Raw genomic sequence first — 57,671 nt, forward strand, 5'->3', positions numbered from 1 at the left:
TATATTGAATATTTGTGAAGCGTTTCCAAATTATTCTCTACAACCAACAAAAGAGGATATTTTCACAGGAAGCCCGCCATTAGGTTTTACTTTTGGTTTAGGTGGTTTGGTACTATTTCCTATGTATTTTGGAGCATCAACATTTTTAATTGAAAAACCAAGTCCTGACATATTATTGCAAGCCATCGAACAATTTAAAATTACCATTTGTTTTACAGCACCTACAGCTTGGCGAATCTTAACTAAAAAACTATCAGAATATGATGTTTCTAGCTTAAGAAGATGTGTTTCAGCTGGAGAAACCTTACCTATTCAAGTTTGGGAAGATTGGTACGCTGCTACTGGATTGAAAATAATTGATGGTATAGGTGCTACAGAAATGCTTCATATTTTTATCTCTTCCAATGAAGAAAATAGAATTCCTGGTGCAACAGGTTTACCAATTTTGGGATACGAAGCAAAAATAATTGATGAAAAAGGTAATGAACTACCTGCTAATCAACCTGGCCGATTAGCTGTGAGAGGCATTACAGGATGTAAATATTTAAATCGGGAAGAAAAACAAAAAGCTTATGTTGTGGATGGTTGGAACATTACAGGCGATATTTTTAAAAAGGATGAAAAAGGTTATTATTGGTTTGTAGCTCGAGGCGATGACATGATCATATCTTCTGGTTATAATATAGCAGCAATTGAAGTAGAATCCGTACTTTTAACACATGAAGCGGTTTTAGAGTGTGCTGTTGTAGGACTACCTGATACCGAAAGAGGTATGCTGGTATGCGCCCACATTGTACTCAAAAATAATTTTAAAGTATCAGATGAATTAGCAAAGGCTATTCAATTATGGTTCAAAGGAGTAGCTGCTCCTTATAAATACCCTAGAGTAATTCATTTTAGGGAATGTTTACCCAAAACAGAAACGGGAAAAATACAACGATTTAAGTTGAAATGAATTAGTTAATAGTAATTAATAAAGAGTGATTAGTGATTTTCTCATTGTCATTCTGAACAAAATGAAGAATCTCATAATTTAGATGAAATGAATAAACCCTTTATAAAACAAGAAAAAATACGCTTTAAGCATATCGATTATGCAGGAATTGTATTTTATCCCCGCTTTTTAGAAATGTTAAACGATTTAGTGGAAGATTGGTTTGAAGAAGCTTTAGAAAGACCTTTTTCAAAAATGCATGACACCAATGGTATTCCTACGGTAGATTTAAAAGTGCAATTTAAAAATGCGGCACGATTAGGCGAAATTTTAAACAAAAAACTTTGGGTAAAGGAACTAAAATCATCTTCGGTTAGTTGTGGTTTCCAATTTATCAACAACAAAGAACAACTTGTTTTAGAAGGAGAAGTTACTTTGGTAAACGTAACTATTTCAGAAGACAGAAATAGCATAAAATCAGCTCCATTTAATGAAATTATAAAGCAAAAAATTAATAATTATATTATATCATGAGAATTTTAGTATTAATCGCTTTTTTCGCTTTCAATATAAGTTTTTCACAAGAATTACCAACTTATAAAAAAGTGTATCCTTACGATGTGTATCAAAAAGATTGGGCATTGGTAAAAACAATTACAAACACCTATGGATTTATTGATAGAAATGGAAATGAATTAGTTTCTCCTATTTATTCTAAAATTTATCCTTTTAAAGAAGAGAAAGACAATAGAAAATATGCTCTAATTAAAAATGTAGCAGGTGCTTATGGCTATCTAAACCAAAACGGAGAAGAAGTCATTAAAGCAATCTATTTTAAAAAAGAGGAAGCCAAACAAAAATTAAATATAATTTTAAATGATCTTTAAAAAATTTAAAGCAGCAACAGTACAAACGGCTCCTGTTTTTTTAGATGCTGAAAAAACAATAACAAAAGCGATTTCCTTTATTAAGGAAGCTAGTAAAAATGGTGCCCAACTAATTGCTTTTCCTGAAGTGTTTATTGCTGGTTATCCTTATTGGAATTGGATTATGACACCTGTTCAAGGAAGTGAATGGTATGAAAAATTATATAAAACTTCAGTAAAGACTGAAGACGAAACGATGAAACCTTTATTTCAGGCAGCTAAAGACTATAATATTCACATCGTGATTGGACTAAATGAACGTGGTGATTCTTTTGGCGAAATTTACAATACTAACATTATTATTGACAACCAAGGTAAGCTCATTGGTAAACACCGAAAATTAGTACCTACATGGGCTGAAAAATTAACATGGACTTCTGGTGATGGTTCTTCTTTAAAAGTATATGATACAGAAGTAGGTCCTCTAGGTACACTAGCTTGTGGAGAAAACACTAATACGTTAGCGCGTTTTACACTTTTAGCACAAGGTGAATTAGTTCATATTGCTAATTATATTTCTTTGCCAGTTGCTCCACCAGATTATAATATGGCAGAAGCAATTAAAATAAGAGCAGCAGCACATTCATTTGAAGGAAAACTATTCACTATTGTATCTTGTTCCACAATTTCTGAAGAAATTAAAGAAGTCTTACGTAAAGAAGTGCCCAATGTAGACGAAGTTTTAACACGAAAAAATTCGGCTTTCTCTGGTTTTATTGGTCCGAATGGTGCTGTAATTGGCGAACCTTTAATTGATGATGAAGGTATTATTTATGCCGAAATTGATTTGTCAAAATGTATACAGCCAAAACAGATGCATGACATTCTAGGACACTATAATCGATTTGATATTTTTGATTTACGAGTAAATACGGCACCTACAAAAAAAATTACATTCATTAATGAAGCTAATGAATTTTATAAAAAATGAAAAAACGAGGAGCTGTAAACGCAATTTTAATCGTTTATAAAAATACTATTGAATCATTAATCAGAACAATAACTGAAATCACTGAAAAAGAACTAATTCAGATTATTAATAACAACCAAAAAGATGAAGATTGTTGTTCTATTCAGAATATTTTAGCTCATGTGGTAAGTTCTGGTTATAGTTATCTTAATTATATTCAAGTGTATCGAAAGGTTCCTTTTCTAAAACCAGAACGAATGATTCGCTCTTCTATTCAAGCATATCGTGAAGATTTGCATGAATTAATAACACAAACAGAAATCGTATTTGAAGAAATTTATGACAGAGATTTAGAACGATTTGAAGAAAATGAAAAAATACATACTAATTGGAAACAATATTATGATATAGAACAAATGATGGAACATGCTATTGTACATGTGATGAGACACGAACTTCAAATTAAAAATATTTTAAAAAATAATTTTAAATAAAAAATTATGAACGAAAACCATTCAGACGATCAATATGGTCGTGCAAGAGTACAAGACTCACCCGAATTAATGGCTTATTACAAAAAGCTTGAAAATCTTGGTGCTGGTGCTTTATGGACCGTTGCCAATGATATTGAACCTTGGGAACCTAAATCGAATTCGGTTCCTATGCTTTGGAAATATGATGATTTACGAGAATTAGTACTACAATCCTCAGAATTGGTTACCCCTGAACAAGCTGGAAGACGTGTGGTATATTTAGTGAATGACAAAAGAAAAGACGTTTCTGCAGCAGTAGGTTGGCTGTACACTGGAATTCAAGTTACGAAACCTGGTGAGTTTACATCTGCTCATAAACACAAAGCTTCTGCCCTACGCTTTATTATGGAAGGAGAAGGTGGTTATACCGTTGTAGATGGCAATAAAATTACTTTTGAAGTTAACGATTTTGTTATTACACCTAATTCGACTTGGCATGAACATGGTGTAAATGCCAATGGAAAGACTTGTATTTGGCAAGACGGTTTAGATATTCCCTTAGTGAATGCTTTAGAAGCAAACGATTATGCTGTTTTTGATGGCAAACAACCTTTGGATGTACCTTTAAATTATTCACCCATAAATTATGGTACTGCGGGTATCATTCCAGCTGATAAAGTTTGGAACAAACCCTATTCTCCTTTATTCAAATTTTCTTGGTCTAAAGTCTATCCTGCTTTGGTTGAAGCTTCAAAAAGCAATATAATAAATCCTTTTGATGGTATTTTTATGCAATATTCTAATCCTTTAACAGGCGGACATGTTATGCAAACTATGGGTGCAGCCATGCAATTATTACCTGCTGGATTTAAAGGAAAAGCACACAAGCATACGGGTTCATTTGTGTACCAATGTGCCAAAGGAAAAGGATATACCATAATTGATGGCAAACGATTTGACTGGAAAGAGAGAGATATATTCTGTGTTCCAAGTTGGGCATGGCATGAACATCATAATCTATCGGAAACAGAAGATGCTTGTTTGTTCAACTTCAATGATTTACCTGTCATTGAAAAACTAGGTCTTTATCAAGGCAAAGAATATTTAGAAAATAACGGACATCAACAATTGCAATAACAATTTCAATAGAAAAAATCAATTTAAATAAATAACATTGTGCTCCCAAGCGCAGTCGAAGGAAAAAATTAATAAAAATGAAACTACTTACCTACCAAACCAAAGATTCAGAACCAAGATTAGGCTTCTTACATGATAATTTAGTGGTTGATATGGAAGATTTTGGGAACATTTCCAATTTTCCATTACCAGACAATATGCTCGATTTAATCGATTTAGGTTTTGAAGTCATTTCGGAAATTACCGACCTAATTGCAGAAACTAGAGCTGTCGATTTTGAAGAAATTAGTTTACCAGCAAATGAAGTTACTTTCTTAGCTCCTATACCAAAACCTCGTAAAAATATTATCGGTATTGGTTTAAATTATACAGAACATGTAGCAGAAAGCGCACGAACTTTAGATACTTCAAAAGAATTACCACAACAACCCGTTATTTTTTCAAAACCACCGACTACAGTAACGGCTACAAATACAAATGTCTTACTGAATAGAAAATTAACCAATCAATTGGATTGGGAAGTGGAATTAGCAGTTGTTATAGGAAAAAAAGGAAAATATGTTCCAAAATCTAATGCTTTAGATTATGTTTTTGGATATACTATAATTAACGATATTTCTGCTAGAGATTGTCGTCGTTCTGGGCAATGGATCGTTTCTAAAGGGCAAGATACTTTTGCTCCCATGGGACCTATTTTGGTTACCAAAGACGAAATTGAAAATCCCCACAATCTAAATCTGTCTTTAACCGTTAATAATGTAGAAAAGCAAAATTCTAATACTAAATTTATGTTATTTAATATCAATGACTTAATTGAAGATTTGAGTACTGTTTTTACATTAGAATCTGGTGATATTATAGCAACAGGAACACCAGCTGGCGTGGGCGCAGGAAGAACACCACAAGAATGGTTACAAGATGGTGATGTTGTAAAATGTATGGTTGAAAAAATTGGATTTATAGAAAACACAGTAAAAGAAATAGAATAAAATTAATTATGAATAAATCACAAAAAGCAATTGAAGTATTTAACAGCTATGCAAATCTTTATGAAGAACGATTCATGAATTTCGATTTGTATAATGATACTTTTGATTTATTTTGTGAATCTATTGGAAAGAAAAATCCAAAAATTTTAGAATTGGCCTGTGGACCAGGTAATATTACTAAATATCTTTTAGAAAAACGACCTGACTTTATCTTTTTAGGTACCGATTTAGCTCCAAATATGATTAAATTAGCGCAAAAGAATAACCCTTCTGCCGATTTTCAATTGTTAGATTGCAGACATTTTTTACAATTGAATAAAAAATTTGATGGTATAATGTGTGGCTTTGGATTACCCTATCTTTCAGAAAGTGATTCTGTCCAACTAATTAAAGATGCATCCATTTGTCTCCATCAAAATGGAATCTTATATTTAAGTACAATGGAAGAAAATGAGGATAGAAAATCGGGATATAAAAAAGGAAGTACAGGAGACGAAATCTATATTTATTACCATCAAGAGACTTATTTAATTAAAGCTTTGCATAAATCGGGATTTAAAATTATTTCAGAAATTCGTAAAAATTTCCCTGAAAAAGATGGAACTTATACTACAGATTTAATATTAATTGCACAAAAATAAAATGATTAAGAAATATAAAATAGGACAAATTGTTCCTTCATCAAATATTACAATGGAAACGGAAATACCAGCTATTTTTCGTTCCAGAGAAACTATTTTACCTGAACGTTTTACTTTTCATAGCAGCAGAATGCGTATGAAAAAGGTTACTAAAGAAGAACTGGAAGCTATGGATAAAATGAGTTTAAAGTGCGCTCAAGAATTGTCCGATGCTCATGTAGATGTTATGGGATATGCTTGCTTAGTAGCTATAATGAGTATGGGAAGAGGCTATCATTGCGTCTCAGAAGTTAATTTACATCAAGAAACGGTTGCTAATGACTTCCCTACTCCTATTGTAACTTCTGCGGGTGCTTTAATTAATGGTTTAAAGGTTTTAGGTGCGAAACAAATTTCGATTATTACACCTTATATGCGGCCATTAACAGACAAAGTAGTCGATTACATTGAACATCAAGGTATTAAAGTAAAAGAAAGCATTGCTTTGGAAATTCCTGATAACTTAGAAGTGGCAGCTCAAGATCCAATGAATCTCTTGCAAATTTACAAGCAATTGGATTTAACAGATGTAGATGTTTTAGTAGCTTCTGCCTGTGTACAAATGCCTTCTTTGGAAGCGATTGATTTAATTCAGAAAGAATGTGGTATTCCTGTTACCTCTGCAGCAGTTTGTACTACTTATGAAATGATGAAAAAATTAAATATTGAAGCCAAATCAGCTATTGGTGGCCAATTATTAAACGGAAATTATTAAATTTTATAAAAATCGGAATTAGCTTTTAATATGCTATTTTTCTTTTGCAATCGATGCATAAAGCTAATTCCGTATTATCTGTGAATATTATACAAAAAGAATATTATTAGAGTATTTAATTCAAATTATATTTCTTTTTATAATCCATGGGCGACATAGACGTATATTTTTTAAAAATTTCTCGAAATGATTTGCTATCAGTATATCCTACTTCATACATGACTTCATTAATGGTTTTTAATCCATTTTCTAAAGCTTTCTTTGCGGCCTCAATTTTAACACGTTGCACATACTCTATTATCGTGTTGTTGGTCGCTTTTTTAAAACGTCTCTCTAATGTTCTTCGAGTTAAATTACTAAAGGTAGCCAACTCTTCAATGCTCATTTTTCTATCAAACTCAGATTCAATATAATCCTGAATTCTTAAAATATCTGGATCGTTATGGGAACGTTGTCCTTTAAAAATAGTAAATGCATTCTGACTTCTTCGATTAATATCTAAAAGAAAGAATTTTGAGATTAAAACAGCTGTTTCTTTATCGGTATATTTTTCTACTAAATGCAATAATAAATTCCAATAAGAAGTAGCTCCACCACTAGTATATAATCCTTTTTCTTCAGTTATAATTAAATCATTAACGACATTCACTTCAGGAAAAAATTGTTGCAATGTTTCTACGTACATCCAATGCGTAGAACAGGATTTATCATTTAGCAATCCAGTTTTAGCTAAAACAAAAGCCCCAATGCACAAACTAGCAATTTCTGCTCCTTTTTCATATTCCTGAACTAACCAAGGTATCAATTTTTCATTTTGTGCTAGAGCATCAGCCACATTCTGACCAATAGGTGGTACAATTATTAAATCGGATTGCGGTTTATCATCTAAAACAAAATCGGTATGTATCGCAACTGTGCCATGATTTAAAAGAACAGTCTTCGTTTCACCAACTAACTGTATTTTAAAAGGAATTTCTTTTCCATCTTTTATAAAAAACTGATTAATAGATGTAAAAAGATATTGTGAATCAACTATAGCAGCTGTAACAGCAGTTTTAGGAACTAAAATACTTATTGTTTTCATGATTTGTTTGTTGGTAAACAAATATAAAAACTATTGTCGCAATTAACCAATGGTATTGTCATAATTACACCTTTTTTAGTATAACAGAACTCATTAATTTTGGAATATTGAAAGCAACTAAAAATGGAATACTTTAATTTACAAACAGATAGCAATGCCTTTTGCGTAACTGCGAACACTTTTCCTGATGGCGTTTTAGAAGCCCATCAAGAGCTACATTCCTTTGTAACCTATAATTCCAATAGGAGTTATTTTGGTCTCTCTTATATCAATTCAAAAGGGGGTATTACTTATAAAGCAGTAGCAACAAAACTATTTCCGAATGAAAAAAACGAACATAAAATGGAACACATTACGCTTAAAAAGGGAACCTATCGTTGTAAAAAGGTAAATAATTTTAAAATTCTTTTTTTGAATTCCAATGAATTATCATTCTAAAATTACCTAACAAAAAATACATTTCACATGAAAAAACAAAAAATATTATTTTGGACAGCAACTATCCTAATTGGTCTTTTTGAAGGTGTTATGCCTGCATTAACGTCACAAACTGAATTAGCAAAAGAAGGAATAAGGCATTTGGGTTATCCTGCTTATTTTGGAAATGCACTAGTTGTTTTTAAAATCTTGGGAGTAATTGCTTTAATTATACCAAAAATTCCTTCCCGACTAAAAGAATGGGCTTATGCAGGTTTTACTTTTAATTTCATTTTTGCTATAATTAGCCATGCTGCAATAGATGGTTTTGGAATACAAACCTTTTTCCCTCTAATTGTTCTTTTTGTTTTGGCTATTTCTTACATTTATTATCATAAACTAAACAAACAAAAGTAATATGTCTTTTCAAGCGTACATCGATAACATTAAAGCAAAAACAGGAAAAAGTCCGTATGATTTTAAACAATTAGCTGAAAACAAAGGTTTTATAGAAAATGGCATTCTTGTAAAAACAGTAAAAGCAACTGAAATTACCAATTGGCTGAAAGAGGAATTTGAATTAGGACACGGACATGCCATGGCTATTTATGCTAGTTTCAAAGGAAAAACAGTTAACTTGTAAAATTTAAACAAAATGAAAGAACAAAAAATAACACCCTTCTTGTGGTTCGATGCTCAGGCAAATGAAGCTGCAACCTTTTACACTTCTGTGTTCCCTAATTCTAATATAGAAAGTACAAACCCATTAGTTACCGTATTTCAGCTCAATAATTTAGAATGTAATGCACTTAATGGTGGACCCATTTTTAAGTTTACCAATGCGATTTCTTTATTTATAAAATCAAATAATAGTGATGAAATAGATGCAATATGGAATAATTTAAAGCAAAATGGCACTATCTTAATGGATTTAGATGAATATCCCTGGAGTAAAAAATACGGCTGGGTAAATGATAAATATGGTTTGTCTTGGCAATTATTTCTAGATGGTGATCCATTACAAATTGTTCCTACACTTCTTTTTGTCGATGAAAAATTTGGTCAGGCAGAAGAAGCGATTACATTCTATTCTTCTTTATTTTCAGATTCAGAAATCCATTTTATAAGTAAATTTGATGGAGGTAATCCTAATGCTGCTGGAAAAGTTGAATTTGCAGAATTCACAATGGCAAACCAAAAATTCATCGCTATGGAAAGTCCGATGGAACATCATTTTGATTTTAATGAAGCTTTTTCTTTCGTAATAAATTGCAAAGATCAAGAAGAAGTGGATTATTATTGGAATGCATTTCTTCAAAATGGAGGTCAGGAAAGTCAATGTGGCTGGTTAAAAGATAAATTTGGAATATCTTGGCAAATTATACCCGAAATATTACCTCAATTGATGAACGACAAAAATCCAGAAAAAGTTGCACAGGTTACACAAGCCATGATGCAAATGAAGAAAATTGATTGTGAGAAACTACAAGAAGCTTATAATAATAAATAAAAAACAAAACATGATAGCAAAAAAATTTGAAGTAACAATTAACGCTAAAGCTGAAAAAGTTTGGGACGTTTTATGGAATGATTTAACTTACACGCAATGGACAAGTGTTTTTTGTCACGGTTCTTATGCAAAATCAGATTGGAAAGAAGGCAGTCGCATACACTTTTATTCTCCTGGAGGAAAAGGAATGTATAGCAATATTACAACTTTAAAACCCAATGTAGAAATGACTTTTAATCATTTAGGTGAAATTGATGATTTTAAAGAACTACCAAATGATGAAAAGGCATCGGAATGGAGCAATTCGAAAGAACAATATTTACTTAATGAAAAAAATGGCACTACTCATTTAGTAGTTAACTTAAATACGGTTGAAGAATATGCTACTTATTTTGATGATGTGTTTCCCAAAGCTTTAGCCATAGTAAAAGAAGTATCGGAGCGAAATTGCATTACCATAACCACAAAAATAAAGGCTCCAATTGAAAAAATATGGGATTATTGGAATCAGCCCGAACATATTACAAAATGGTGCAGTGCTTCAGAAGATTGGCATACTCCAAAAGCAGAAAATGATTTTGTTACAGGCGGGAAATTTGTAACAACTATGGCTGCAAAAGACGGCAGTTTTAGTTTCGATTTTTCGGGTACTTACACAGAAGTAAAAACCAATGAATTGCTTGCCTACACGTTAGAAGACAAACGCATTGTAAGGATAATCTTTGTTCCTATTGCCGATTCTATTGAAATTATAGAAACCTTTGAAGCTGAAAATCAGAATCCTATGGAAATGCAACAAACTGGCTGGCAAAATATTTTAGATAATTTTAAAAAATATGTCGAAAAATAAAGAAACTAAAGCAATACATACTGATAATCAAAAAGTAAGCCAACACATTCAACAATTAAATACAGAAACGGCTGTTATAGTTGAAAACATAAGACAATTCATTTTGCAAGCTCATCCAGAAATACAAGAAAGAATTAAATGGAACCATCCTTCCTTTTACTTTGCTGGTAAAATGGAAGATTTTGATCCAAAAGAATATAAAAGAGATATTGCAGTATTTAATTTATTTAAAAATAAGATTATTTTGGTCTTTCCAAATGGTGCTGAAATTGAAGACCCCTCAAATATACTAGAAGGTCAATACAAAGACGGTAGAAGATTGCTATATTTTTCAGATTTACAAGACACTCAAATTAAAAAAGATGCATTACAAAATTGTATCAAAAATGCAATTGATAACATTAAAAATAAATAAATTATGAAATCAAAAATCTTTATTAATCTACCTATCAGTAATTTAGAAAAATCGGTTGCTTTTTATACTGCTATCGGTTTTACAAATAACAAGCAATTTTCAGATGAAACAGCCGCTTGTATGGTTTTTAGTGACGAAATTTATGTGATGTTACTAACCAAACCTAAATTTAGTAACTTCATAACAAAAGAAATTGCAGACACATCAAAAACCGCTGCTGCTATATTATCTTTAGAATTAAAAGATATCTCTTCTGTAAATGAAATGGCTGAAAAAGTAATCCAAGCAGGTGGAAAAGAATTTGCAGAACCAAAAGATTATGGCTTTATGTTTCAAAGAAGTTTTGAAGATCTTGATGGACACAACTGGGAAATTTTTTACATGGATATGAGTCAATTTCCAACGCCATAAACATGAGTGTATCAATAACTGAGTTTATCCATACCTGTTTATCGTTTGATAAAGTTACAGAAGCGCCTCATTTTGAAAAAAAAAGTTTTAGAGTAAAAAACAAAATTTTTGCAACACTAGATGTTACAAATCAAAAGGCAACTATAAAACTAAATGAAATACAACAAAGTGTGTTTTGTAGTAACCCTATTTATTTATCACCAGTTCCTAACAAATGGGGAAAACAAGGCTGGACAATAATCCATTTAGAAAATATACCCAAAGAGATGTGTTGGGACGCATTACAAACTGCTTATCAAATTGTGAGCCAATAAAAAAATAATTCAGCTTATGAATAATTTCTAAACTATATCTTTTTTTTAAAATTTAGAATTATTTTTGAGCTGAATTTAAAAGAATGACAACTAAAATCTATTTTATAATTACATTTTTTTGCCTTTTTGGGCAAATGCAATTGTTTGGTATGGAAACAACTAAACAATGTGATTCTATTATTAAAGAAGGTGTGCAATTAATGTTTAGAAAAGATCATGTTGCTTCTTTAGAATTGCTTTCCGAAGCGAAAGAAATGGCACAAAAGAACCAATGGTACAAACAGCTTTTTCTGGCACAAAACAACATTGCTAATAATTATTATATGCTTCTAGATTATGGAGAAGCTTTAAAACAACACCTCGAAAGTTATAAAATTGCCAGTAAATATTTAGACGATACCCAACTCATGATTGTTCTAAATAACATTGCCATTTTGTACAGTAAAGAAAAAAAGTATGCAAAAGCGAATGCTTATTTCAACAAAGCTTTTATTCTAGCTGAAAAATATAAAGATTCTTTAAAAATGGGTATGTATGCCATGAATTTAGGACTCTTAGCAAATGAACAGAAGCAATTATCACAAGCCAGAAAACATTTAAATCAAGCGTTAGAATTTGCTACTATTCCAGAAGTAAAGATTCCTACTCTTGTAGGTCTATACCAAAATGATTTTTTACAAGGAAATAATCTACAATCGAGATCTGAAGCTGAAAAATTACTCACAAATTTAAATAACGAACCTAATAACGATAACCGTATCGAACTATCTTTGCTTATTGCTAAATGCTATTTAAAAGAAAATAATTTAGCCAAAGCACTCCAATGGGCAAATCATACTGTTGCTGAAAAACCAGATTTGGAAAAAAAAATAGAATTATACGATTTGTTTGCAACCATTTATTTCCAGCTTACATCTTACGGAATAGCTTTTCAATATAAAGATTCTATCACACTTTCTACTTCAAAATTGAATACAATAAAAAATGGAAAATTATTTGAAAGTAGTGAGGTTAAATTTCAGATTCAAAATTATAAAGATAAGCTACAAGAAAAAGAAATTAGACTTAAAAGCGAAAGAAAACTCTTTTATACTATTCTTATTATCATTGTTTTTGCGCTCATTATTTTATTATTGATTTTTAGAAATTATTCGATAAAAACTAAACAAAAAGAACTTATTGCAAAGAGAGAACAACAAGTAACAGCTTTTAAATTGGAAAAAGAAATAGCTGAAAAATCATTATTAGTTGAAAAAGAAAAAACAGCGCTTTTAGAACAAGAAAGTTTGAAAAACGAAATTCAAATTAGAAACCAAAGAATCTTATCGAGAGCTCTTTACATTTCTGGAAGAAACCAATTGTTACAAGATATTATAAAATCATTTACTTCATTACCTAATATAAATGAAAACGAAACGATTATCAAGAATATAAAAGCTTTGGAAGAGCATTTAAAAACAGATGACGATTGGGACAATTATGTTCGCCACTTTGATGAAGTTAATCAAGGTTTTATTCAACGATTAACCCAAAAGCACCACGATTTAACGGCTACAGATATTCGTTATTTATCATATGTGTATATGAATTTGGACACCAAAGAAATAGCCAATATGCTAAATATTACACCCGTGGCTTGCAGAAAAAGAAAAGAAAGAATTGAAAAAAGATTAGCATTACCCGACACCATTTCTTTGAATGTATATCTCTTAAGTATTTAATTCTTTTTAATAGATAATCATTACTTTTTTAGTAAATGTCACAATTTGTTTACAACAATGTCACAATTTGTCACGCTTTACAAAACCCTTGCTATGCTTAGCCTTGTTACATTTGTAAGACACATTTAAAAAAATTGTTATGAAAAAAAATGTACTACTATTCTTTTTGAGTTGCACTTATGCGTTAGTTGCTCAAAATCCACAAATTCAAGGAGACGTAATGCTTTGTCCATGGACTAATGGAACGGCTTCTGTAACCAATCAAACTTACGATACCTATCAATGGTATTTTAAATATTGGTTTACTTCAGACCCTTATACTGCTATTGCTGGAGCTACTTCTGAATCTTTCACCTATGATTGGTACACCTATGATCAAGCCCTTTTAAAAGTAGTGGTTACCTCAGGAGGAAATACATATGAATCAAATGAAATTCAAATTGATAGCTATGCTTGGACTAGTTTGGTAATTTATAATGAAATGAATTCAACGGTATCTGTCGATGGAAATAACGGTAATTTTCTATTGTGCCAAGGTGGTAGCTTCAACAACACGATTAATAGTCCTTATGATACCAATATTCAGTGGTATAAAGATGATGTTGCTATTCCAGGAGCAAATGATATTTCCTATGTAATTACAGAACCAGGAAGTTATTATGTTGTGGCAGCACCAGAATTTTGCCCAAATAGTAGCAGTAGTAATCAAGGGTTACCCATGATTGTGGAATGGGATACTAATTGTAGTTTGAGCATTGAAAACCCTACTTTTTCTAATTTAGTAACTCTTTATCCTAATCCAGTAAAAGAAACACTTTTTATATCTGTTTCCGATAATAGTGTTATTCATGACTACACTATTGTAGATAATTTAGGTAAAATTTTAATTCAAAAAACAATTGGAATCTCAAATAATACACTTTCTGTTAATACAAATAAATTAGCCGTAGGTTTTTACACACTTATTTTAAATGGAGATTCTGGAAAAGCTATCAAAAAATTTATTAAAGAGTAATAACGCTGCTAAACCAACACACTAAAAATAAAAGCCCTCGCAAATAATTTCTTGAGGGCTTTTAAAGCTAACAACCAAAAACTGTCTTTAAGTACCTATATATTGTACAATTCCATTATTCTTTTGCATTTCTTTAAAATTATCGCTAAAACTTACATATAAACCACCATCTTCATGTTCTAATTGCAACATAAAGTAAGAATGGCTTTCATTCATAGCTTCCTCAAAATCAACATCTTCATCTTCAATATCAAATTCAAAATCTTCATCAAAACCAAACATTTCATCATTTAATAATTCTTCTTCAAATGGGCGTCCAAAAAAACGACTTTTGGAATGACTTCCAATAAACTCAAATTCTTCTTGTCCCATTGTTTTGGCTACTTTATCTAAAAAAGAAACTGCTAACGCTTCGTGCAATTCTCTGAAACTATGATAACTGCTTAACACTTCTGGAAAAGCAAAGTAAAAATTTGGTTTGAAAGTAAGTTGGTAAACCTCATTCGTTAAAGAATGAAGCGCTTTTTTAGGTTTAAATGGATAAGCGGTTTGTACTAATTCACTCGTGTTTTCTACATAAAGCACACTTGAATTTTCACAAGTTTCATCAGCAAAAAGATAAAGTATCCCTGTTTTAGGTAATGCCTCTTCAAGATCAGCAAGAGCAACTTCTTGAAAATTAATCTGTGCATAAAAGTACTGCTTTTTCGGCCAATTAAATTTTTTAGGCAGATCGGGTTCACCACCAAAACGCGATGTACCTAGTTTAGTTTCTGTAATTTTTTCTTTATTAATTTGAATGATAAATTCAAAATTACGAGACAGACTTTCATAATCAATTTCAAGCTGATATTCTTCTTTTAATTGGGCAACCTTATCATCATTTATTTGAAATGAACGAAGTATTGTGTCTATTTGTTCTGATAACATAGTATCTCTTTTTGCTGAAATGATTTATATAAATTATTTCAGCAAATTTTAGATTTCTATTGAAATAAGACATCACTATTTCTAATGATTTTTAGATTTTAAATTACAAATTAGTGTTTTTTCTTTGAAGTAATTTATATTTTAAGACGTCTTTAGTAAAAATAGTATTTTGTGTGTTCAAGTAATTCAATTCGGTTGCCATGTCTGGTTTTCTATCTATATATTGCGATACAATTTCATAAGAAATATTTCGAATCGTTTTGTTTGTCTCTTTGTTTCTACCAAATTGTTTTTTTATCACTTGGAAAAAGACTTCTTTATTCGTTACATCTGTTTTTGTATTGTAAACTAATTGAATTTCCTCTTCCATTTTTTTTTCTTTTCCTAAATGTTGAAAATAAGTGGTTAAACATTCATTTGCTTGTATTTTTTTATCCCAACCCTCTAAAAGTAACTTTTGAGCTGCTTTCTTATCTTTTAATTTAGTTCTCAACAATTGTGATGCTTTTATAAATTGTTTACTATTAGTATGTTCTTCTACAGCTTGATTATATGCTTTATCGGCTTCTACCCTATTATTCAAACAAACATACATATCTCCTGTCTTTTCAAAATAATTCAACTCCTTATAAAGGTTTAAGGCATCATGATAAGCTTTGCCTTTTTCAAAACAATCTGCCGCTTTAGGCTTATTTTTTAAATACTTTAGTTGAATTGTTGCTGCTTCTAAATAATATTCTCCTTCATACAAAACATTTGCTGCTGCAAAATTATCTTTTAACAGTTTCATATAAATATGAGCCGCTTTTTTATGCTCTTTATTGTTAGTATACTCTTGTGCTAAATCGCGATACTTTTTTTCAATTGTGTTGAAAACATTATGCTCTAAAAGAGCACTCGATCCCGAATTATTTTTTGTTGCAGAATTTGATTCAAAATTAAATTCTTTTGAAAATGCTCTTAGAAAAACGAGTAATAAGAATCCAATAAAAACAGCGCCAAAAAGTGATAAGAAAAAATCACTTGTTGTTAAATATGTAGCAGAAAACAAAGCATAAAATAGTCGAATGACTAATAATATGAAAACAACATCAAATACTTTATCTTCAAAAGATTTATTATTTTTCATTTTTTTCTTTAAAAATTATTCCATCTCTATTAAAAAGACGATAAATTAGTATCGCTATAAAAATAAGAACCAATAGTACATGCCAATTAAAAAGACCAAAAGTGTGATAGAAATAACTCAATAAATAATACACTGTAAAAATTAAAATAATTAGCATCAGTATTTTAAAAATGGGTGCAATATTTCCACTTAAATCAAGTTTCGATTGCTGAAACAAACGAAATAAGATCAACCCAATTGCAATTCCAAAAACAGATAATACAAAAATATCAGACGACTTATTATCTGCGGATTTTAATGATAATTCTTGAAATGAATTAATATTATTTTGTATTAAAAAATAAATCAAATAAAAGACTAACGATATAATTATTCCAGAAATAAGCACCATTGTAATTTTATTAACAGCAGATGATTTAGATGGTTGTGATGTATTTTTACTGTTCAATGTAAAATCTGAAAAACCAAAAAATCCTGAAAAACCACGATAATCATTAAAAAAACCATGCCCAAATTTAAATGTACCTAATTGATTACCTCTAGCTGTTCCAAGGGTGTCGAGAGGAATAGCATATTTCATGGCTAATTCTGGGTTTTTATCCATAAATGCTAAAAATTTTTCCATCTCCTTTTTATTTCCTTCCATCAGTTTTTTCATATTAAAAGGCAAATTGTCTAGTTTTTCTTCGTCTGTTAACGGATTTTCTAGAGATTCTAACAATGCTTCTTCATCATATTCTACATGCAGTGATTGTAATTTTTTAGGAATATAAACACTAGTATTTGGTTGTTTAATTTTTACATTAATCTTACGCGTATTGGCTACTAAATCTATCCAGTTTATGGTTTCAGTTAGTTCTACCAAACCTATTTCTGGATGTAGAAAATGCTTGTTTTCTCCAAAAATTGTAGTCATCTCATCCTTTGTTATAAAAGGGAAAAGAACCGAAAAACCTGGAATAAAAATTTGTCCTTCATAACATTGTACATACTGGTGTTTGTGTGTCTTTTTGATGGTATCAATTGGCATAACCACCAAACATCCATATAATTCATTGGCAATTTTACTCGGAATGGCGTAAGAAGAATACAAACTAATTTCAATATTTAATTCTTGCAAACAAGACAACCATATCAAAGGAGAATTTCCTTTAATAAGAATACCCGATAAAGGATATTTATTTTGTTTATTAGGCTGTAATGTTAACTTCATGATCTAAAATATGTTGTATAAAAGAGATATAATACTTGTCGTGAAAATTTTGAGTTTCAATGACTTCTAAATTGCTTCCCTCTGGAAGAAAATAAGGATTACCAGTAAATACTGTATCTGTGGCTAATGCGGAAGGCATTTCAATTACAAATGGTATAAATATTTTAGGAATAGTGGTATCACTACTCTTTAATTCTAAAATACCATTATTAACTGTAATACTACTTCCATCAGAAGAAACAAAATGTGTCGTTTCTATATAACAAGTCGCTCCTAAATTTTCTAAATCTATTTTTATTTTTTCAGCTTCTTCAAAAGTTAAATTTTCTCTTATAGGAAACATCTCTTTAAAATTGATTTCAGATTTTTTTAAATTCATAACTGTAAAAAAATATTGTACCAATTTTGCTCTATTGGCTCCATATTTTTTTAAAATTAAGGAAACTCGTCTATCCAATCGTATGTTCTTTGCTCCACGATTTACTTTTGAATAAGAAATAAAAGTATTAGAATATATATGATATCCATTGATTACTAAACTAGACGTATAATTATGATCTATTTCTACCGACTTTAGGTTGTTAAAAATGGTATATTTATTATTATTTCGCTTATAATCAGATACAAATTGTCGTTTTCTTATTTCATAATTTTTAAAATACCCTTTTACGGTTTCATCAGAAGTTACGATACAATCAAAAGTATCTGTTATTCTATAAAAATGTTCTCCATCAGTTATATAAATAGTCTCTTGAAAGGTAAAAGGTCGTATTATTTCTTCAGTATGAATTGCTATTTCTTTTGTAATTATATTTTTTTGATTTACATCATACAATTGAATAGTATTTTTTTCATGTAACCAATTAACTAAAATTAAATTAGCATTCTTTTTTAAAATAGCATATTCTCCTAAATAAAAAGGAATATGATTTCCTAATTTCTCAAATCCTTTTTTAAATTCTTTACTTTCAAATTCATATAAGTTCGTGTTCAAAAAAAGATAAAAAGTTTCTTCATAATGAAAAATATTTTGATAGGTCCTTTCCACCGGATATAAAATAGGTACTCCACTTAAACCATTACGATTTATTCTTTTTCTTGTATTAAGTTTAGGAACATTTCTCCATAATTCATCTAATGGTAATTGAATTGTTTTAACATGGTTACGAACTCTATTTTTTATCTTATATGTATTTATAGATCCCACTTCATCTGTTGTTATAATAAAATTTATTTTGTCATAATTCTCATTAAGAACATTTTGAAATGAAATAGATTCCAAATTTTCATAAGTGGTTAAAATAAATAATTCTACTTCTCCTAAACTAGTGTATTCGTTATTTAAAAAAAGCTGTAATCCTTCTGTACCATCTAATGCACTACTCAACTGTCCTAAACTTTGGGTAACCTGAAAAACAGAATCCAAGTTTAAATTGATATAATTGTTTCCAAAAGCATAAACCACACACTCAATATCGGTTTTTGGATGTTTCATAATGGCTAAAGCTGTTGCAAAAGCTATTGTCTTTGGGTTTCCCCAATTTTTTAAAGAAACATCTATTAAAAGGATTCTTGTTTTCTTGTTATCTTGAGGAGGAATTTCTCTCTGAATAAATAGTGCTTCATTATTTGCCAAACGAGATAAAAATAAGGTATCATCATTAGCAAATTCTGATAATAGTAATCTATCAAAATCACCTTTGTTAGTTAAATCCGAAACGCCTCCCATTGGCTGTTGACTAGGTACATTATGATGAAAAGGTATATTTAAACCTGACCAAATACGATGAATTAAACTTCCTACATGAAAGGTTGTCATCTCCTGAATTAATTCGTCAATAAAATCCGTAGGTTTATTTGATAGTTCTGATTCTGAAGTTATTTCTTCAATTAATTCCTCTTTTTTATCTAGTTCAGGTAAAGCTGTTAAGGCTTTTAATAATGACTCTTTTGTTGGATATGTTTGCTTTAATAACGCTATGGTTCTAAAATCTTTTACAAAAGTTGCCTCATTAAAGGAAATTTCGTTTTGTTGTGTGAAAAAGGTATTAGATTCTTTTTTAAAATCATAAATTATTTTTTTTGCCAACTGACTTCCTACTCTATTATGACATTTTTCAAAAATAGTTTTAAAAAGCAAAATACGTTGATCCCCAGATTTGTAAATTTCAGGTAATTCAGATAAAATCTTTAAAAAGTCGAAAGCAGCTCCTGTGCGATACAAATTAGCGTTGGGAAATTCACTGGTTCGCTCCTTACTTTTTGCATAATGATGTAACTTAACTAAAGTAGCTTCACTATTTTGATTTGTTGCAATTATAGCTAATAACAAAGCACCAAAAGGCGGAATACTTTCATCTGAAAGTAATTCTAAAATTTCGACAACATGATTGGTATAAGCAATTGTAGAACCGTCAAACATTTCAATAATTGAATAGTTGTCGTCTAATTCATCTGCAGAATTAGTACAACGCCAAAAGTAATCTTTATGGGGTTGGTAATATTTACTAAAATCCATTTCTTATTTTTAATCATTTACCGTTAGTCTAAACGAACTAATAGTCAAAGGTTTGCAAGCTTCTATTGGTATTGAAAGATATGTATTGTTGTTTTGAAACAAAATAAGCTGATCATGCTCAGGACATAATTGCTCTTTTATAAAAGGAAATAAAATATCAAATTCCATCGTGTAACCCGTTGGGAATAAAAAATTATCTTTTTTCCAATATGTTTGTGCAGAAATGGGTAATAAAGGTGTTCCTAAAAATAACACACTGTCTTCAATAAGTACCCATTTTAAGTTTTGCAATCGAACTTGTGGTAGTGTTTCAATAAAACCTTTTACGGCATCTATTTTTGTAATTAAACCAAAGGCTTGTTGTTCATGATCACTTTTTATCATCTGTAACTTAATCTTTTCCTGAATACCAAAATAATTCATGTTATATTTTGGTAAAACAATAGGTAAAGCATTACAAATTGGCATCCATAACAAAGCTGATGCTATTTTTTTACTTGGAACCAGTTTACCAATTCGAAATAACAGATTTTCCTTTAATTCATAGATAATACTGTTCGGTATTTGACTTAAGGTTGCTTCCTGAATTTGAGCAGGAGTAAATCCTTTTATATAGACAATTTCGTTATAAAAAGCCAAAGTAAGATGACTCCAATGACGTATAGGAGCTAAATATTCTAAATCTTTTTTTTCTATTTCCAAATAATACATCATGCCATAGTTTTAAGCATTTTTTGCCATAATTGTTCAATTTCATCTTGAACAAATTTTTTCTGCTCAGGATTTTTAATCCAATCGCATCGTGTTTGTACATAACGAAGCTTATCTTTTATAATATTTTGTTCTTCAAAAGATAAGGTAGTATTGGTCCATTTATCTGATAAATATTTTACTTCTTTCATTACTTCTTCAGCATCAGGAACTTTATTATAAGTGGCTTGCGGATGCGCTTTTTCACTAGTATCTTTCTCTATAATATGATTCACAATACCTTCCAAGACTTCCATTTGTTCTTCGGTATCCCAAATGTATTTTAAAACCCATAAATCAGATAAAATAGCACTATTTCTGCCACATATAAAGGCACTAGCTGCAATTAGGTTTTGAATTTTAACCGCCCTTCGATCGGAAACACTAATACCTGCATTTCTCAAAGAATGAACTATATCAACATATTCTTTCCTTATGGGTGCTAAATCTACTTTTCTAGTTTCTACTTGTAGCAAACGGATGTCATCTGCGGCAATAGTTGGTGCATTCTCACGTGTATTATTTTCTAATTTCCAACCGGCTAAAAGTACTTCGTTTAACAAATCTGGATCTACATAATCACATTTTATACGAATTAAAAAACGGTCTAATAAGGCATTCAGCGCTTCGTCTTCTGGCAATAAATTACTAGCTCCAACAAACATTAAAGCGGGCAATTTTTTGGTTTCTTTACCTCTTCTAAATATCTTTTCATTTAATGCCATTAATAAACTATTTAAAATAGCCGAATTAGCATTAAAAATTTCATCTAAAAAGACCATTGAAGCTTCAGGCATCATCGCTTCTGTATTAGTAACTAATTCCCCATCTTTTAATTTTCGAATATCAAAAGGTCCAAAAATTTCATTAGGCTCAGTAAAACGAGTTAATAAATATTCGAAGTTTTTTCCATCTTCAATGCCGTTTGACAAGGCTCTTACAATGGCACTTTTGGCTGTTCCTGGAGGTCCTAATAAGAAAGCATTTTCTCTGGCTAATAAGCTTATACCAAGTAAATCTACAATTTCATTTTTACCAATGAAGGTTTCTTTTATATGTTTTAAAAGGGCGTTTAAATTATCTAGTGTGTTCATTTTTATATTATAATTCGTTCCAAAAAAAGGTTTTATAATTACCCATATTCGCTAATAATAAAGGTTTTAATCGTTCGTGATTGGCTCTATTTCTATCTTTTTTTTCTACTAACCTATCCAAATACAATTGCAATAAACAGGCATCTGATTCAATTAAGCTTGTGTCTGCTTGTTCAATGTCTAAATCATACCCAATCGCTGAATAGGAAAATAACGTTAAGTAGTGTTCCAAAACAGGAAGTAAAGGATCTTCTGCATCCATCTGTTGCAACTGAAGCAAGATAGTAGGTAAAAAACGCAAACATAAATCTGTAGAAAGCATGGCAGAAGCTGTTAATTGATTGTTATATATCGGAAATAAGCTATCTATTTTACTTTCGGTATCTTTCCTGTTTAAAACTAGTTGTATCGCAAAATAAACCGTTTTACTAGCCCACAAAGCTGCCTTTTCGTCAAATGAAGGAGCTATAAATGGGTAATTTAATCTTTCTTTTTCATACTCATCTTGTAGAAATTCAATTACTTCTCTAGCTTCTTCCGAGCTAATATCTAATTTCTTGTCATAGATAATGCCGTGTTCTCTCGTGCGCAAATGATAAATGGTATCTAAAAAGGGTGTTTTTCTATTGGTCATTAGGTTCTTTTTCTTAATTTAAGATAATTTAATCCCATTTATTTAAATAATACCATCATTTCATTATTCTTTGATTCTTGAGAAAGTCTATTTCCTAATTTCCAAATCTCATTTTCCCAAAACTTCCAATTGTTATTATTAGGATTATTTACAGTAATACAAGTATGTATATTTGTTGCAATAATTTCATATTCATAGAAAACGCCATCGAGAGTTATTCCTTTATTTGCAGTAAATAATTCTAAATTTTGGATATTAAATATTGGATCATTAAATTCTTTTGTTTGCTCTTCAAAATAGAACGCTGTAATCTCTCCTTTTCCATCATAAAGAAAAATACCTTGAACTAATTTTTCAGGATTATTAATTTTACGAAAATGACTCTCTTCAAATTTGATAGTTACTAATCCTCCCCATCCTACAAATGATCTACTTATATTTACTATCCAAATATAATCTATACTTATTTCATTATCTCTCCAACCTTTCTCATTTCTAATAGTTTGTTTTCCAGAATAAAGTTCTGTTAGATTAAGTTTTGTTGCTAAAGAGCGTTTTAAATTCTCTCTAAATTGCAAATTTTCAAATCTCGTTTCTGTTCTCATCTCTGTTCTATTCATAACAACTACTCACTCTTCTTTCGTAATTTGATCCATCAATTTTAATAAATGTGGTAAACGATACGCACCATACATATTTTGTATTGAATGAGCAGCTTCTTCTTTATCAATCCCTATAGCAGAAACAAATAGAGGGTTTTTACTTTCGCCTCTGAAAATTTCTACCACAGTATCTTTGTTACTTTGAAAAGAAGATTTAGCGACACCAATAATAGGAAACTTTTGGTCTAACGCTTCAAATAAATAACCACCTAGCCCATATTTACCCTCATTATCAACATAAATATGCCCATCAATAATAATAAGTTTGATTGCTTCTAATGTGGTTTCTTGTAAGGCACTTAAAATACAAGGTAACTCTCTTTTATAAAAAGAACCTGGTTCATAAGGTAGCACATCTTCTGTATTGTGAGTGATTACTTTTGTAGGTGTTTCGCTTTGCCAATTTTCAAAAAAAAGCAAAACAGTTTTAGCATAATCTGCTTTATAATGAACATCTATTGTTACAATCATTTCTTTGGGGTTAATACAACAAATATAAAAGAATTCCTTCTTTTTATACATGTAATTTAAATTAATAAAAAGACCTTTACCAAAGGAATAGCTCTAATTAAAACACTTCGGTAAAGACACATCAAGAGTTTTTTTATTATAGCACTACAAAATACTACAGACTAATCAGCTATTTTTAAGACACCAATGCAAAATTTTAGCAATATTTTTTGCATCATCTACCCCTCTGTGATGGGTGCCTTCTAAGGGAATACCTAAAATTTCCAGCGCACCATTCATACCTACTTTTTTTCGTAAGCCTCTCACGTCACTAAACCATTCTTTAACATTAATATGCTGGCTACCCATTGGATAATCTATTTTTCTAAAATGACACTGTTTCTTTAGCATATTTAAATCATACTGTCCATAACTAGCCCAAGTATATGTATCGGCTTGGTATTCTTCTTCAAGAATAGCAATGGCTTCGTCAAAACTAACGCCTTCTCTTTCTAATAAATCGGATGTTATAGTAGTTAATTCTGTGCAAAAAGGACTCACAGTGGAATATTCTGGCTGAATTAAAATCCCTTTATTTTTACTAATGTTTCCTGTATGTGTATCTAAAACACAAACTCCTATTTCTATAATTTCATTTACTTGCCCTTTGGGAACAGGTCCGTTCCAGCAAGTAGCTTCTAAATCAATTATAATTATTTTATCTGTTGTTTTCATTGTATTAAATTGAACGAAAATATTCGTTTCTATTTGTATTAATTTAGTCTCTAATTTCTCCTTCAAAAGGAGCTTTCCATTTTTTTTGAAGCATGATGCTTTTTACTTCTTCGTAGGATAGCGGATAAAAGTTATGACAATCTACTCCTACATCAAATGAACGTGAGGTTTCATCATCTGGTAAATGACCATGAGAATGCCCATATAAATGCCAAGTACCTCTAAATGAACTTCTCCACACTTTCATTGCGTAGTGCAATAAAACAATCTTTTGCTTTCCATTTTGAGCTTCAGAATCTGCTACATTTAATTCATAAAAATCTTTAATCCACTCAAATCGTTTGGGATAAGTTAAGGTAGCTTTATCATGGTTCCCTTTTATTAAAAATATTTTACCATTTAACTGATTTAGAATGTTTTTTGTTTCTTCAGTTGAAGCTAAACTTAAATCTCCTAAATGGTATACAATAGCCTCTTTTCCTACTTTTTCATTCCATCTGCGTATCATTTCTGCATTCATTTCTGCTACCGATGCAAAAGGACGTTCACTATACTTTATAATATTGGTATGCCCAAAATGATGATCCGATGTAAAAAATATATTTTGTTTCATTTTATTTCTTTTTTAAGAATTGCAACTGATAATAGCTGCAATACATTTTATAATTAGAAGTATAGTTTTGATTACTTCTTTTATTTCGATGTTGTTTTCCTCATTTCTCATTATTTCTAAGTTTTTAAAAAACATCATCTTATTTACTCTTTACATAGTAACAAAACCAATGGTTTCACTGCTCTTAATGATGTTTCATTTTATTGCATTTTTGTTCAATTTTTTCTTTTTTATCACTTCTCTAATTATTGAATCAAGATTTACTTTCACTTCTTTTTGCTTTGAATTAGTATTATTTTGCAAATTTTCTTTAGCCATATGCTGATTTATATTGTTCAAAAAAGCGTTTTTAGTTGTTTTATTTTGTTCCGAATTTGCTTGGGAAGAAATTAAACTAATTAAACTGAAAGCTAAACCTATAATTTGTATTATATGCACTATGGCAAGTAATTCGGTTTTATTTGAACTTGTATTTTCTTTTCTCATTATTTCTAAGTTTTTTTAAAAACCTCGAAATAATTCAAAGGTTTCTATGTTATAAAAGGTTCATTTAATTTTCTTGTACCACTACTTAAACAAGAAATTGAAATTTGTTTTATTTTATCTAACATGATTTTTATATCTATCTTTTCTCTTTTTTTATCTTATAGTGATGTAAAAAACAAGTTGCCTTTGCGTAACAAGAACGGAAAAAGAAAAGCTATTAAAAGTGCTAAAATGGTTTTCTAGATATGGTAAAAACTAAGGTTTCCAATGTAATAGAAAAGCAAAATAACAGTTTGCATAACGTTTGCTAAATCAGGTCTTTGGTCTTGTTTCTTGTTAAAAAGAAAGGGGTACATAGCAAAGACAAGTTGTTTTTACAAATTAAAAAAAGAACGTTTATTTTCTGATACAAAAGTTTAAATTACATACGCAATTATTCTGCGTAATGAATAAATTCTTTATAATTAAACAGTTGATATTCATTTATCCAATTAATTACAGTTTCTAAATATACTTCTCTAACTATTTCAAATCGAGTGATATTAGGAATATGATTGACCTCTAAAAGGTATTTTTGACCATTAGGAGCTACAATATAATCGTTTCCAATCATGTCCATTTGTAACGCCTTTTTTATATGCATTGTGTCTGCTAATAAATCGGCATCAACAGGCATAAAAGTGGCCGTTTCTGGATGAATTGACTTTAACCATGTAGTTCCCTCTAGTTTAATTTGCCAATGTTTATTTCCCATAACCATGATACGAACGGCTTCTCCTTCAAAATAAGGCTCAATAGAAGCTGTATGTTCGCTTTCCCATTCGCCAGTGAACCGATGTTTATTTTCTCCGCAATGCCAATTTCCCCATTTTGCTACCGTATCCTGTGTTGTTATTACCGTTGCTCCAGCACTTACAAATCCTCTAGGCGCACTAAATTGTGACAATGACAAAGCTTTAATTAAGCAAGGTATCTTAAAGCGACAATCTAACATACCCATAGCATTGGGGAAACAAGGTCCGTTCCAAATGGCTAAACCAGAAATAAAATCAAAATCATCATCATAAATCCCATAATACACCACTTTATCTACTGGTAACATCCCTACTCCATTGGTTTTTTCTATATATAAAATTTGATCTTTAACTACTATTTTGGGTATCGCTAAATGCCAAATAATACTTCCGGTATAATTCGCTCGTATTACTTCATATTCTTCAGGTTCTATACCTATTAAAGCTATTCTATTATACGTTTTCATAATGATAATTTTTATTATTCTTGATGTGTGTTTTTATTTTTAAGAGTCAGTATATCAATCGTATCAAGAAACTTTCATAGTAAAACTAGTTCTCGATACATTTTTTAAAAAGCACTTGACCAATTCTTAATCAATTCCTAAATCCTGAATCTCAAACACCAAAAGGAATCGAACCTTTATCTTCAGCATACTTTGCTGCTGCTCTACCTTTTGAGCTATAGCATTTTGTTGATTTGTCAGGATTCGAACCCGAACAAAGAGAGTCAAAGTCTCTTATGCTAACCCATTACATCACAAATCAATATTCTCCATCTACGTCACTTCGAGTGCGAAGCGTATCGAGAAGTTTTCATTTTAAAACTAGTTCTCGATACATTTTTAAAAAAATTGCTGTTCGCATTTTCTAAAAAACACTCGAACTGACGTACTGCTAATCACTAAGGACTAACTACTCTTAACCAAACTAAGCGGCTTATACGAGAATCGAACTCGTAGCTCCCGAGAGACAGTCGGGAAGGTTACCATTACCACAATAAGCCTAAGTCCTTTCTAAAGACTACTTGTATTTTTAAACGAAACCCGTTTGTTGCGGAGAGCAAGGGAATTGAACCCTCATTACCTTGTGAGTAAACCGATTAGCAATCGGGTGTAACAAACCAATATTTACCTACTCTCCCAGTTAAAGGCATAAAAAAAGCACCTTTAAAAGGTGCTTCACATACAAATTAAGAATAACTTCTTATTGTTTATATTGATGCACCCGCATACCTGTTTTTGCTCCTAAGTCGAAACTTGGTGTAATTACAGCAAAAGACACTAGTACTGTTGATGAAATATTCATTTTTAATATGTTTTTATATTGTAAATTAAATGATGCCATGTTTTACTTTTTTACTTTTTAACTATTAAATAGTTTATAGCTTTTAATTTTTGTTTTTATCAAAATTTCCGTTGCAAAGATAAAGTCAAAAAAAAATAAATTCCAAATATTTTTTTAATTTATTTTATTGATTTTCAGTTTGTTATGCTTATTTTTAAACAAAAAAAATCCTGTCCGTTTACTAACAGATACGTTGAAAATGGTCAAATGACTGTCTCTCATTTGTTTAGTTTTCAAGTTTTATTTTGTATTATTTTTACTACGCATTAAACATTTTTTATATTTTTTTTCATTTTGTTGTTGTTTACCAATGTTTTTGGTTTGTTTCAACGTCATTATTAATTTATTTTTAACTTTTTTATGCCTTAAACCCTTCCCAAACTCCTATTTCCTAATTCCAATTTAGCTAAACAAAAAAAGCGCCCTCTTTTGAAGGACGCTTAGGTATTTTGGTTGGTATAAATGTAAATTCTTAAACCATAGGATACACATGAAACGGCCTAGCTTTTTTAGCAGGAAAAGATCCTACTAAACGGTAGTTACTATCTTTTGATAGCATAGCCATATGTTGTCTTTGTGTATTCATAATAAGGCAAATATAGGAATTATTTTGAAATATGCTCGTTTTTTTAATTTATTCTAAAAATTTTCAATTGGTACTACATTTTCTTCTCCAAACCATTCTCTTGCTGTTTCTAGAACCTTTTCAGAAGAATTTATATAATATTTCTTTAAATATAAGAAAAAGAAGGATATTTTTCTCAAACCTATTTTGAAATTGTGGTTGATGGTTGGTGGTTAATCGTTGTGGTTAAATTTTAATGATTCACACCATATAGTGACCCTGAGAAGGTCTCATTCGAAAAAATCAATATAGTTAAGTTGCTGAAATATGTTCAGCATGACAAGTTGGTCTCATATAATTACTCCACAGCAGCCCAAAAAACTATTTTACTACTATCGCTTTCTAAAGGTAAAAAAGCAATCTTATTGTACTTAAAAAAGGCTATTTCTATTAGTGTAAAAAGAGTACCGCTACCCTCTTTGGGTGGGTCTGGTAAAGAGATACTTACTATTTTAGGTATTTTCGCTTTCTTAAAAAAGGAAATCGTACTACTGTGCAACCAACTTTCATTGGTTTCAAAATCAAAAAAAAGAAAATGTGTTTTTACACCAATGCAATTAAAAAGCATCGGAAAAATCAGCGCTGTTGTTGAAAAAGAAAGCGTTCCATTCTGTATGGTTACTGGTTCTAAATCCAACTGGCTCATGGGATTAAAATGGTAATACTGCAACGCTTCTTTTGCTTCAGGTGTTTGTATGGCTTGTGCCAATAGGCGTTTTCCTTTTTCTGATACAGTATCAAAAGGAAGTAACGCTCGCATTTTCTTGGTAAACGCATTCACAATTTCTAAATTGTTACTTTTCGGTAAAATACCGGTTAAAGCCACCCGAATGGCTTTGCACTGAGAGGATAATTTTCCAAACTCATGGGCATTTTGTCTGCATTTTTCATATTTTTTCCCCTTTTGTAAAGCAGTGGTAGTAAAGCCACTAATGGCTCTAATAATCATTTGCCCATTTAACTCATAAATAACATAATTTCCTATTCTTCTGGAGAATGTGCCTTCTACTTCTATTTTAGCCATACTATTGTTTCTCTATTTTGTTACAGTCTTGTTCGAGTTTTGTTCGGGCTTTGTTCGGTGTTGTGGTACCCTTTGCTTTGCTACGATAGCTAAATAGGCCTAAAAAAAGTGATTATTCTCGAAAAGAAGCCGAGTTAAAACCAAAAGAAACCATAAAAATTGTGCCGTTTTTTAAAAAAACAGTGCTTTTCTAGTGTTTTTATAAAAGATTACATTTTTTCTATAAACATAGTTAAAATACTGAATTTAAGATTTTTAAAAAAATGTTTTATGTAACTTACCGCTATTAACATTCAAATTTCATACATTATGATTCAGAAAATTTTAAAATTAGAAGGCGTTACAACATTAGAAAAAAAGCAATTAAAAACAATTCAAGGTGGAAGAATGAAATGCAAAGATGAATATGGAAATTGCATTAAATTTGGTACAATGTGTGCAGAATTAGAATGCGTATATTTAATTGACTAATTTTTTTTCAGTATAAAAAAGGACGTTTGAAAACTCAAACGCCCTTTTTAATAAAACCCATTTAACTAACTAATTAATACCTTTGTATGGATTTAAGGTATATGTGGTACTAAAATTGCCTAAGTTTTTAAAATAATCTGCCACTAATTTTGCTGGATCTGTTGCTAATTCGCCTACACCTGGATTATCGTCTTTATCATCCCAGTTCCATGGTGTGTTTGCATTGCCCGAACCTTGTGTGGAAGGAAATGATTTGGCATTGTTTAAAAAAGCAGTGTTAAATCGTCTATCCCAGAAACCATTGGCTTCAAAAATGTTAACTAATTTATATTTTACATCACGATCATCATTATTTGCAGGTACTTCTGCTGTAGTTAGACTGGGATAGTATGTAATTCCGTCTCCAATAATTTTATAGGCTGGCCATGCCTTTAACCCATGTCCTTTTGATTCTTGAGCAGTAACAGGATGTGCTTGATTGTTATAATTTTCATACGAAACAGTGCCATCAATACTTTCATGGTTGGCTTGTAACGGACTACCAGAAGGCGTAAAAGAATAAAAATCAGAATGTGCCACAGTTACCATTCCTAAAAATTCTCCATAACCATTATTTGCTGTCGATTTTTTAACGATTGATAATTGTCCTTCTAAGTCATTTTCGTGATAGTCTAAACCAAAGAAGCAAATGTTTGCCCAATCTCTTGGATGAAAAAATGCATAAAGTATAAAATAATGTGTATTGGTTTCTACAACCGAATAATAACAGTGTGCTGTAGGAGCAAATCCTTTACTAGGTTCAATATTATTCCAATTATTCGTTGATACCCAATCATTATCAAAATTAATCGCTGTAATATAATCGCCTCTTCCACTCATAGAACCACAACCTGCATTATCTACATCTTGATGATGTACAGGTGCCCAACGCAACACTAAATTGTCATAAAATGCGGTGGTTTGTCTTTGGGTTACTTCTGTTTCGATTGGTTTTGTCGTTTCATCTTCTAAATCAGATGACGTACAGCTAACGACTGCAATAGATGCAAAAATGCCAACTAGAAATATGCGCATTTTGCTCTTAAAAAAATACTGTTTTTTCATGATAGTTTATTTGTTTCCAGCAAAGTAACTAAACCACGATTAATTTAAGATTTAGAAGATATGATGTAAAAGTTATGCTTTCACTTGTGATGTTAACAAAAAATAAAGCCTCTCATTTTTTTGAATAAGAGGCTTTACGATGTACAAAATAGATACTTAAAATTGAATGCTTCCATTAAAGCTACCTTCGTAAACACTATTTAAGTTAAGAACAGAATAAATACTTTCACCAGGTTGTAAAGAAATACTTCCGTTATGTAAAGGCATTTCAACACTGTTTAAAGCAACTGAAACAATGAGATTAGTAGTACAATGTGGATTTGTATTATAATGGTAATTACAATCATTTGGATTGTTTGTACGAATCACTATTTCAAGAGTTTCTCTAGTATTTGTCAAATAAGTTACTCTTTCCAGTCCTCTTCCTAAATTTTCAATAAATGCATCCACCACAACTAAATCCACTCTACCATAACGATGGGTATGATTTACTATAGTTCCTAAACTGTAAAGAATGGTTTCACAATGTTGTTTTTTCGGTTTATATACTTTTTGTTTTTTAGGAGCTTTGGGAGCAGGCATAGGCTTAGGTTCTTCCTTTACAATAATTACTTTTGGCATAGGTAAGTTAATACTAATATCTACGCTACCTCCTATCCTTACTTGTGCCGTTGTCTTTATAAAAAAACTTAGTGCGGCAATAATTATAATTCGTTTAAAATTTTTCATTTCGTTTGTTTTAGTTTTCTATTTCAACACAAACAAAGTTTGTGCCAATATGATATTGTTATTAAAAAATAAGACGTAACAAATTAACAGTCAGATATTTATTTTTAATCGTTTTACAATTCAAAATAAGTTCTAATATGTTAGTTAAGAGTGTTATTCGTTATCTTGATTTTCATTTTTTAAACCAATTTTAAAAATGATTCTTTTATATTTTTTAAAGCCAAATTTTTTATAACCTATTTCACTGAATTAAAATGAATTATAAATTAGCAACAAGTATTTATACAGTAAAATACTACATTTTTAATAAAAAAGGCATACTTTTTGAAAACACAAAAAATGAAAAAATATAAGTGATTTTTAACTTGAGAGTAAATAATATTAATTTTAAGCATTAATTTATATTATGAATTCAAAAAATTAGTATTTTTAAAACATTATCATTAATAACCATCGTTTTTTAGATTGTTATAAATTTGTCGTTTACTTAGGTTAGAGGTAGTAAAATAAAAGAATTGCATGAGAGATATAGAAAGAGCATACGAAGCGCTTCTAAAGAAAACGAAAGAACAAGAAGAAGAAATTAAAAGACTTCATGCAGCCCAAAAGAGCAACATAAATTCGGAGGCAGAAAACGAAGATACTTACAAGAATATCTACCATGCGTTATTAGATAACAACGATAGTATTGTTATTCTAATGGACGAAAATTTAAATACATTATACAGAAGTAAATCTACTGCCTTAATTACAGGTTGGACCGATGAGTCGCACATAGATGCACCACTACTAAGCTATATTCATCCTGATTATCTCGATTATGTAGATAACATGATTCAGCTATCCATAGATCAACCTAAAACAGCTATTAATGTTACCCTACAAGTAAAACATGAAAATGGAAATTATATTTGGCTAGAAGGTATTATTAACAATCGTATTGATGATAGTAATATTAATGGCATTATCGTAATCCTAAGAGATATTACCGAACGGAAAAAAATCTTCGAAATTATTACAGAAGAAAAAGAAAAGTTTGATAAGATTGCAGCAACTTCTCCTGGATTAATTTATTCCATGCGACAAAATAAAGACGGTTCATTAACTTATCCTTATGCTAGTGAAGCTGTGGGAGAAATATATGGTTTTGCTCATGAAGATATTAAAGACAATCCAAACAAGATTTTTGCTTTAATTCATCCCGATGATTTACAATATGTAATAGATAGTGTTACCGAAACAAAAACAAAATTAGTTCCTCTAAATTGTACGTATCGTTACTTTCACCCTAAAAAAGGATTAGTATGGCATGAAGTTAATTCGTTACCTGTTGTGGAAGCGGAAGGAACGGTAATTTGTCATGGTATTGCAACCGACATCACAGAGCGAATTTTAGCCAAACAAAAAATAGTAAAAGCCAATCGTTTATATCATTTCATTAGTCAAATGAATCAAATGATTGTGCGTGCTACAGATGAAGATACCTTATTTAAAGAGGCTTGTGCTATAGCTGTAAATATTGGTAAATTTAAAATGGTATGGATTGGCATGAAAGATGAAAGTTCAGATAAAATTGAACCTAAAGTAATTGCGGGTGAAGACAATGGATATGTAAAAGCCATGCAAACCATTCTTTTAGAAAATAACCAAAATGTAATTGCATCTCGTTGTGAAGCGCTAAAAAGAGAAAAATATGTCGTAATCAACAATGTAGCTGATGACTCGATTATGCAACCTTGGAGAGAAGAAGCCTTAGTAAGAGATTTTCAATCGTTAATGATTTTACCAATTAGAAAATTTGAAGAAACCGTAGGTATTTTCTGTTTTTATTCCAGTGAGGTCAATTATTTCGATGAAGAAGAAATTGCGTTAGTAGAAGAAGCCACTTCAGATGTTTCATTTGCTCTAGAAGTTTTTGAAAACGAAAGAATTAAGAAGAATGCTTTAAAAGAAATGATTGAAAGTGAAAACAGATATCATATCTTAACCGAAATTTCACCTGTAGGTATTTTCCGAACTGACGCGGCTGGTTTTACCACTTATGTTAATCCTAGGTGGTCAGAAATAACAGGAATGCCTTACGAAAAAGCATTAGGTAATGGATGGTTAGATGCAGTACATGAAGAAGACAGACTATCGTTACAAAAAGGATGGGAAACCGCGACTGAACATAAGGATTTATCACTCTCAGAATATCGCTTTATAAAACCCGACGGTACTATCGTTTGGGTTATGGGACATGCTATTCCAGAAAAAAATGCAAATAATGAAGTTGTAGGTTATGTAGGTACAACCACAAATATTACAGAACGTAAAAGAGTGGAAGAAGAGTTTAAAAAATCCTATGAAAAACTAGAAGCTATTATAGATGCTATTCCCGATTTATTAATAGAAATTGATGCAGAAGGACGCATTTTTAATTACCACGCGCACAGAGAAAACTTATTATCGCATTCTACTACTGCTATTATCGGAAAACTATTGGCAGAAGTATTACCAAAAGCTGCTGGTAAATGTTTTACTGAAGCAATGGAAGACGTAATCAACAAAGGATTTTCAACTGGTAAACAGTATGAATTGCATTTACCTAGTGGCAAGCACTGGTTTGAATTGTCTATTGCACCTATGGAAGAAAGTAATGCTAATGAAAATCATTTTATTTGTCTTTCCCGAGATATTACTATTGCCAAACAATCTGAAATTGAGCTACAAAAAAGTAAAGAACGCTATCAAGAAATTTTAAACAATCTAGATGCTGGAATTATTGTCCAAGGTATCAATGGTTCTATTTTATTGAACAATGTAAAAGCTGCTGAATTATTAAATATTAAACCATTTGATAAATTGGTTTCTAATTGGATATTTTTAAATGAAGACGGCAGTTTAATGGATAAAAATAAGTATCCTATACATCAATTATTAGAAGGTGGAAATCCTATTAAAAATTTAATCCTTGGTGTAGCTAAATCAAAAAAGACGACATGGCTATTATTTAATGCTTTCGCTGTAAAAAATGTAAAAGGTCAGATTACAGAAATTGTTTCTAGTTTTATAGATATTACAGAACGAAAGTTAATGGAAATTGAAATTTTAAAAGGAAAAGATCAAGCAGAAGCAGCCAACAAGGCAAAAACTGATTTCTTGGCCAATATGAGTCACGAAATTAGAACACCTCTAAATGGAATTATTGGTTTTAGTCATTTATTAATGGAATCTAATTTAGAGAAAACCCATTATCAATATATGTCTACAATTAACGAATCGGCTTCTTCCCTATTAAAAATTGTAAATGACATTCTTGATTTTTCAAAAATTGAATCGGGTAAATTTGAATTAAATATTGAGGAAGTAGATTTGTATGAATTGACACAACAAGTAGTCGATTTATTTCAATACCAAGCGCATCAAAAGAAATTAAATTTGGTACTCAACCGACATAAAGAAGTACCACAATTTATACTGGCCGATTTGGTCCGCCTGAAACAAATTTTAATGAACTTATTAAGTAATGCTTTAAAGTTTACTGAATTTGGTGAAATTCAATTAAATATTACTCCAATCAAAGTTTCAAATGATACTGCCGTTTTACATTTTTCGGTAAATGATACAGGTATTGGTATTAAAATTGACAATAATGAAAAAATCTTCGATTCCTTTGTTCAAGAAGATACTTCTACCAGTAGAAAATTTGGAGGAACTGGTTTAGGTTTAGCTATTTCAAATCAATTATTAGCTTTAATGGGTAGTAAGTTAGAACTGGAGAGTAAATATGGAGAAGGAAGTAAATTTTTCTTTACTATAAAAGTGACTAAAATTCCTAAAAACGACCTCCATTCTAATGCGCTAAAAAAGAATTTAAATCATAATACTAATTCAGATACAGAAGTTCTAAAACGTTTTAAAGTGTTAGTAGTTGAAGACAATAAAGTAAATATGCTATTGGCGAAAACATTATTACAAAAAATAAATCCGAATATATACATTTTAGAAGCTTTTGATGGTGTTGAAGCTGTCTCTCTATTTCAAAATGAAGTTATCGATTTAATATTAATGGATGTCCAAATGCCTAATAAAAATGGTTATGATGCAACCAAAGAAATCAGACAATTAGTACAAGGTAAAAAAACACCTATTATTGCCATTACTGCAGGTATTTTAGCTCATGAAAGAGAACGTTGTTTTGAAGCGGGTATGAATGATTATTTGTCAAAACCTATCATCAAAACAGATTTAGAAGCTATACTTAATAAATGGTTAGTATAAATCTCGTTTTTTATAAATTATATGCGATAAAAAATCTCGATAAGCCTCTTTAATCGGTAAGTCATAAGAAACTATTATTTCTTTTCTAATAAATTGAATTTCTGTATTGTCTACTGGATTTATACCTTTTTTAAGTACGTCTTTAAAGTATAAACCTACGCCTCTTTTTTGCCAAGAAGGCAATTCATTATAGTTAATTCCATGTTGAAATAAGAGTTCGTTTTTATGTGCAGTAGAAGTTTTTTCAAGTCTTTTTGAAGCTTCAAGATAATCAACCCCATGATTTCTCAAAGTCCAATAACAGTAAGAAGAAAGAGAATTTCTATGAGCATCTTCTTGTCTCCAAGAAAAATAATCTAAAACCATTTCTTTATTTGGCACGCAAATCGTTCTACAATCTAAAACGGCCAAGTGTTGAAAATACATACTAAAAAAAGCACTTGCTTCCCCAGACAATACTGAATTTATTTTTCTAACTTTTCGATTAAAAGTACTATCATTTTTATCGATTAACAAAGAAATCTCATCACTTTGTGTATAAGCATAAATAACCTTAAAGCCTATTGTAAGAAGATGTTTCGTCGTCGCAATCATTGCTTCATGAAACTTACTGTCAAAAGGTTTTTCTAGTGATAATGTTTCTTTTGTTAATTTTGTAAATCCTTTGCCGTCGAGTCGTACTATAATATAATTTTCAGGTAAAACATATTGATCAAAAAGTTTTTCATTCTTTCTCATTTTGGCATCCAATGCTTCAAATTTCATAATTATCAATTTTAAAAAAATCATTATTCAAACTCACTTTATACATTTCGTCAAAACCTTCATTAAGTTGAGGCAATTCTAGTTGGTTGTATTTCGCTTTTACACCTATTTCTGAAATCTTTTCTTTTCTATGCCCATTTCTCTCCAAAGCATCTTTCAAACTGCATTCAAAATAGTAGGCTATAATTTTATATTTTTTTTCTTTTAAAAGCGTAATATACTTTGCACGCTCTTCTTTAGAAACGTTAGTATTATCAATTACAAATTGAGATTGCGTTGTAAAACAATATTCTATTAATTTAGTTTCTTTATTTCTTGTATTTAATAAGTCTAAACTAACTCTAATATGACTATTAAAAAAATTTTCTTTGTAGAACGAACTTTTTCCACTAGCTGGAATTCCAATAAACATAATACACTGCATCTATTCTTAATTTATAGTTACCTGAAACTCTTTTAAAAAATCTTCTTCAATTTGAATAATATCTTGTTCTACATATTTTCTTGAAAAATGAATAGGAATTGCTTTTTTAACCATTGCATTACGCATAACTTTACCCGATTGAGAAGCATAACTATGATAATTTAATAATGCTTTTTCTTTATCTTCATCTTTATAAAAACACTCGATTAAAACTAAGTCACAATTAAAAAATAATTGCTTTATTTTTGCATGATTTTCTTCATGAAATGCATGATCTAAAATAACTCCTAAAGTGTTTCCTTTTTCAATCTTTAAATAGTGAAACAAATCGTTAGCTAAATACTCTTTTTCTTCAATTATTATAATTTCATCACTATTATTTGATAAATACGCTTGCTTGAGTTCTGTTATCCATTTTCCTGGTTGATAAGGAACTTCTGAAATGAGAATACTAACCGAATCATTTTCTTTAAAATGATAGGCAATAACATCTGTTTTATGATCTAAAATTGTAAAATTTACCACTACCCTTTCATCTTTATATAAACTTGTTCTTTCATACAAAAATGTTAATTCCCATTCAGCGGGTTTTAATTCATAAACTAATATCTTATGTTCAGAAATAATTTCTCTTATTTCATACACAACAGCATCCGCTTCTACTAAATTCCATGTAAAAGACTTTAACTTGGCTTGTACTTGTGACGCTATATTTTTAGGACCACAAATGATGTAACGCTCTTTTGTGCCTATTTGATGTCTCATAATTTGATCAAAATTTATAAAATGATCTATATGAGTATGAGAAATAAAAATTGCACGCGTTTTTAGGCAATCTTTTACACTTAAAAGACTCGCTTCACCACAATCTACAATATAGTTCCATTTGCAATTATCGGGGTAAACAACAATACAAATATCTTCACCTAATTTACTTTTAATTTCTGGAAATAACATGGGCATATAAATGAAATGCAAAGATGCTATTTTTTTAATAATATTCATGAATTCGACAATTCAACCTTACTATTCCATTTTAAATATTGAATTTTAAAAATTCGCACCATTATTTCTCAACTATTTTATAATTTTGCAGTTTCCAATACTATTTGGAAAATAAGCATTTTTGAATTATGAAACAAAAGGTTGAAATTTTGGCTCCAGCCAAAAACTTGGCACAAGGAATAGCGGCCATTAATGCAGGAGCAGATGCAGTATATATTGGAGCGCCTTTATATGGAGCACGTACTAATGCTACCAATTCGGTAGAAGATATTGCGGAAATGGTGGCGTATGCTCATTTATTTAAAGCACAGGTTTTTGTGGTTTTAAATACCATTTTATATGAAAAAGAATTAGAACCTTGTGAAAAATTAATTCATGAATTGTATGCTATAGGTGTTGATGCTATTATTATTCAAGATATGGCTATCTTAGAAATGAACTTACCTCCTATTGTTATTCATGCAAGTACACAAGCTAATAATAGAGACCCAAAACATGTTAAATTCTTAAAAGATGCTGGAATACAACGCGTGGTTTTAGCTAGAGAATTAAACTTAGATCAAATTCGAGAAATTCATGAGGCTTCTGATGTAGAATTAGAATTTTTTGTTTCCGGTGCGCTTTGTGTCTCTTTTAGCGGTAATTGTTATATGAGTATTGCTGGTGGAGAGCGAAGTGCCAATAGAGGATCTTGTGCTCAAAACTGTCGTTTACCTTACAATTTAACTGATGGTACAGGTAAAACACTTATTTCAAATAGTCATTTATTATCTATTAAAGATTTAGATTTAAGTGATCAATTGCCAAATTTAATTGAAGCAGGTATTACTTCATTTAAAATAGAAGGGCGTTTAAAAGATGTGGTTTATGTAAAAAATAATACGTCATTTTTGCGTAAAAAATTAGATGCTTTTTTAGAAGATAATGAGCACTTTCAAAAAGCGTCATCAGGTAAAACCTTCTATAATTTTGAACCAGAAATGGATCGTAGTTTCAATAGAGGGTATACTGATTATTTTGTGAACCAAAGAAAAGCAAAAATTGGTAGTTGGGAAAGCCCAAAATCGCAAGGACAATACATTGGTAAACTGATTGAAACGAAAGCCAATGGGTATGTAATTGAAAATGCCGACAAATTAAACAATGGTGATGGTTTGTACTTTATTAACGAATTAGGAGAAGCAGATGGAACTCAAATTAATATTATCATCAACAATATTGTAGTTCCTAATACTTTTAAAACATTACCTGTAGGCACTGAAATTTATAGAAATTCAGATGCAGAGTTTAACAAAATTGTTGAAAAAGAAAATAGTGCTGTTAGAAAAATAAGTGTTGATTTAGTGTTTACTGAAACGCAAGACGGTTTTATGCTTGTGGCAACTGATGAAGATGGACATACTAGTATTGCTACTTTAGAAACTGAAAAAGAAACAGCAAAAAATGGTAATCATACTATTCCGAATATTAAATCCAATCTAGTCAAAACAGGGAATACTCCATTTATGATTGAGAATATTGCAGTTGAGTTTTCAAAGAATTGGTTTTTACCTATTTCAAAAGTAAACGAAATTAGACGAACGGTTTTAGAACAATTAATCGACATCAGAATTCAAGAATACCATAGAGAAGAATTTCAAATAAAGCCAACAAACCATCCTTATCCTGTAGAAGAATTAGATTTTACCTATAATGTTTCTAATAGTTTGGCGAGACAATTTTATAAACGTCATGGAGTTACTGAAATAGAGAAAGCTTTCGAATTACAATGGGATCCAGGAAAATCTAGAGTAATGGTGACCAAATATTGCGTTAAATATGAATTGGGTAAATGTGCTCGTTTTCAACGTGATACTATGGGAGAAAAAGTAGTTGAACCTTTAACATTAACCCATGGTGAAAATGCTTATAAATTGAAATTTAATTGTAAGCCTTGTGAAATGGAAATTTGGGAAAAAGATGCCGAATTAGAATTCATAGACGAAGATGAACAATTTGATTTTATAACCAAGAAGAAATAAAATAAAAAATCCGAATTAATTTTTAATTCGGATTTTTTATTTTCTATATACTAATGATTAGAATCTAAACAGAAGAAAACATTAATTTTTCTGATAAGTGTCAAATAAATAAGCTAAAGTATCGGGAATGTTGTTGGCTTTCATTTTTGGATATACAATTGTACTATTTAGCCAGTTTTCAATCACTTGGTTAAAATCATCTTCTACCTCATATTCTACAGGAACACCCATCGCTTTTAATGCGGCTGCATTGCATTCTTGTTCGTAATGAGACTTAATGGGTATGGAAAGTAATTTCTTTTCTAAAAACAAAGCCTCTGAAGGCGTTTCAAAACCACCACCCGTAATAATACCTTCACAATGAATTAAACTTTGATTAAAATCTTTTTGATTTACTGGAAAATAAGTAATATTCTGGATAGTATGTTTTTCCTTAACCGTGTCTAAAAACCAATGAAAATGTACATGAGGCAACGATTGGAAAGCTTTTTCTAAACAATCTTTGTCAAATGAAGGCAAATATATGGTAATGTGTCCTAGATTAGTGGGTGTCGCTTGTACAATTTCATCTTTAATAATTGGTGGATGAATAAAGGAATCGTAAGGTTGAAAGTGTAACCCTAAATTTTGAGGTGCAGGAGCATAATTTTTAAAGATAAACTCCCCTACTTTACTTTTGCTATCTGGTCTAGGTGTATTTTCAGATAAAAAACTTGCTTGATGACCAAATTGAACCGAATGTACATTTTGTAATTTACATGCTAAGGCAGTTACAGCATCAAAATCATTAATAATAATGTCATATTGATGCAAAGGCAATTGATTAGCATCTTTATAAATTTGGTACGGCTTAAATTTTTTAGCAATGTTCCAATAGTCTAAACCACCACATTTACTGTAAAATAAACTACAGCCTTTACTTCTGTAGGCAATTGGAATATTTACATCTAAGGAGGCATTACTCCCGCTCAAAAAAAAGTCAATCTCGCCAAATTTTTGTAAATAAGGAAATAATTGTGTAGCTCTACTAATGTGTCCATTACCTGTAGCTTGAACAGCATAAAATATTTTCATACATGGGTTGTTTTGTGATTTTAATTTGGCAAAATGAATACTACCTTTTTCTTACAAAACGAACCAAAAATAACAATTCATGCCTATTCCTATATACTGATAACACAAACTTAATCATCATTTAAACTATAATTAAAAAAGGCCATCGTATTGATGGCCTTACTATTAGCTATAAGTTCAATGACTTATTTAGGGTTCTAACATAAAATCGTAAATAGCATAGTGAGGTTGTCCAGTAGCAGCTGTATTTAACAAGAACGTTGGGTTTGATGGTGTACAAGCTGTAATATCAAAGTTATTTGATATAATTCCAGTTGAACTACCCACAACCCATCTTTTACAACAATTATCATAATGGAAACCTAATTCTTTCATAGTATAGATATTGTTTGCAGGAAGGTTTTTGTATGAATAACGTCCTACTAAATTTCCGGCTAAATCATATTCAAAAATATCACCATAATTAGGAGGACACATTATATTTGTTAAACCAGAAATTACATGTACTTTATTACCAAAGAATGTAAGTCCGTTATACTGATTTGTAGGTGATGCAGAAGAGAAAGGAGTACAAGCACCTGTACTTACATTTACACGCATAACAGTTGAAGTACCTTCTTTTATAGCTAAGAATAATCCAGTAGTGCCATAATTTTCTATGTCTTGTAATGGAGCTGCTGTAGGTGTTGCCACTACAGCTGCACCAGATATAATTTGTACTTTTAATAATCTCGATGGAAAATTAGAATTTACACCAGTAACTGCCCAAGCATAACCTGGTGTTCCTGGCATATCACAAAGTCCTGTTACACTAGTAACTGGTGTTCCTCCAATATTAATTGTTGATAAATAATTATAGCCAGTTGGAGATGTACACACATCTACTTTGTAAATATGAGAAGTTAACCCACCTGGAACTGGAGTACTTGTTCCTGCTGATAAAACTAAAGCGTACATAGTACCGCATGAGGCAGCTGAGGCACGATCTGTTTCTGGTTTTAATTTAGTAGTTGCATTTGCATTTGTTTCTTCAGTAGTGTTTTCTTCTGGTGTTTGACACGACCATAAGAGTGCTGCGAAACTAGCTAGAGCCAATTTCTGAAAGGTACTTTTTTTCATGATTTGTGTTTATTTGAATTTTTTACTACTTAAATTTAAGTAATAAATTCTTACCAAAAAAACACATCTCTATATTAATTATTTGAAAAACAATAATTTATGATTCTTTACATTTTTTCTACCTTTTCTTTTAACAAACAAGAAAGATTCTCTGTAATTGATTAACAGTTTTTTAAGAAACACTTACTCATTCTATTCTATAATATTTGAAAAATGAATCCTTTACAACTAATTATTTTCTCTATTTTAATAAAATAATTTACAAATTGTTATGGAATAATTTACAAATTGTTTTGACAACTATTTTTAAAAAAATACTTCCCTATATACTTTTGTCCAAATTTATAAAAACAAACAACTTAAAAATAAGTGAGATACAGATTATTGTTCTCCATCTTTACCTCTATAGTTATGAAATAAATTGTATTCCACTAATTAAACAAACTTGTAAAACTAAACCAATGAAAAAACAATTAACTTCTTTTTTATTTTTATTATTGATATCAAAAACAATCTTTGCTACAAACTATTACATTGATCCCGTTAATGGAAATAATTCATATAATGGTCTAACGGAAGTTACTGCAAAACAAACCTTAACATGGTTTTCTTATAATACCACTTTTTTGCAACCCGGAGATACAGTTTTTTTAATGAATGGAACATATACCGCTTCTGGCTTTGCAATATTAGCCTTGCGAGCATCGGGTACAACTACTAACCCAATCACTTTTAAAAACTATCCAGGTCATACTCCTATTTTACAAATGAATGATTTCCAGTGGCATGCAATTCATTTAGGAGAAGGAATTCATGATATTATCATAGATGGCTTGCGAATAAGAGGAAATGCAGCAACAATAGATTTAACTGATGCATTGAATCAACCTGCTAGTTGCGGAAACCCTTCAGGTTCACCAGATCCTAAATTTAATGGGAATGGAATCACCATAGATGGCAGAACGAATGATGCTTTAGTACATCATATTATAGTTCGTAATTGTGAGATATATGAATGTTGTGGTGGTGGTATTGCTGCACTTCAAGCAGATTATCTAACTTACGAAAACAATCATATCTATGATAATTCTTGGTATACAATATATGGTGCTAGTGGCATTTCAAATCTTAATTCGGTAAACTATGATAATCATACAGAACAAAATTATTCTATGATTATAAGAAATAATGTTCTTCATGGAAACGAGTTATATATACCATGGATTGGACCATGCGTTATTTATGATGGAAATGGAATTATAATTGACTCAGAAAATAATGCTACTATTAGTAAACCTGCTTACTCTGGAAAAACTCTAATTGAAAATAATGTTGTACATCATAATGGTGGAAGAGGTATTCATGCCTACCATAGTAATGGTATAGATATTATCAACAACACTTGTTATATGAATGGAAGGTCTCCTGTTATTTCCGATGGAGAAATTACAGTACAAGGCGCAACAAATGTTAAGGTGTACAACAATATAATGTATGCTCGTGAAACAGAACGTGCCAATTTCTTAGATGCCGCATCTACTGGTTTTTCTTTTGGAAACAATTTAATTTTCAATGCTATAAATAATCAAATAAGTTACACTAATAGTACAGATAAAGTAGGACTTGATCCTCTTTTTATTAATCCTAATTTATATAATGGTAATTTTAAAGTAGAAACTACAAGTCCTGCTATTAATGGAGGGAATAATTTAATTTTTGCCACAACAGATTATGATGGAATATCTCGCCCACAAGGTTCTTCATCTGATATTGGGGCTTTTGAAGCGGCTTCTGCATTAAGTAATTCAACATTTGAAGAAAGCTTAAATACTGTAATTATTTACCCTAATCCAACTACAGATTTAGTAACTGTTCATTATACTTTAATTCAAAATTCAAATGTAACTATTAATTTATATGATTATTTAGGTAAAGAAGTGATTTCAATATACAATGAAAAACAAAATAAAGGAAAGCAAGAGATAGAAATTAAAACAAATTACTTACAAAAAGGGATTTATTTATTAAAAATAAATAATGGATTGCAAACCTTAGTAAAGAAAATAATCGTTAATTAGCTACCAATATAACTTTAACCAAACGATAAAAGCTGTTTTTTAGACGGCTTTTATTTTTTAATTAATGAATTAAAAAATCAACTCTATTATCTTGATTTTTTTTAAACTGTAAATTATTAAGAAAGAAAAGAGATTCGTATTGAGGTTGGCATAAAATAGGCAAATAATCTAATTGAAACCAATAGCAAAGTACTCGTATAATCGTATAGTTTATAATTACATCTTTGGTATCAACCGGAAACCAAAAAATGTTATGAATATTGATTTGTAAAATGCCATTAAAATGAGATTTGTAAAATTTATAAAACGTTCTAATTCCATTAAAAGTGGCCTCTTTCCATTGTTCTTCTATTTGTTCAATATTAAAAGAAACTAATAACATTGTATTTTCGTTAGTTTCAAAAATACAATTTAACGAAAAACCAGCGTAATAACCAATTTGCTTATCTTGCTTCTTTATTATAAACCTTTTTTCTCCTATAAACATAACCAACAAATAATATACAATCGACTACTCTATTTCAATATATTGAATTAAATGTTTTTGTCTATCATCAAATAATTTAAAGACAACATAATACCATTCATTTTTAGGCACATCAATAATAAAAACATCACCTTTTTTATGTTTTTTTACTTCAGAAATAAAAACGGAATCCACTAAGTCTTCATCAATCCAACCAAAATTTCCACCTGGTTTTATATTTCTATCCATCGTAAATTGATGGACCAATTCATCAGAAGAAACTCCTTTTTTGTACATATACAATACTTCTGCTCTTCTTTTATTAATTTCCTTTACTGAAATTTCTTTTCCGTTAAAAAAAACATAATTTAATTTTATAGCTTTAATTGGTTTATTCACTAATAATTTAGCTTTACCTAAATCTTCTAATTCCTGAATTTTATCAAGAAATAGTGCTAGACTGTCACTTCCTTTACTAAGCGTAACACGCTTAAGTTTTGCTTTTACATCTCTGTTTAGAATAATAAAATTTTGAGCATCATCTAATGTATTAATATCTTTTAAATCTTGAGAAAATAAGTTACTCACTAACAAACTAAAAAATATAAAAAGTATTTTTATTTTATTTCTTTTCATTTAAAATATTTATTATTTACAAAAATATCACTTTCTTGATTTCTTCTGCTCTTATTTTAGCATCATTTATAGAACAATGTAACTCTTTCATAATTAAAGCTGTTGCTAAAGGCAATTTATCCTCTTTTAAAGCTAATATAACTTGTAAAAAGATTTCTTGCGTAAAACCTTGCGTTTTCTTTTCCATTATAATAATAAATACAAGTGAATCGTTCTTTTTTATACATTGAATATACTGATTTGTTTTTGTAAACCTTCAAATAACCAAAATTTTTATCTTAGAAACCTAAACTTTTACGTATAGGAACGTAAAAAATTAGGTTTTTACCACTTATTTATTGAGGTTTCAATGATTTTATCTACATTGATTGTATTATTAGATTATAAGACAATTTATGATATTAGTGCGATTATTTCAAACTAAAAAACGGTCAATTATTGAGAATCTCAATTACTTTTCCGTATACTTGTTTTGTCCAGCCATTAATATGACCATGATTGTTTCCAATAAGCAAGCCTCTTCTTTCATTTTTACCTTTTACCAAATGGGTAAACACAGCACCTCTTACTTTACAATACACAATATCTCCTACTTGACATTCTTGCCAATTTGCGGGTGCTAATCGAACAGCTTGTCTGGACTTTAGAATAGGTAACATGCTATTACCTGCTTCTCGAGAAACGATGGTTTCCCCTGCTAATAGTTTTTGAATTTTAATATGATTCATTTTTTAAGTATTTATTGTTTTGATAATACGCTTTTAACCTATTCTCAAAGCAATACAAACTTGCTATTAGACAATACAAAATAAGAAAACCTCTACGCAATAATTTTACGCAGAGGTGTAAATTAGATAAAAACAGGCCTTTAATTATTAAGATATAATTGAAATATTGTTACCAAATGTTTTTAACATTAATTACAACTCCAGTTGCTAATCTAATTGGAATAACAAAATCGTGTTCTTGAATAGCAATGTAAGGAATATCAAAAATCATATCGTTAGTAATTATTTCTATATTATTCATTTTTTGTAATTGTTCCTTCATTTTTATTTGAATCACATTTTCTGCTCTTTCAAAATCTGGTTTAAGATCTCTTTTTGTTTTTGTGTACACATAATTAGTCAGTTTATTTTTAAATAAAGTAATCAAAATAGGATATAAATCATTGTCTACTTGAGTGCTAAATTCAATATTTTTAAGTTCAAATTGTTTATTTACTACAGATGGTTTAGCTGTTAAGTAAAGCATTCCTTTGGTTGATAAAAGTTTTCCTTTTATTTTTGCATCTACTTTTACTCCTATAGTTACACTTTGCCCACTCGGATAGATTTCAAATCCCTGTACTTCCACTTTAACCTTATCATTAGCGTATTCTAAACCTTCTTTTTGTAGCATCGTATTCAAATTATTTTGCAATACTTCATACTGAATAGAAATAGGAACGGTTAAGGCAATTAGATTCTTTTCAAAAGCGTATTTTTCTAAAGGAGGGATTTCATAAGGTTCATTATTATATAACTTTTGAGTGCTTACACCTGCCATTAATTTGGTTGCAAATTTTATATTCATATTGGAATCATCAATCATTAAATCTGACAAATAGAATTTTTGTGGATTTACATTTAAATACAATTGATCTGATACATTAGTTAATTGAATGGATGATGGTTTGATCCATTTTTTAATCTCAGAAGTTAGCTTTGCACATTCTATTTTATTAGCAATTTCATTTTCTAATTCTTTTTCTATATCATCTAAAGCTAAATTTGCAGGTAATTGTAAGTTTAACCATACTCCACCAACTATTTCAATTTTTGGATCTGAAATCCATCGATGACTTATTTTAGATTTTACTATTGGACACCAATTAGAATTAAAAGAAATTTTGGTATCTACATAAAAATCGATTTTTGCTTTAACTTTTTTTTCATCTAAGGAAAATAATTCAGCTCCATCTCCTCTGAAACCAACACTTCCAGTAATATCTAATGGTATAATTATTCGCAACATATCATTACCAATATTCTCAAATCGAATTCTTTCCCTTTTTACAATAGAGTAATCATATTGATATCCAACGGTAATACTCACTACATCTGCATAAATCCATTCATTAGGATTATATAAAGGGTTCTTCGTTTTTATCCATTCGTTAGGATGATATAAAGGATCTTTGGTTTTAATTGTTTTACCAAAAATTCTAACTTTAATCCATTTATTAGGATGATATAAAGGGTCTTTTGTCTTAATCCATTCTGTTGGATCATATAGCGGATTTTTAGTTTTAGCTTGATATTGCTTGTCAAACGCTCCCGTTTCGCTATCTTTTATAGGTTTAGAAAACTGCTCATTTACTTTATTTTCAATGGATTTATAATCCACATTTAAATCAAAAGAAAGTAAGCTGGTATCTTGTGCAATAACATTATTAGAAAAGTGTGATTCTGGTTTAGCTGAAATCTTATTATACTTTCTAAACAAGCTACAACTAGTGAATAAAAAAGAGACTGTTATAAGAAATAATATCTTATGATTAAAAATTAATTTTTTCATATTTTTATTTAATTGGTTGGTGTTTCAAAGGTATTTATAGAACAGTATATCAAACCATTACCCTTTGGGGTAATATTTTATGGAATTTTTATAAATCCTTTTTTGTAAGTTTTTTATTAAAATAAGATTTGTATATTTAGCTTAATTTTTATGAAAATCACCCCAAAGGGTAATTGTACGAGAGAAACTTATTCTTCAATTTTGTAATGAAAATGAAACGACATGAAAATAACTGTAGCTATAGTAGAAGATGATAAAAATTACAACCAAGCGTTGCAAAAAATCATTGCCTTTCAAAAAGATATGGAATGCGTAGCCCAGTTTTACAATGGCAAATCAGCTTTATTAGAATTGGAAAATACAGAGCCAGACGTGGTTCTAATGGATATTCAATTACAAGATGTATCGGGTATTGATATTGTTTTCCAATTAACCGAAACCATGCCACAAACAAAATTTATCATGTGTACCAGTTTTGAGGACGAGGAAAAAATTTTCTCTGCTCTACGAGCTGGTGCTAGTGGTTATTTAGTGAAGGGCGAACCCATGGAAAAGATAATTCAAGCGATACAAGAAGCACATTTAGGAGGTGCACCTATGAGTTTTGCCATTGCCAAACGTGTTTTACAACATTTTCAAGAATCTAAAGTAACCGTTCAAAGTATTGCGTTACTTACTGTAACAGAAAGAGAAGTACTGGAATTGCTAGCAGAAGGGCTACTTTATAAAGAAATTGCCGATAAAAAATGTGTTGCAAAAGACACGATTAAAAAACATATTGGTAATATTTATAGAAAGTTGCAGGTAAATAACAAAATTGAAGCAATTAATAAATTAAACCACAAAAACTAGAAATTATGGAATACAACCAACAATTGAATGAAATTTTATATCTTATTGAAAAAAATTATATAAATAATGTATTAAACAATGATCATTTATCTGAAATACAGAAATTATCAAACAGTTTAGTTAATAAAGAAAATGAAAATAGTAATTTTAAAAATAATATAAACTTATTACAAGATATTAATTTTTCACCTCTACCTAAGCCAAAAGTCTATTGGGATAAATTTAATAGAAGTTTTTATAATACAAGATTAGCTAAAATTTTCGTAATTAAATCTACACTTTTTGAAAATTTAATTAAAAATCAAAAAGATATAACATTAAGATTTGTTCAAATTGATAAATCGTTTGAATTAGCCTTGATAATTGAAAATAAAGCTTATTGGATTGATAATGTCAATGAAAATTTAGTAGAAATAGATCCGCAAATAGAATTAGAAAAAGAACCAAAAACTCTATATAAAAATTATATAGAAAAATTTGATAATGATCTTGGTAATGATTTAGATTATAATTTTACAATTCTTACTGGCAATAAAAATGTTATTGATACACGAAAAGTAACTATTCCATTTAATGTCTTGTCAAATTATGATTTTAAAGAAGAAAATTATATTGTGTTTATACCAGGTATTATAGAAGATTGCAATTTTAATAATAATAGATTAACTTTAATGATGCATTTTTGTAAAAAAATTAATGGAAGAGTTCATCCTGATACAACTTTTCAAACTACACATTACGACACCTTTCAACTTTGTCCACCCTATCCTGTAGGACAAAATCATTGTTAAGAATGTGTTAACTATTACTTATTTCATACTTATTCTGTTTTGCCTTGGAGTTTCTTTTATAAATAAAGTTTCAAGGCAAAACTTGTTATTTATTTATTTCTTATTTGTTGTCTTTATTGAAATTGCTCATTATGTTAGATTAATTCCTACCTCTTTATACTACTCTTCTCCTATATTTTTTATTTCTTTTTTTACTTATTATTTTGGAAACCAAATAAAAAACAATAAAAATAGCATATACATTATAGGTATTATTTCTCTTCTCATTGCTTTTTATTTTATTTTATTTAAAGCAAAAGGAAACTACTCTACCGATGCAGGAATTGTGATGAACTTTGTTTATATTCTTTTTCCTCTTTCTTGGTTATTAACTCAAATTATGGATACTGACGAAAATTCTCTTCTAAAAAAACAAACATTCTGGATTAGTTTTTCACTACTCTTTTGGGCTGTTTTTTTCTTTTTTAGGTTAATTCCCATGTATTGGTTAAACAATAATGATCCTGAATTTTTAATTCAAATTAATTTTGGATTTCAAATAATCACTATTTTTTCATATCTTTTATTTTTAAGAGGCCTTTTTTGTAGAATATGAAAGAACTACCTCACGACATAAAAATGGTTTTTATCATTGCTGTAATTGTAATGCTTCTTTTTGTAGGCTTTATTATTATGGTTGTTTTTATTTATAACAAAAAACAATTAATTCAAAAACAGGAAACCCAAATTAAAGAAACTGAATTTCAGAATCAATTATTACAAAAAGAATTGGAAAGACAAAAAGCCATTCAAATTGAAAGAGAGCGCATTTCTCGAGATATGCATGATGATTTAGGTGCTGGAATTTCGGCAATTAAATTACAGGCAGAGTTTTTAAAATATAAAATTCCTACCAATAGTTATACAGAAGATATTGAAGCTATTATTTCTACTTCTGAAGACATGAATGTCGCCATGAGAGAAATTTTATGGAGTTTGAACTCTCAAAATGATACAATTGGTAACTTTGTAAACTATACTTCTACTTATGCAGAGCGTTTTTTAGATAAAACAAATTTTCAAATAGTGATTCATACAGAAATTATTAATCCTAATACTAATTTACCTGTTACCGCTAGAAGAAATCTTTTTCTAGTAATTAAAGAAGCTATTCACAACATTTATAAACATAGTGAAGCCACTATGATAACACTACGTTTTTATCAAACAGACACTCATTTTAAAATCGACTGTATAGATAATGGTATTGGTATTTCCCCATCAATGAAAACAGGCAATGGATTAACCAATATGACATTACGAATGAAAAACATAGGTGGAATATTTGAAATTATAACAGTAGATAAAGGGACTCATTTGTTTTTCGAATATATTTTTAAAAAATAAATCATAATAACCTCTTTACTCTAAAAAAAAAAATTCTAAAAAAAGTATATCAGATTTAAAGAAGGCACATTTTATAAAAATGTAAAAGTATACCCAAAATTTAGTGTTACCACAGGAGTACCATCATCTGGAAAGTTATAACCATGGTTTACGATTTCAATAAATACACTTTGTAGATTATCATTTTTAGTTATATTTCCTAAAGCAATAGTATATTTTCTTAAAAATCCATGTAAGTTTTCAGGACCAATTTGAAAACTCTTCCCATAACCAAAAGAAAAAATAAGTTTTATTTCATCATCTATTTCTAAAGCTAATTTGCTATTCAAATAAACAGGTAAAATACCCGTTGTATGTCTAAAATTAGCATCCATACCACTATGCAGTCCTAAAAAGAAAATGTTTTCCTCATCATGAAGTCCAATTCCTCCTCTAAAATTTAATCCACCTGGTTCATAAAGAGTAGTATTCCCTTCACTATCTTTAATAAAAAATGATGAAACTACTCCTATTTCACCTTCATAATAGATTTTAGCTCCTGTGAATTGTGCATTTATAAACTGACTGAAACTGGCAAGTATTATTAAAGAAAGTAAATTTAGTTTCATAGATTAATAGTAGGTGTTAATTTAAAACAGCTTTTTTTAAAATAATCTTGTTCTTATTTAAATGCTGGCAAAGATAACTTATAAACCAAAAAAATCAAGTGTGTTTTTTACTATTATTTCATTTAAATCAGCAACATCAATTTGTTTAATTAAAGCCAAATAATCAGCTACATAAGGTAAAAATGCGGGTTCATTTCTTCTTTGGTGTTCCTTTCTTAAGTTTGTTTTAGAAATGTTTTTAGGTAGCATAAAGGGAGCATCAGTTTCTATCATAATTCTATCCATTGGAACATAATGAAGTACTTCTTTCAAATGCGCAAATCTTTTTTTATCAGTAATTGCTCCTGTAAAACCGAGATAAAAACCTTTGTCTAAATAAGCCTTTGCCTCACTTATTGATCCTGTAAAACAATGTACTACTGCTTTAGGTAATTGCGATATAAAATCGTTTGTAATAGCCATAAAACGAATAAAAGCTGCTCTTTCATGTAGAAAAAGTGGTTTTTGTATTTCACAGGCTAATTCTAATTGAGCTTTATAGCATTGCTCTTGTTGTATTCTAGGTGAAAAATCGCGATCAAAATCGAGTCCGCACTCTCCTACTGCAACAACTTCTTTATTTTCTAATAGTTTTCTAAGTTTAGCTATGCTTTGGTTATCCATACTTTTAGCATCATGTGGATGAATGCCTGCTGTACTGTATAAAATGTTAGGAAAATCTTCTGCAATTCTAAAGGCTTCTTGACTACCTTTTACGCTTGTTCCGGTAAGAATTATTTTTGAAACTCCTGCTCTTATCGCCTTATTAATGACAGTTTCTTTATCATTTTGGAATTGCTTATTCGTTAAGTTGATTCCTATATCTATATAATTATTCATATTGGTAATGCCTTCCAGATGGCGTTTTCTTGTTAGTTTTAAATAATACTGTAATAACATTATTCCTCTTTATCGCATCGTTTAATTGTTTATAAGATCTATAACTGGTATAAACAGAGGAAATTTTGTCATTATGTTCTTTAAATTTTATTTTTACTTTAATACTTTTCTTAGGTTTCTTTTTGATTACAGGATTTCTAATTGCATTTGCGTCGTTTTGTTCTAAAGCAATGGCTTCTTCTACAACTACTTCTTCCGTAGCACGCCATTTTCTATTAGCGATTTTTTTCCAATAAGGACGCAAATGTTTAGCACGTTCATAACCTCGATATGGTCCTTTGTTATAGAGATTTTTCATTTGTTGGAATTTGACAAATCTTCAAAATATAGTGCGCAATTATTTTGCGCTAGATAATTTTTATACAAAAACAACCCCTTACATTATAAATCTAATTGTGGAAAAACAACTTCTTTGATATAATCGTCAATAAAACCATATTCGATACCTAATTTTTTAATTTTTTCTTTTCTTTTTAGCAACTCTGGTCTTATCTTTAAAGCTATAATCTCTCGTTCATTCTCTTCTTCTTTAGTAATTGTCTCTTCCATAGGAAAACTATAATCGTATAATAAAACACATAAGGTTTCTAAAAGCGTTGCTCTTTTTGAAAGTAAAAAATCTGAATTATCAATTCCACTTAGCAATAGCTTCAAATGTTTTAATTCTGCCAAAATTATATGTTCATCTTGAGAATAAAAGTGTAGCCCTTCAGTTTTACCCAATTCATCAAAAAGTATTTCATCATACCATTGTATTGGTCCAAAGGTTGTTCTTAGAAAAATATTTGAATTTCAAAAGGAACAATCAAACTTTGTCTCTCTCAATTCTTCAAAAACCATTTCTCTTTTTGTTAAAAATTCTTTAGTAGTTTTATTACATTTTTTACATTGACCTTCTTTTATGTATTTCATTTATTTACTCATTTAAAAATTGTTCTAAAAAACCAATAAATTGTTTTCCATTACTACTCCAACGCATTCCCTGACCATTTGCTAAACGGATTTCATAAACCAAACCATGCTTATAATGATAAAAAATGTTCCACCAAGTTGTTTTTTCAAAGAAAATTTCAATTTGAATCTTAATTTTACTTTCTTTAGCTTTTTGGTTACCTTTTAGTTTTTCAAAAATACTTTCAGGATAACGTCCTACGTGTTTTTCCCATGCTTTTACAACCACAGTTGTTTCTCTGTTTAAAGGTTGAAAGCAACTTTCTAAAAGAACCGCTTTAAGAGGTGGAATAGCTTCAAAGTCTTGTTTACTTGCTGAAGTAATTCGTTGTCCCATTAACCATAATATTGTTGAAAAAGGAGTGTTTTCGATTAGATAACAAATCTCTTTTACATCTATATTATTTTCATTGATAAAAACGGTTTTAAATTGAGATACAATTTCAGGATAGTTATGCACTATTTCATCAACAAAATAAGGCTGTCTAGAATTATTTGGGATTTCATAAAAGCGTTTTACCAATTCTATTGAAAAAAAATGAAGGATTTCCTCTTGCAAAAAAGCGGCATATTTTCTTTTCCATTCTAAAGAAAAAAAAGCTTTTGATTCTAGTAGAAGAGCTTCAATTTTTTGTTGAAAACTAGTAGTATTCATCTTTATCAGATCTTTAAATTACTGTTAAATATTACTTTAGAAGTTAGTTTTTGTTCAATTAAATAGCCCGCCAAATTAAACCATAACTTAGCATGATCCAATACTATTTTATCTGAAGAAACAACAATTGCATCTCTTTCAATTAAAGTTTTATCGGCATTGTCTTCCAAAAAAACACTCCAATTTAAATTATTAAATACTGCCACAGCTTCAATTTTTGCTTTTATTCTCCCGCTATTAGAAACTTGTTTATCGAAAATCCATTGAATATTATATAATTTACTTTCCTTAAAGAAATTGAATACTAAATTAATTGCCTGTTCCGTTTGATTAACCATTTTATAATTTCTATGCACACTAGATAAATCACGATAACAGCCATCTAGTCCTTTAAAAATATATGCGTTTGATAAGGCGCTTTCTAATAAAATAAGTAAATTAAACCCATCTATCACTAACTTTTTACAGGCTAAACCTTCATATTGTATTTCGTTCTTTTTTCTAAGCATTACTTGTTTGTTTGAAGCACTCATGCCTTGCACAGCTTTTTGTTGACGACTGGCTAATTTATACCGATTTCCTACTAAAGACAAAGCATTTTTTTCAGAATAACCACGCGTTAACAGATAATGCATATCTTTTGTTGCTTCATGAATTGCAATTCTAAATTTTAGTGTTTCAAAAAAGAAATCATCTTTGGCTTCTTTTCCTCTATTGATTTGTTTAGACATTATTATCAAACTTCATGATTTATAAACTGTATTTTTTTACTCTATACTATTTAGCAAAGGTAAAATTCAAAATACGTAATTATTTTACGTACTACTAGTTAAAATATTCAGCATATTGCAAAAGTCGAAAATCAAAAGTATTAAAGTTTGAGTTTTTACTTTTTAAATATTGATATATAGGATTTTTACTAATAGAAATATTTGCAGCTCCAGAAACAGATGTTAAGGAAACTGTTTTGATTATTCTTTCCGTTTTTTCTTTTGAAGTTTCTGCAACGGGTAAAACAAATTGATGTATTCTGGGTATTTCATTTGAAATCAATTCCAATTTCTGACCATAAGATTTAAGTTGTTTTCTAAAAAAATACTCAGGCCCGTTTTTGCTATTTCCCCCAGTAAAAAGTAAGGTTGAGATGTTAGGAAATTCATTTAAATACAGAATTAAATTACGCAAAATAACATTTTTCATGCCTAAATCTGAAGCATCAATTTTAGTACGTTCGCAACTTTCAACTATATCACAAACTCCAATTTTATGTTTCATTAAGAATTCTTTTCGTTGCGTTATGGCTTCTGTTGAATTGTCATATTTAAGATTCAAATTATGTATTTTATCGATATACAACCATAACGAATTATAATAACTGCCGTAACAAAAATCGACATCTTTTTCCAATAACACTCCTGTTGAAAATCGTGGAGGTGGTAAAGTGCCTACAATTAATTTTTCTGTATCGGGTTGAATAAAAGGGAGGTAAGGATGTTTATGAAGGAACACAATAAATTCTTTTTAAGCTATTGTTTAATCACAAAATTAATATTTTTCAACAACTTAGGTAGATTACGCTCTCATAAAATGATTTTATTTCTACGTAATTGTTATACGTAGTAAAAAATAAATTGTATTTTTACTAAAAAACATGTCTTTGTACGCCATTTTTCATAATTTATTGTTACGTATAGGATTTGATAAGCTTACTATTAACAAGCATTGGGAAACGTTAGAAAAAGCTTATTCTTCTAAAAATAGAAAATATCATAATTTGACTCATTTGGAAAATATGATGACGCTTTATAAACGAGATAAAGATAAATTAACACATTCCGATGAAATCGTATATGCACTTTTCTATCATGATATTATTTATAAAGTGACACGAAAAGATAATGAGCTTGAAAGCGCAAAATTAGCAATAAAACTACTTCCAGAATTTGCTAAAATTGATAAAGAATTAGTTTTTGAAATGATTTGTGCAACTCAATTGCATGAACATCAGGAAAAAGAAACTATCAATTGGTTACTTGATTTTGACTTACAAATATTGGCTTCACCTTGGGAGGAATACTTCATTTATTCTAAACAAATTAGGCAAGAATATAAAATTTATCCTAATATTCTTTATAACCCTGGACGTAAAAAAGCGCTACAACATTTTTTAGAAAGGGATTTCATTTTTCAAACAGAAGTTTTTAGAACACAATATGAAACAAAAGCAAGAGAAAATATTAAAAAAGAAATACTTTTATTATTATGACAAAAAAATCTCAATATAATTTCAATTGTATTTCTTTCTATTAAGATTACTAAAACTGACGGAATAAGAATACGTTTTAAATTTTTTAAACACAAGTAAACGAACTGAACTAAACTATGGCACAAAATAAAAACGCACTCATACGATATAAAACAATAGACAAATGTCTTCAAAACAAATACCGTCAATGGACATTAGATGATTTAATTGAAGCTTGTAGTGAAGCATTATATGAATATGAAGGAAAAGAAACATCTGTAAGTAAACGGACGATTCAATTAGATATTCAGATGATGCGTAGTGAAAAATTAGGTTACAATGCCCCAATCGAAGTATATGATAAAAAATATTATCATTATGCACAAGATGATTTTTCAATTACAGATATTCCGTTAACAGAAACCGACATTAATGTTTTAACAGAAACCGTTTCTATGCTAAAACAATTTAAAGATTTTTCTTTGTTTCATGATGTATCTGACATTTTACAACGCTTAGAAGATAAAATTTACGCTGAAAAATCGCATACACAACCTGTAATTCATTTGGATAAAAATGAAAATTTAAAAGGCTTGCATTTTTTAGATGAAATTTATCAAGCTATCGTTAAAAAAGTAGTTTTAATCATCTCGTACAAATCCTTTAAATCTAAAGAAGCCCAACAACTTACTTTTCATCCTTTTTTGCTAAAAGAATTTAATAACCGATGGTTTTTAGTAGGTAGAACCAAAGCTAGCCAACCCATTACCAATTTAGCTTTAGATCGTATCGAAAAAATCGATTATGACTTTAATTTGTCTTTTTTAGAAGAGGAATTTAATGCGGAAGAATATTATAAAAATATTGTGGGTGTTACGGTTAATCAAGGTTTGTATCCTGTGAAAATTGAGCTTTGGATTGATCAAATGAACGCTCCTTATGTCATCACAAAACCTTTACATCATAGCCAAAGAATTATTGAAACTCATGAAGACGGGAGTATTGTGGTACATTTATTTTTAATA

Annotated in this window: 64 protein-coding genes and 2 tRNA genes (1 of these 66 only partly in view); 29 read left to right on the forward strand and 37 right to left on the reverse strand. The window is 29.8% G+C overall.

All coding sequences use genetic code 11. The annotated features are described in order from the left end of the window. From CX675_RS20110 to CX675_RS03655, 9 genes are all read left to right on the forward strand, one after another. The coding region (locus CX675_RS20110; protein ID WP_240723584.1) for an AMP-binding protein at positions 1-955 on the forward strand (955 nt) is incomplete at its 5' end. A gap of 87 nt (positions 956-1,042) precedes the next feature. Further along, entirely contained in the window at positions 1,043-1,468 is a 426-nt protein-coding gene (locus CX675_RS03620; RefSeq protein ID WP_130733852.1) for a thioesterase family protein, read from the forward strand. After that, on the forward strand, positions 1,465-1,821 hold the full coding sequence (locus CX675_RS03625) for a WG repeat-containing protein (protein ID WP_130733853.1): 357 nt from the start codon (positions 1,465-1,467) through the stop codon (positions 1,819-1,821). Before CX675_RS03620 ends, CX675_RS03625 begins: the two co-directional genes overlap by 4 nt. Further along, positions 1,811-2,791, forward strand: a complete 981-nt coding sequence (locus CX675_RS03630; RefSeq protein WP_130733854.1) for a carbon-nitrogen hydrolase family protein — start codon at positions 1,811-1,813, stop codon at positions 2,789-2,791. Before CX675_RS03625 ends, CX675_RS03630 begins: the two co-directional genes overlap by 11 nt. Then, a complete protein-coding gene (locus CX675_RS03635) occupies positions 2,788-3,264 on the forward strand; it encodes a DinB family protein (protein WP_130733855.1) in 477 nt (158 codons plus the stop codon). Before CX675_RS03630 ends, CX675_RS03635 begins: the two co-directional genes overlap by 4 nt. 6 nt (positions 3,265-3,270) lie before the next feature. Further along, positions 3,271-4,380, forward strand: a complete 1,110-nt coding sequence (locus tag CX675_RS03640) for a cupin domain-containing protein (protein WP_130733856.1) — start codon at positions 3,271-3,273, stop codon at positions 4,378-4,380. Between the two features lie 77 nt (positions 4,381-4,457). Beyond that, positions 4,458-5,369: a fumarylacetoacetate hydrolase family protein gene (locus tag CX675_RS03645; protein ID WP_130733857.1), complete on the forward strand. Its 912-nt coding sequence runs from the start codon at positions 4,458-4,460 to the stop codon at positions 5,367-5,369. Positions 5,370-5,377: 8 nt separating this feature from the next. Beyond that, a complete protein-coding gene (locus CX675_RS03650) occupies positions 5,378-6,010 on the forward strand; it encodes a class I SAM-dependent methyltransferase (protein WP_130733858.1) in 633 nt (210 codons plus the stop codon). 1 nt (position 6,011) lies between these two features. Beyond that, positions 6,012-6,764 carry an Asp/Glu racemase gene (locus tag CX675_RS03655; RefSeq protein WP_130733859.1) on the forward strand — a complete coding sequence of 251 codons (753 nt, stop codon included), beginning with the start codon at positions 6,012-6,014 and terminating at the stop codon, positions 6,762-6,764. A 115-nt stretch (positions 6,765-6,879) separates the two neighbouring features. Here CX675_RS03655 and CX675_RS03660 read toward each other — a convergent pair whose 3' ends face one another. Next, entirely contained in the window at positions 6,880-7,848 is a 969-nt protein-coding gene (locus CX675_RS03660) for a GlxA family transcriptional regulator (protein ID WP_130733860.1), read from the reverse strand. Positions 7,849-7,971: 123 nt separating this feature from the next. Between CX675_RS03660 and CX675_RS03665 the strand changes: the two genes are divergently transcribed. The 10 genes from CX675_RS03665 to CX675_RS03710 all read left to right on the forward strand — a co-directional run bounded on the left by CX675_RS03665 (position 7,972) and on the right by CX675_RS03710 (position 14,501). Beyond that, positions 7,972-8,286 (forward strand): hypothetical protein, encoded by a 315-nt coding sequence (locus CX675_RS03665; RefSeq protein WP_130733861.1) that lies wholly within the window; start codon positions 7,972-7,974, stop codon positions 8,284-8,286. Positions 8,287-8,313: 27 nt separating this feature from the next. Then, positions 8,314-8,682 (forward strand): DoxX family protein, encoded by a 369-nt coding sequence (locus CX675_RS03670; RefSeq protein WP_130733862.1) that lies wholly within the window; start codon positions 8,314-8,316, stop codon positions 8,680-8,682. Between the two features lies 1 nt (position 8,683). Beyond that, on the forward strand, positions 8,684-8,908 hold the full coding sequence (locus tag CX675_RS03675; RefSeq protein ID WP_130733863.1) for a DUF4287 domain-containing protein: 225 nt from the start codon (positions 8,684-8,686) through the stop codon (positions 8,906-8,908). A 12-nt stretch (positions 8,909-8,920) separates the two neighbouring features. Further along, positions 8,921-9,775 (forward strand): VOC family protein, encoded by an 855-nt coding sequence (locus tag CX675_RS03680; RefSeq protein WP_130733864.1) that lies wholly within the window; start codon positions 8,921-8,923, stop codon positions 9,773-9,775. Positions 9,776-9,785: 10 nt separating this feature from the next. Further along, on the forward strand, positions 9,786-10,625 hold the full coding sequence (locus CX675_RS20310; RefSeq protein ID WP_130733865.1) for an SRPBCC domain-containing protein: 840 nt from the start codon (positions 9,786-9,788) through the stop codon (positions 10,623-10,625). Continuing rightward, complete coding sequence (locus tag CX675_RS03690) at positions 10,612-11,040, forward strand: DUF1801 domain-containing protein (protein ID WP_130733866.1); 429 nt, start codon at positions 10,612-10,614, stop codon at positions 11,038-11,040. Before CX675_RS20310 ends, CX675_RS03690 begins: the two co-directional genes overlap by 14 nt. A gap of 3 nt (positions 11,041-11,043) precedes the next feature. Next, positions 11,044-11,451 carry a VOC family protein gene (locus CX675_RS03695; protein ID WP_130733867.1) on the forward strand — a complete coding sequence of 136 codons (408 nt, stop codon included), beginning with the start codon at positions 11,044-11,046 and terminating at the stop codon, positions 11,449-11,451. A gap of 2 nt (positions 11,452-11,453) precedes the next feature. After that, positions 11,454-11,765, forward strand: coding sequence for an MmcQ/YjbR family DNA-binding protein (locus CX675_RS03700; protein ID WP_130733868.1), 312 nt, complete (start codon positions 11,454-11,456; stop codon positions 11,763-11,765). A gap of 149 nt (positions 11,766-11,914) precedes the next feature. Further along, positions 11,915-13,486: a tetratricopeptide repeat protein gene (locus CX675_RS03705; RefSeq protein WP_165395964.1), complete on the forward strand. Its 1,572-nt coding sequence runs from the start codon at positions 11,915-11,917 to the stop codon at positions 13,484-13,486. Positions 13,487-13,625: 139 nt separating this feature from the next. After that, the gene (locus CX675_RS03710) at positions 13,626-14,501 is read left to right on the forward strand and encodes a T9SS type A sorting domain-containing protein (RefSeq protein ID WP_130733870.1); all 876 of its coding nucleotides are present in this window, start codon (positions 13,626-13,628) and stop codon (positions 14,499-14,501) included. Between the two features lie 87 nt (positions 14,502-14,588). On the opposite strand, the gene CX675_RS03715 is transcribed toward CX675_RS03710, so the two are convergent. The 17 genes from CX675_RS03715 to CX675_RS03785 all read right to left on the reverse strand — a co-directional run bounded on the left by CX675_RS03715 (position 14,589) and on the right by CX675_RS03785 (position 29,505). Then, entirely contained in the window at positions 14,589-15,431 is an 843-nt protein-coding gene (locus CX675_RS03715) for a DUF1963 domain-containing protein (RefSeq protein ID WP_130733871.1), read from the reverse strand. 103 nt (positions 15,432-15,534) lie between these two features. Further along, entirely contained in the window at positions 15,535-16,560 is a 1,026-nt protein-coding gene (locus CX675_RS03720; RefSeq protein ID WP_130733872.1) for a lipopolysaccharide assembly protein LapB, read from the reverse strand. Further along, positions 16,550-17,773: a hypothetical protein gene (locus CX675_RS03725; protein ID WP_130733873.1), complete on the reverse strand. Its 1,224-nt coding sequence runs from the start codon at positions 17,771-17,773 to the stop codon at positions 16,550-16,552. Before CX675_RS03725 ends, CX675_RS03720 begins: the two co-directional genes overlap by 11 nt. Continuing rightward, complete coding sequence (locus tag CX675_RS03730) at positions 17,751-20,291, reverse strand: hypothetical protein (RefSeq protein ID WP_130733874.1); 2,541 nt, start codon at positions 20,289-20,291, stop codon at positions 17,751-17,753. Before CX675_RS03730 ends, CX675_RS03725 begins: the two co-directional genes overlap by 23 nt. 9 nt (positions 20,292-20,300) lie before the next feature. Then, positions 20,301-21,005, reverse strand: a complete 705-nt coding sequence (locus CX675_RS03735; RefSeq protein WP_130733875.1) for a hypothetical protein — start codon at positions 21,003-21,005, stop codon at positions 20,301-20,303. Beyond that, entirely contained in the window at positions 21,002-22,135 is a 1,134-nt protein-coding gene (locus CX675_RS03740; RefSeq protein ID WP_130733876.1) for an AAA family ATPase, read from the reverse strand. Before CX675_RS03740 ends, CX675_RS03735 begins: the two co-directional genes overlap by 4 nt. 7 nt (positions 22,136-22,142) lie before the next feature. After that, positions 22,143-22,769 carry a hypothetical protein gene (locus CX675_RS03745; protein ID WP_130733877.1) on the reverse strand — a complete coding sequence of 209 codons (627 nt, stop codon included), beginning with the start codon at positions 22,767-22,769 and terminating at the stop codon, positions 22,143-22,145. A gap of 38 nt (positions 22,770-22,807) precedes the next feature. Then, positions 22,808-23,374: a hypothetical protein gene (locus CX675_RS03750; RefSeq protein ID WP_130733878.1), complete on the reverse strand. Its 567-nt coding sequence runs from the start codon at positions 23,372-23,374 to the stop codon at positions 22,808-22,810. A gap of 24 nt (positions 23,375-23,398) precedes the next feature. Further along, positions 23,399-23,902 (reverse strand): endonuclease V, encoded by a 504-nt coding sequence (locus tag CX675_RS03755; protein ID WP_130733879.1) that lies wholly within the window; start codon positions 23,900-23,902, stop codon positions 23,399-23,401. 165 nt (positions 23,903-24,067) lie between these two features. Next, entirely contained in the window at positions 24,068-24,616 is a 549-nt protein-coding gene (locus tag CX675_RS03760; protein ID WP_130733880.1) for a 3'-5' exonuclease, read from the reverse strand. A 43-nt stretch (positions 24,617-24,659) separates the two neighbouring features. After that, positions 24,660-25,229, reverse strand: coding sequence for a metallophosphoesterase (locus CX675_RS03765; RefSeq protein WP_130733881.1), 570 nt, complete (start codon positions 25,227-25,229; stop codon positions 24,660-24,662). A 195-nt stretch (positions 25,230-25,424) separates the two neighbouring features. Beyond that, positions 25,425-25,715: a hypothetical protein gene (locus CX675_RS03770; protein ID WP_130733882.1), complete on the reverse strand. Its 291-nt coding sequence runs from the start codon at positions 25,713-25,715 to the stop codon at positions 25,425-25,427. Between the two features lie 433 nt (positions 25,716-26,148). Beyond that, positions 26,149-26,976: a hypothetical protein gene (locus tag CX675_RS03775; RefSeq protein ID WP_240723585.1), complete on the reverse strand. Its 828-nt coding sequence runs from the start codon at positions 26,974-26,976 to the stop codon at positions 26,149-26,151. A 153-nt stretch (positions 26,977-27,129) separates the two neighbouring features. After that, a tRNA-Thr gene (locus CX675_RS03780) sits at positions 27,130-27,201 on the reverse strand. 364 nt (positions 27,202-27,565) lie between these two features. Continuing rightward, positions 27,566-27,652 (reverse strand) — tRNA-Ser (locus tag CX675_RS19710). Between the two features lie 63 nt (positions 27,653-27,715). Next, positions 27,716-27,856, reverse strand: a complete 141-nt coding sequence (locus tag CX675_RS19715) for a hypothetical protein (RefSeq protein ID WP_165395965.1) — start codon at positions 27,854-27,856, stop codon at positions 27,716-27,718. 923 nt (positions 27,857-28,779) lie between these two features. Then, positions 28,780-29,505 (reverse strand): hypothetical protein, encoded by a 726-nt coding sequence (locus CX675_RS03785; RefSeq protein ID WP_130733884.1) that lies wholly within the window; start codon positions 29,503-29,505, stop codon positions 28,780-28,782. Positions 29,506-29,814: 309 nt separating this feature from the next. Between CX675_RS03785 and CX675_RS19720 the strand changes: the two genes are divergently transcribed. Then, positions 29,815-29,976: a hypothetical protein gene (locus CX675_RS19720; protein ID WP_165395966.1), complete on the forward strand. Its 162-nt coding sequence runs from the start codon at positions 29,815-29,817 to the stop codon at positions 29,974-29,976. A gap of 69 nt (positions 29,977-30,045) precedes the next feature. On the opposite strand, the gene CX675_RS03790 is transcribed toward CX675_RS19720, so the two are convergent. Both CX675_RS03790 and CX675_RS03795 read right to left on the reverse strand, forming a co-directional pair. Next, positions 30,046-31,080 carry a hypothetical protein gene (locus tag CX675_RS03790; protein WP_205728595.1) on the reverse strand — a complete coding sequence of 345 codons (1,035 nt, stop codon included), beginning with the start codon at positions 31,078-31,080 and terminating at the stop codon, positions 30,046-30,048. A gap of 156 nt (positions 31,081-31,236) precedes the next feature. Continuing rightward, positions 31,237-31,809 carry a hypothetical protein gene (locus CX675_RS03795; protein WP_130733885.1) on the reverse strand — a complete coding sequence of 191 codons (573 nt, stop codon included), beginning with the start codon at positions 31,807-31,809 and terminating at the stop codon, positions 31,237-31,239. Positions 31,810-32,328: 519 nt separating this feature from the next. Between CX675_RS03795 and CX675_RS03800 the strand changes: the two genes are divergently transcribed. Next, positions 32,329-36,072 (forward strand): PAS domain S-box protein, encoded by a 3,744-nt coding sequence (locus CX675_RS03800; protein WP_130733886.1) that lies wholly within the window; start codon positions 32,329-32,331, stop codon positions 36,070-36,072. On the opposite strand, the gene CX675_RS03805 is transcribed toward CX675_RS03800, so the two are convergent. The 3 genes from CX675_RS03805 to CX675_RS03815 are packed head-to-tail and all read right to left on the reverse strand — an operon-like array spanning position 36,064 to position 38,266. Then, positions 36,064-36,837 (reverse strand): tRNA(His) guanylyltransferase Thg1 family protein, encoded by a 774-nt coding sequence (locus CX675_RS03805; protein WP_130733887.1) that lies wholly within the window; start codon positions 36,835-36,837, stop codon positions 36,064-36,066. The two genes, CX675_RS03800 and CX675_RS03805, sit on opposite strands and share 9 nt — an antisense overlap. Next, positions 36,827-37,261, reverse strand: a complete 435-nt coding sequence (locus CX675_RS03810) for an AAA family ATPase (protein WP_130733888.1) — start codon at positions 37,259-37,261, stop codon at positions 36,827-36,829. Before CX675_RS03810 ends, CX675_RS03805 begins: the two co-directional genes overlap by 11 nt. A gap of 6 nt (positions 37,262-37,267) precedes the next feature. Beyond that, on the reverse strand, positions 37,268-38,266 hold the full coding sequence (locus CX675_RS03815; RefSeq protein ID WP_240723586.1) for a peptidase: 999 nt from the start codon (positions 38,264-38,266) through the stop codon (positions 37,268-37,270). 128 nt (positions 38,267-38,394) lie between these two features. On the opposite strand from CX675_RS03815, the gene CX675_RS03820 reads away from it, so the two are divergent. Then, positions 38,395-40,287 (forward strand): U32 family peptidase, encoded by a 1,893-nt coding sequence (locus CX675_RS03820; RefSeq protein WP_130733889.1) that lies wholly within the window; start codon positions 38,395-38,397, stop codon positions 40,285-40,287. 81 nt (positions 40,288-40,368) lie between these two features. On the opposite strand, the gene CX675_RS03825 is transcribed toward CX675_RS03820, so the two are convergent. Together CX675_RS03825 and CX675_RS03830 are read right to left on the reverse strand one after the other, a co-directional pair. Continuing rightward, a complete protein-coding gene (locus CX675_RS03825) occupies positions 40,369-41,361 on the reverse strand; it encodes a glycosyltransferase family protein (RefSeq protein ID WP_130733890.1) in 993 nt (330 codons plus the stop codon). Positions 41,362-41,550: 189 nt separating this feature from the next. Beyond that, entirely contained in the window at positions 41,551-42,480 is a 930-nt protein-coding gene (locus CX675_RS03830; protein ID WP_130733891.1) for a hypothetical protein, read from the reverse strand. A 461-nt stretch (positions 42,481-42,941) separates the two neighbouring features. On the opposite strand from CX675_RS03830, the gene CX675_RS03835 reads away from it, so the two are divergent. After that, positions 42,942-44,558, forward strand: coding sequence for a T9SS type A sorting domain-containing protein (locus CX675_RS03835; RefSeq protein ID WP_130733892.1), 1,617 nt, complete (start codon positions 42,942-42,944; stop codon positions 44,556-44,558). Positions 44,559-44,619: 61 nt separating this feature from the next. On the opposite strand, the gene CX675_RS03840 is transcribed toward CX675_RS03835, so the two are convergent. From CX675_RS03840 to CX675_RS03855, 5 genes are all read right to left on the reverse strand, one after another. Continuing rightward, the gene (locus tag CX675_RS03840; RefSeq protein WP_130733893.1) at positions 44,620-44,940 is read right to left on the reverse strand and encodes a hypothetical protein; all 321 of its coding nucleotides are present in this window, start codon (positions 44,938-44,940) and stop codon (positions 44,620-44,622) included. A gap of 129 nt (positions 44,941-45,069) precedes the next feature. After that, on the reverse strand, positions 45,070-45,660 hold the full coding sequence (locus tag CX675_RS03845) for a hypothetical protein (RefSeq protein WP_130733894.1): 591 nt from the start codon (positions 45,658-45,660) through the stop codon (positions 45,070-45,072). Positions 45,661-45,676: 16 nt separating this feature from the next. Then, complete coding sequence (locus CX675_RS19725; protein ID WP_165395967.1) at positions 45,677-45,847, reverse strand: hypothetical protein; 171 nt, start codon at positions 45,845-45,847, stop codon at positions 45,677-45,679. A 244-nt stretch (positions 45,848-46,091) separates the two neighbouring features. After that, positions 46,092-46,388: a phage repressor protein gene (locus CX675_RS03850; protein ID WP_130733895.1), complete on the reverse strand. Its 297-nt coding sequence runs from the start codon at positions 46,386-46,388 to the stop codon at positions 46,092-46,094. Positions 46,389-46,557: 169 nt separating this feature from the next. Then, entirely contained in the window at positions 46,558-48,219 is a 1,662-nt protein-coding gene (locus tag CX675_RS03855) for a DUF4403 family protein (RefSeq protein WP_130733896.1), read from the reverse strand. 222 nt (positions 48,220-48,441) lie between these two features. Here CX675_RS03855 and CX675_RS03860 point away from each other — a divergent pair, with 222 nt between their 5' ends. From CX675_RS03860 to CX675_RS03875, 4 genes are all read left to right on the forward strand, one after another. Then, a complete protein-coding gene (locus CX675_RS03860) occupies positions 48,442-49,071 on the forward strand; it encodes a response regulator transcription factor (RefSeq protein ID WP_130733897.1) in 630 nt (209 codons plus the stop codon). A 5-nt stretch (positions 49,072-49,076) separates the two neighbouring features. Next, complete coding sequence (locus tag CX675_RS03865) at positions 49,077-49,862, forward strand: hypothetical protein (RefSeq protein ID WP_130733898.1); 786 nt, start codon at positions 49,077-49,079, stop codon at positions 49,860-49,862. A gap of 82 nt (positions 49,863-49,944) precedes the next feature. After that, entirely contained in the window at positions 49,945-50,457 is a 513-nt protein-coding gene (locus tag CX675_RS03870) for a hypothetical protein (protein ID WP_130733899.1), read from the forward strand. Continuing rightward, positions 50,454-51,248, forward strand: coding sequence for a sensor histidine kinase (locus CX675_RS03875; protein ID WP_130733900.1), 795 nt, complete (start codon positions 50,454-50,456; stop codon positions 51,246-51,248). The genes CX675_RS03870 and CX675_RS03875 overlap by 4 nt, the downstream gene beginning before the upstream one ends. A gap of 71 nt (positions 51,249-51,319) precedes the next feature. Here the strand turns inward: CX675_RS03875 and CX675_RS03880 are convergent, their stop codons facing one another. The 7 genes from CX675_RS03880 to CX675_RS03910 all read right to left on the reverse strand — a co-directional run bounded on the left by CX675_RS03880 (position 51,320) and on the right by CX675_RS03910 (position 55,910). Continuing rightward, entirely contained in the window at positions 51,320-51,856 is a 537-nt protein-coding gene (locus CX675_RS03880; protein WP_130733901.1) for a hypothetical protein, read from the reverse strand. Between the two features lie 78 nt (positions 51,857-51,934). Then, positions 51,935-52,735, reverse strand: coding sequence for a TatD family hydrolase (locus tag CX675_RS03885; protein ID WP_130733902.1), 801 nt, complete (start codon positions 52,733-52,735; stop codon positions 51,935-51,937). Then, positions 52,728-53,093, reverse strand: coding sequence for a hypothetical protein (locus CX675_RS03890; protein ID WP_130733903.1), 366 nt, complete (start codon positions 53,091-53,093; stop codon positions 52,728-52,730). The genes CX675_RS03885 and CX675_RS03890 overlap by 8 nt, the downstream gene beginning before the upstream one ends. Before the next feature lie 83 nt (positions 53,094-53,176). Then, on the reverse strand, positions 53,177-53,467 hold the full coding sequence (locus CX675_RS03895) for a hypothetical protein (protein WP_130733904.1): 291 nt from the start codon (positions 53,465-53,467) through the stop codon (positions 53,177-53,179). Positions 53,468-53,711: 244 nt separating this feature from the next. Then, positions 53,712-54,401: a hypothetical protein gene (locus CX675_RS03900; protein WP_130733905.1), complete on the reverse strand. Its 690-nt coding sequence runs from the start codon at positions 54,399-54,401 to the stop codon at positions 53,712-53,714. A gap of 5 nt (positions 54,402-54,406) precedes the next feature. Next, the gene (locus CX675_RS03905) at positions 54,407-55,132 is read right to left on the reverse strand and encodes a DUF434 domain-containing protein (protein ID WP_130733906.1); all 726 of its coding nucleotides are present in this window, start codon (positions 55,130-55,132) and stop codon (positions 54,407-54,409) included. A 94-nt stretch (positions 55,133-55,226) separates the two neighbouring features. Continuing rightward, complete coding sequence (locus tag CX675_RS03910; RefSeq protein ID WP_130733907.1) at positions 55,227-55,910, reverse strand: uracil-DNA glycosylase family protein; 684 nt, start codon at positions 55,908-55,910, stop codon at positions 55,227-55,229. A 142-nt stretch (positions 55,911-56,052) separates the two neighbouring features. On the opposite strand from CX675_RS03910, the gene CX675_RS03915 reads away from it, so the two are divergent. After that, on the forward strand, positions 56,053-56,667 hold the full coding sequence (locus CX675_RS03915) for a hypothetical protein (RefSeq protein ID WP_130733908.1): 615 nt from the start codon (positions 56,053-56,055) through the stop codon (positions 56,665-56,667). A 116-nt stretch (positions 56,668-56,783) separates the two neighbouring features. Then, positions 56,784-57,671, forward strand: partial view of a YafY family protein gene (locus CX675_RS03920; protein WP_130733909.1) — the 5' portion only. The gene runs 138 nt beyond the window's last position; 888 of the gene's 1,026 nt are visible here — the first part of the coding sequence; it begins with the start codon at positions 56,784-56,786; its stop codon lies off the right edge, out of view.

The sequence above is a fragment of the Flavobacterium sp. J27 genome, from assembly GCF_004303025.1.
Lineage (GTDB): Bacteria > Bacteroidota > Bacteroidia > Flavobacteriales > Flavobacteriaceae > Flavobacterium.

Excerpts from the sequence above, each read along its gene's own strand:
- CX675_RS03620 (WP_130733852.1), top strand. The coding sequence starts at position 1,043 with ATGAATAAACCCTTTATAAAACAAGAAAAAATACGCTTTAAGCATATC.
- CX675_RS03625 (WP_130733853.1), top strand. The coding sequence starts at position 1,465 with ATGAGAATTTTAGTATTAATCGCTTTTTTCGCTTTCAATATAAGTTTT.
- CX675_RS03630 (WP_130733854.1), top strand. The coding sequence starts at position 1,811 with ATGATCTTTAAAAAATTTAAAGCAGCAACAGTACAAACGGCTCCTGTT.
- CX675_RS03635 (WP_130733855.1), top strand. The coding sequence starts at position 2,788 with ATGAAAAAACGAGGAGCTGTAAACGCAATTTTAATCGTTTATAAAAAT.
- CX675_RS03640 (WP_130733856.1), top strand. The coding sequence starts at position 3,271 with ATGAACGAAAACCATTCAGACGATCAATATGGTCGTGCAAGAGTACAA.
- CX675_RS03645 (WP_130733857.1), top strand. The coding sequence starts at position 4,458 with ATGAAACTACTTACCTACCAAACCAAAGATTCAGAACCAAGATTAGGC.
- CX675_RS03650 (WP_130733858.1), top strand. The coding sequence starts at position 5,378 with ATGAATAAATCACAAAAAGCAATTGAAGTATTTAACAGCTATGCAAAT.
- CX675_RS03655 (WP_130733859.1), top strand. The coding sequence starts at position 6,012 with ATGATTAAGAAATATAAAATAGGACAAATTGTTCCTTCATCAAATATT.
- CX675_RS03660 (WP_130733860.1), bottom strand. The coding sequence starts at position 7,848 with ATGAAAACAATAAGTATTTTAGTTCCTAAAACTGCTGTTACAGCTGCT.
- CX675_RS03665 (WP_130733861.1), top strand. The coding sequence starts at position 7,972 with ATGGAATACTTTAATTTACAAACAGATAGCAATGCCTTTTGCGTAACT.
- CX675_RS03670 (WP_130733862.1), top strand. The coding sequence starts at position 8,314 with ATGAAAAAACAAAAAATATTATTTTGGACAGCAACTATCCTAATTGGT.
- CX675_RS03675 (WP_130733863.1), top strand. The coding sequence starts at position 8,684 with ATGTCTTTTCAAGCGTACATCGATAACATTAAAGCAAAAACAGGAAAA.
- CX675_RS03680 (WP_130733864.1), top strand. The coding sequence starts at position 8,921 with ATGAAAGAACAAAAAATAACACCCTTCTTGTGGTTCGATGCTCAGGCA.
- CX675_RS20310 (WP_130733865.1), top strand. The coding sequence starts at position 9,786 with ATGATAGCAAAAAAATTTGAAGTAACAATTAACGCTAAAGCTGAAAAA.
- CX675_RS03690 (WP_130733866.1), top strand. The coding sequence starts at position 10,612 with ATGTCGAAAAATAAAGAAACTAAAGCAATACATACTGATAATCAAAAA.
- CX675_RS03695 (WP_130733867.1), top strand. The coding sequence starts at position 11,044 with ATGAAATCAAAAATCTTTATTAATCTACCTATCAGTAATTTAGAAAAA.
- CX675_RS03700 (WP_130733868.1), top strand. The coding sequence starts at position 11,454 with ATGAGTGTATCAATAACTGAGTTTATCCATACCTGTTTATCGTTTGAT.
- CX675_RS03705 (WP_165395964.1), top strand. The coding sequence starts at position 11,915 with ATGGAAACAACTAAACAATGTGATTCTATTATTAAAGAAGGTGTGCAA.
- CX675_RS03710 (WP_130733870.1), top strand. The coding sequence starts at position 13,626 with ATGAAAAAAAATGTACTACTATTCTTTTTGAGTTGCACTTATGCGTTA.
- CX675_RS03715 (WP_130733871.1), bottom strand. The coding sequence starts at position 15,431 with ATGTTATCAGAACAAATAGACACAATACTTCGTTCATTTCAAATAAAT.
- CX675_RS03720 (WP_130733872.1), bottom strand. The coding sequence starts at position 16,560 with ATGAAAAATAATAAATCTTTTGAAGATAAAGTATTTGATGTTGTTTTC.
- CX675_RS03725 (WP_130733873.1), bottom strand. The coding sequence starts at position 17,773 with ATGAAGTTAACATTACAGCCTAATAAACAAAATAAATATCCTTTATCG.
- CX675_RS03730 (WP_130733874.1), bottom strand. The coding sequence starts at position 20,291 with ATGGATTTTAGTAAATATTACCAACCCCATAAAGATTACTTTTGGCGT.
- CX675_RS03735 (WP_130733875.1), bottom strand. The coding sequence starts at position 21,005 with ATGATGTATTATTTGGAAATAGAAAAAAAAGATTTAGAATATTTAGCT.
- CX675_RS03740 (WP_130733876.1), bottom strand. The coding sequence starts at position 22,135 with ATGAACACACTAGATAATTTAAACGCCCTTTTAAAACATATAAAAGAA.
- CX675_RS03745 (WP_130733877.1), bottom strand. The coding sequence starts at position 22,769 with ATGACCAATAGAAAAACACCCTTTTTAGATACCATTTATCATTTGCGC.
- CX675_RS03750 (WP_130733878.1), bottom strand. The coding sequence starts at position 23,374 with ATGAGAACAGAAACGAGATTTGAAAATTTGCAATTTAGAGAGAATTTA.
- CX675_RS03755 (WP_130733879.1), bottom strand. The coding sequence starts at position 23,902 with ATGATTGTAACAATAGATGTTCATTATAAAGCAGATTATGCTAAAACT.
- CX675_RS03760 (WP_130733880.1), bottom strand. The coding sequence starts at position 24,616 with ATGAAAACAACAGATAAAATAATTATAATTGATTTAGAAGCTACTTGC.
- CX675_RS03765 (WP_130733881.1), bottom strand. The coding sequence starts at position 25,229 with ATGAAACAAAATATATTTTTTACATCGGATCATCATTTTGGGCATACC.
- CX675_RS03770 (WP_130733882.1), bottom strand. The coding sequence starts at position 25,715 with ATGAGAAAAGAAAATACAAGTTCAAATAAAACCGAATTACTTGCCATA.
- CX675_RS03775 (WP_240723585.1), bottom strand. The coding sequence starts at position 26,976 with ATGAAAACGTATAATAGAATAGCTTTAATAGGTATAGAACCTGAAGAA.
- CX675_RS19715 (WP_165395965.1), bottom strand. The coding sequence starts at position 27,856 with ATGGCATCATTTAATTTACAATATAAAAACATATTAAAAATGAATATT.
- CX675_RS03785 (WP_130733884.1), bottom strand. The coding sequence starts at position 29,505 with ATGGCTAAAATAGAAGTAGAAGGCACATTCTCCAGAAGAATAGGAAAT.
- CX675_RS19720 (WP_165395966.1), top strand. The coding sequence starts at position 29,815 with ATGATTCAGAAAATTTTAAAATTAGAAGGCGTTACAACATTAGAAAAA.
- CX675_RS03790 (WP_205728595.1), bottom strand. The coding sequence starts at position 31,080 with ATGAAAAAACAGTATTTTTTTAAGAGCAAAATGCGCATATTTCTAGTT.
- CX675_RS03795 (WP_130733885.1), bottom strand. The coding sequence starts at position 31,809 with ATGAAAAATTTTAAACGAATTATAATTATTGCCGCACTAAGTTTTTTT.
- CX675_RS03800 (WP_130733886.1), top strand. The coding sequence starts at position 32,329 with ATGAGAGATATAGAAAGAGCATACGAAGCGCTTCTAAAGAAAACGAAA.
- CX675_RS03805 (WP_130733887.1), bottom strand. The coding sequence starts at position 36,837 with ATGAAATTTGAAGCATTGGATGCCAAAATGAGAAAGAATGAAAAACTT.
- CX675_RS03810 (WP_130733888.1), bottom strand. The coding sequence starts at position 37,261 with ATGCAGTGTATTATGTTTATTGGAATTCCAGCTAGTGGAAAAAGTTCG.
- CX675_RS03815 (WP_240723586.1), bottom strand. The coding sequence starts at position 38,266 with ATGAATATTATTAAAAAAATAGCATCTTTGCATTTCATTTATATGCCC.
- CX675_RS03820 (WP_130733889.1), top strand. The coding sequence starts at position 38,395 with ATGAAACAAAAGGTTGAAATTTTGGCTCCAGCCAAAAACTTGGCACAA.
- CX675_RS03825 (WP_130733890.1), bottom strand. The coding sequence starts at position 41,361 with ATGAAAATATTTTATGCTGTTCAAGCTACAGGTAATGGACACATTAGT.
- CX675_RS03830 (WP_130733891.1), bottom strand. The coding sequence starts at position 42,480 with ATGAAAAAAAGTACCTTTCAGAAATTGGCTCTAGCTAGTTTCGCAGCA.
- CX675_RS03835 (WP_130733892.1), top strand. The coding sequence starts at position 42,942 with ATGAAAAAACAATTAACTTCTTTTTTATTTTTATTATTGATATCAAAA.
- CX675_RS03840 (WP_130733893.1), bottom strand. The coding sequence starts at position 44,940 with ATGTTATTAGTTTCTTTTAATATTGAACAAATAGAAGAACAATGGAAA.
- CX675_RS03845 (WP_130733894.1), bottom strand. The coding sequence starts at position 45,660 with ATGAAAAGAAATAAAATAAAAATACTTTTTATATTTTTTAGTTTGTTA.
- CX675_RS19725 (WP_165395967.1), bottom strand. The coding sequence starts at position 45,847 with ATGGAAAAGAAAACGCAAGGTTTTACGCAAGAAATCTTTTTACAAGTT.
- CX675_RS03850 (WP_130733895.1), bottom strand. The coding sequence starts at position 46,388 with ATGAATCATATTAAAATTCAAAAACTATTAGCAGGGGAAACCATCGTT.
- CX675_RS03855 (WP_130733896.1), bottom strand. The coding sequence starts at position 48,219 with ATGAAAAAATTAATTTTTAATCATAAGATATTATTTCTTATAACAGTC.
- CX675_RS03860 (WP_130733897.1), top strand. The coding sequence starts at position 48,442 with ATGAAAATAACTGTAGCTATAGTAGAAGATGATAAAAATTACAACCAA.
- CX675_RS03865 (WP_130733898.1), top strand. The coding sequence starts at position 49,077 with ATGGAATACAACCAACAATTGAATGAAATTTTATATCTTATTGAAAAA.
- CX675_RS03875 (WP_130733900.1), top strand. The coding sequence starts at position 50,454 with ATGAAAGAACTACCTCACGACATAAAAATGGTTTTTATCATTGCTGTA.
- CX675_RS03880 (WP_130733901.1), bottom strand. The coding sequence starts at position 51,856 with ATGAAACTAAATTTACTTTCTTTAATAATACTTGCCAGTTTCAGTCAG.
- CX675_RS03885 (WP_130733902.1), bottom strand. The coding sequence starts at position 52,735 with ATGAATAATTATATAGATATAGGAATCAACTTAACGAATAAGCAATTC.
- CX675_RS03890 (WP_130733903.1), bottom strand. The coding sequence starts at position 53,093 with ATGAAAAATCTCTATAACAAAGGACCATATCGAGGTTATGAACGTGCT.
- CX675_RS03900 (WP_130733905.1), bottom strand. The coding sequence starts at position 54,401 with ATGAATACTACTAGTTTTCAACAAAAAATTGAAGCTCTTCTACTAGAA.
- CX675_RS03905 (WP_130733906.1), bottom strand. The coding sequence starts at position 55,132 with ATGTCTAAACAAATCAATAGAGGAAAAGAAGCCAAAGATGATTTCTTT.
- CX675_RS03915 (WP_130733908.1), top strand. The coding sequence starts at position 56,053 with ATGTCTTTGTACGCCATTTTTCATAATTTATTGTTACGTATAGGATTT.